Origin of the sequence: Ochrobactrum sp. BTU2 (assembly GCF_024539785.1) — a bacterium.
In the GTDB taxonomy this organism is placed as follows: domain Bacteria; phylum Pseudomonadota; class Alphaproteobacteria; order Rhizobiales; family Rhizobiaceae; genus Brucella; species Brucella anthropi.
Genome location: NZ_JAHWRG010000007.1, coordinates 170284 through 218493, shown reverse-complemented (window position 1 = coordinate 218493; position 48210 = coordinate 170284). Strand labels below are relative to the sequence as shown.

Genomic DNA, 48210 nt, shown 5'->3' with positions numbered 1-48210 from the left:
GGAAGATGAGGCCGCAGCCCGTGCGATCATTGATGCTATCGTCTGGCCTTCCGCACAGGTGCAGTCATGACGGCGGTCGTAAGCGTTTTGCTGGACGAGCTGCGCGGCCTACTATCTGTCGAACATGATGGCACAATCACATGGGATGAACTTCAGGAGCTGAAGAACGAACATTTCGGGCCAGATGCTGTTGCGATCGAGGTTTATCCGCCTCATAGCCATGTCGCCAACAGCCTGCCTATGCGTCACCTCTGGAAGCTTGGATCGGGTGAATATTGGCCCGATCTGACCGGTCAGAGGCTGGTTGGCGATCTTACCTTGCGCGATCGGGAAATCCTCACACGATCAGAGATCGAGTTTATCACACGCAACTCGTGACAGCCGAGACCAAATGCATATTTATGAAAGTCGCGTCGGAAGCCGATTCTCAGGGAGCAAGCTTGATGGATAAATCGATCGAGGTTCTAATGCAGTTGCCGTGGACAACGCTTCTCACGTTGTCGGCAGGCTACGCTGCCTACTTCATCGCTACCGTTGGACATCGCACTCATCACAAGCCGATCGACGTCACGTTCTCAACACTTGTCTTCGGCTTTTTCACAGCCTTCGGATATGAATTTCTCCGCCGTAAGTGCGGGTTTCAACTCTGGAGCGCCTCACCAATAGCTTTTATAGGTGCGCTAGCAATGGGAGGGGTATGGGCGCTTTGCGGGCGGCCGTTGATGTATTGGGTTCTGCGGAAAGCACGGATAAGTCATTCGGACGAAACGCCATCAGCATTGAAGGCTATGTTTAGCCAGACCGGTATTGATGGAACGCAGTTAGATGTACGACTGATCGACGGCACCTGGTTGCGATGTGAAAATCTGAACGAGTTTCGAAAGGAACCGAACGGGCCCTGCGTCTTTGGCAACGAGGGTGACATTCTGATGTATGTCACCCATCGCAAATTGCCCGGAGATAAGAAATTCGAAGCCAACGATTGCGTCATTGATGACGAGTTTGGCAGCGAGATTACCTATCTTCCGCGCGAACGTATTGACCGTTTTGATTTTCGGCGCAAGCGAAAGCGAAAATGACTATCGCTTGTTAGGCGCGGGAGGCTTCTTCGCAGGCTCTGTTTCGCCTGACGTGGTAGGGGTATAGGTTCCCTGCGCAGTATCTGGCTGATATGTATTGATATGAGTTGTAGTCGGCTTGTAAGATTCATTAAGCGGTCCGCGACCACCCTTCTTCTCATTATCTGACATGATGCTCCCCGTCAGTTGTAAGGCGAATTGATAATGGCTGAGTCTCAGCACATTTAAAACAGCCTTCAACGAGCGCTTCACGCAGTTCTTTGACATCGTAAAACTGTTGCCATTCGATCTTGCGCTCGCTGCCACGCGATTTTGCGCGCTACACTAGCAACAGCAACACAGTTGCTAGGCTGTTGCTAGGCGAAAAACGCAAACAACCGCGCAATCTATTCAGTCAAAATTTGCAAGCAATTTCAAGGGGGTAAGTGGTGGGCGATGAGAGACTCGAACTCCCGACATCTTCGGTGTAAACGAAGCGCTCTACCAACTGAGCTAATCGCCCGACTGTTTCGCCAAGTGTCTGGCCAGTCGCTGTGAGAGCCGTTTAGGCAATTCGCGCGACAAGCGCAAGTGCAAAAATCAGCCTTCGACGTCTTTCTTGTGTTTTTCTATTGTCCCTTCCATGCTTCCCTCGATAGAGAAGCCAAAGTGAAGCTCGGCCACCCGAAAGGCGCTACAATATCGGCGAAGCGTACACGTCTGACGCCGACATTTGCCGGAGAAGCAAGTTGTGGGAGCGGCGAACATTCAGCCGCCGCCTTGGATATTATCCAGCCAGTCGTTCGGGCGAGCGCAGAATGGATGCTCCGCCGGCTGCCTGCACGGCAAGGCTTCCGTATTCGATACCGGCAGCAAGTGCTCGGTGAGAATCATGCCCTTCGAGCCACGCATCGATGAAGCCGGCATTAAAAGCATCGCCTGCCCCGGTCGTATCGATAACCGGCACGTCCTTTGCCGCCATATGAAGGTCCGCATCGGCTGTGCGCAACCACGCCCCTTCTCCACCGCCCTTGAGAGCCACGATTGGAAAGTGCTTCGCAAGCGCATTGAGCGCCTTCGCCGGATCATCGTGGCCAGTGATGGCCTGCGCCTCCTCGCGATTGGGAAGGAATATATCGACGCCCTCACAGGCCGCGAGCAAACCCGGATCGTAAATCAGCGCTTCATCCCAGCTGGGGTCGAGCGAGACTGAAAGGCCTGCCGCCTTTGCCTGCTGCACGAGCTCAGGGATTTCGTGCAGCGTTGCGAATTCAGCAATGTGCAGATGCCCCGCATCCTTCCATTGCAACGCGGCTTCGAGCGTCGAAGGCAACGCCGAACCGGCACGGCGCGAGAGGAATGCGCGGTCGTTGTCGATCACGCTTGCCACCGTCACCTGCGGCCCGGCATCGTCAGCCCGTTCCAGAAAGCGCAGATCGACACCGTCGATCTTCAGGTCCGGTTCAAGCCCGCGTGACAGGCCGTCAAAGCCGAGACGTGCGACCAGCGCCACCGCCCTACCCGCGTGGGCAAGATGGGCAGCCGAAATGAAGGCCCCTCCACCTGCCACCATCTTCATGTTTTCGGCAAAAACCTCTCGTCCGGGCTGCGGCAGTGATTGCAGCCCGGTGAAGATAAGGTCGCAGTAAATCCGCCCGATACTGAGGACAGCCGGAGACTTGAAATGCCTTTTGAATTGTTGCGGCATCATAGGCGGCCCAGACTTTTCTCGGTCTTGGCATCGAAGAGATACAGGCTTCCCGCAGGCGCGGACACGGAAAGCGTACCGCCCGTTGCGGGAATGATCTTGCCCGGAGCAGTTGCAATCACCGAGACGCCGTTAACGTCCAAATGAACCAGCGTTTCGGCGCCGAGTGGCTCAACGGCCGTCACAGTGCCCGTGAGCGAAAGGGCATCGGGTCTGCCTTCCTCAACTTTCAGATCATGCGGGCGGACGCCGACCAGAATGTCGCCATCAGGTGCAAGTTCCACGCCTGATCCATTGCGGCGACCCGCAATCAGGTTCATCGACGGGCTACCGATGAAGCGCGCCGTAAACACATCGGTCGGATTTTCATAAAGCTCGGTCGGCGTTCCGGTCTGGAGAATGCGACCGTCACGCATGACGACGATGCGGTCGGCCATGGTCATGGCTTCAACCTGGTCATGTGTCACGTAAACGGTCGTCGTCTTGAGACGCTGATGCAAGCGTTTGATTTCAATACGCATCTGCGCGCGAAGTTGGGCGTCGAGGTTCGACAGCGGCTCATCGAAAAGAAAAGCAGACGGATTGCGCACCATGGCGCGACCGATAGCGACGCGCTGGCGCTGACCACCGGACAATGCTGCCGGGCGACGGTCGAGATAAGGTTCCAGCCCGAGCGCCTTGCCGGTTTCCTCGATACGCTTGTCCTTCTCGGCCTTCGACAGTTTCGACGTGTAAAGCCCAAAGCCGATATTCTGGCGCACGGTCATATGCGGATAAATCGCATAGTTCTGGAACACCATGGCGATGTTGCGCTGCTTCGGATCACGTTCGTTGACGACCTCGCCGCCGATCTTCAGATGACCGCCGGAAATGTCCTCAAGCCCTGCGATCATGCGCAAAGTCGTGGACTTGCCACAGCCGGAGGGGCCGACAAAAACGACGAACTCGCCGTCCTTGATCTGGAGATCGATTGCCCGGACCGCCTCGACCTTGCCGTAACGCTTGACCAGCTTTTCAAGTTCGATGGTTGCCATCAGCGTGCCTCCACAAGTGCACTGAATTTTTCATTGAGTTCGCGGGCAGCCTTTGCTTCGGCGGCTGCATGGTCGAAAGCGACTGCCTTGAAGCGATCAGCTTCCGCCTTATGCCGCGCAAGTGCTGCATTCATCGCTGTCGGTGCCGGACCGCCGAGACGATCACGCACAGCCACGAAATGTTGCGGGGAGACCAGTTCCTCAAACTTTTCGCGCCCGAAGGATGGCTCGCGCCCGGCGGACTCGCGGAAAGCGTCAAGGAAAGGTTCAAACCCATCCTTCTCCAGACCGCCGCCCATGGCGACGACAGCGCGCGCAACCCTGGCTGCGATTTCATGCGCCTGCCGGAACGAAAGACCTTCGATGCGCACCAGCGAATCCGCCAGTTCCGTGATCGTGATGCAGGAGCGGCGGATATTTTCCGCCACACGGGCCGGATCGATACGGATCGCGCCGATGAATGCGGCCAAAAGATCGAGCACGCGACCAGCGGATGCGAATGCCTCATAACCCATCGCTTGAGTTTCGCCCTCACTGTCATTCATGTCGGTGAACGGCGTATTGTGCATCACGTCCAGAACAGTGCGGGCGCGACCCATGGTCTGGCTCGCCAGATGGCGCATATGTTCGATCGGAACCGGATTGCGCTTTTGCGGCATGATTGATGAAATCTGCACGAAGGCATTCGGCACGTAAATCTGGCCGACCTCGAAACTGGTCCAGAACTGGAAGTCCTGGATGAGGCGTCCCAGATGCACGAACATCAGCTCCAACGCCGAATAGGTCGAGGTGATGTAATCCACCGCTGCAATGCAGCTATAGGAATTCGGCAAGGGGGCAGCAAAGCCCAACAGGCTCGCCACTCGTGCGCGATCGATCGGGAAGCCTGAGGTGGTGATGGCCGCCGCCCCCATGGGTGATAGGTTGACGATGGCGCGCGCGGCTTCCATCCGTTCCATATCCCGGATGAGAACCTCGACTGCCGCCGAAAGATAGTGACCGAAGGTCGATGGCTGCGCAGGCTGACCATGCGTATAGGCGACGATCAGTGTCTCCTTTTCACGCTCGGCAGCAGCAATCATCGCATCAAGCACATTGCGCGCCTGCGTCATCAGCGTATCGATACGATCCTTCAGACCAAGCTTGAACAGCGTGTGGTCAATATCATTGCGTGAGCGCGCCGTGTGAAGACGACCGGCGGTGTCGGCACCAATGCGCGCCTTCAGCTCCTTCTCGATGAGGAAGAAAAAGTCTTCCACCTCACCCGTATAGATGAGCTTCGAAGGATCGATTTCCTTGTCGATAGCTTCCAGCGCACCCGCAATGGCCGCTGCCTGCGCACGGTCGAGAATGCCGGTTTCGGTCAGCATAACGAGATGGGCGCGGTCGATGCGGCGGAAGCCGTCGACATGATGGGTCTTGGCGCCGTCAAAAAGCGGGCGAAGCACGGTTTCCTTGTAAACCGGATCGGGGAAGACGCTTTTATCGGACAGCCGTGGATCGAGATCGGACATGGTTCAACCCTTGAGGCCAGCAAGCATGACACCGCGCACGATGTAACGCTGGAGAAGAACAAAGACGACGAGCGTGGGAAGCGTGGCGATTGCCGCTCCGGTCATGATCATTTCCCACTGGATGGATTGCTCGACGGCGAAGCTCGAAAGCCCGACCGGCAGCGTGTAAAGCTCCGGGCTGGTCGCAACAATCAGCGGCCAGAAGAATGCGGTCCAGTTGCCGAGGAAGGTGAAGATCGCGAGCGCCGAGAGTGCTGGTGTCACCAGCGGCATGGCAACTTTCCACCAGATCTGGAATTCGTTGAGGCCGTCGACGCGGGCAGCTTCCAGAAAATCGTTGGGAACGCCTTCGAAGAATTGCTTCATGAGGAACGTGCCGAAGGCCGTCATCATGCCGGGGAACATGATGCCCCAATAGCTGTCCAGCCAGCCGAGCTTGCTCGACATCAGGTACCACGGGATCACCAGCATTTCGGTGGGGATCATCAGCGTGGACAGGATAGCGAGGAAGATGAAATAGCGACCGCGGAACTGGAATTTCGCCAGCGTATAGCCGACGAGACTGTCGAAGAAGACATTCGACAAGGTGACCACGACCGCAACGATCATGGAATTCAGGAACCAGCGCAGGAAGCGCCCATCGGCAAGGATAGTGACATAGTTCTGCAATGTCGGCTCTGCCGGGATCAGGCGCAGGTCGTAGACCTGACCTGCCGTCTTGAGCGAGGTGGAGAACATGAAGGCCAGTGGTGTGACCATGATGAGGCCGCCGATGAGCAGCAACGTCCATGTCAGGATGCGGCCGGGCCGCAGATTCTGGAACGGGAGCGGTTTGTTTTGAGCGGACGCTGTCATTTCTTTTCCCTCAGGATCCAGAGCTGCAACAGCGAGACGCAAAGCAGGATGGTGAACAGAACGACGGTTTGCGCGGCCGCATAACCCATCGCATAGGAGGAGAAGGCCGTCTGATAGATCATCAGCACCAGCGGCTTGGTGGAGCCGAGCGGTCCGCCGGGATCGTTCGTGGTCATGTTGTAGACCTGATCGAAGATCCGCAGGAAACCGATGGACGAGAAGACGACGAGGAACACCGTGGTGGGCTTCAGAAGCGGGATCGTGATCTTGCGCAGGATCGCCCATTCGCCGAGGCCATCAATGCGTGCGGCTTCATAGAAGGTGTTGGGAACAGCGCGCAGGCCAGCCATGAAGATAATGATCTGGAAGCCAAGACCCGCCCAGATGGACGTCGCCATGATGGCATAGAGACCCTGATCGACCGAGCGCAGGAACCCCTGCTGCGGGAGCCCCACTGCACTCAGAATATTGTTGATGAAGCCGATGGGCGCGGGCTGATAGAACCAGCGCCAGACCCATGCCATGGCCGCTGCCGTGGTGAGATAAGGCAGGAAATAGAGTGCACGGATAAAGCCGTGCATGATGCGCACGCGATCCAGAAAATAGGCGATTGTAAACGCCACCACGAGGCTTATCGGCGTGCCGACCAGCAGATAGGTGAAAGTGTTCTTGAACACTTTCCAGAATTCCGGATCAGCGAAGAGCTTCTGGTAATTGGCGAAGCCGATGAACTTCGGTGGGTTCATCAGGTCCCAGTCGGTGAGAGAGAGCCAGAAAGCCTCTATCGTCGGGTAAAAGCGGATGACCGAATAGAACAGGATCGGGAGAGCCAGAAAGCTCCACACCCAGATCAACCGTCTTGTGCGCATGGAAAGACGGTCCGTCAGGCGGTTGCCCGAAGGCCCCTTCCCCGCGCCGCCTGTTTCAGCCGTCCCGGCTTCTACAGTGATTGTCATGTTTTAGTATCCTTCGGCTACAGATTAGAGCGCGGTTCGATCTGAATGAAGCAGATCGGCGCTCTAACTGTTTATTTTGGCGCGCATCTTATCCGAAAACCGTTTCACACTTTTCGGGATGCGCTCTAGCCGTGCCGTCAACAGGCAAGAGAAGATGAAGCAGCGGGAGCCGCTTCATCTTTCGCGTTTGCCTTACTTGGCTGCGTCGAGCACATCCTGCTCGGCCTTGGCTGCCTGATCGAGGGATTCCTTGACCGGCTGCTTTTCGAGAATAACGCGATTGGCCATATCGACAGCGATCTGGCGCTGCTTCAGCTCGTCCACGAACATGGTCGTGTGCGCATATTCCAGACCCTTCAGGAACGGGCCGTAGATCGGATCGGCAAGGTTCGTTTCCGTCAAGGCTGCCGAACGGCGCGCAGGCAGTTCGCCAACATCCTTCAACCAGATTTCCATGGCTTCCGGCGAGGAGATGTAGTTCAGGAACTTCTTGGCAGCTTCCAGTTTCTCGCCGCTTGCCTTGGCGCTAATGCCGTTGGCGAAGTAGCTCGCATAGTTGGAACGCACGCCTTCGGCATTGGCCGGAAGCTCGGTCACACCCCATTCGAAGTCCTTGATGGTGCGGAACGAACCGAGACGGAAGGTGCCGTCGATGGTCATGGCCGCCATGCCAGCGCGGAAAGCAGCCTGCCCTTCATCCATGAACTTGACTTCGCCGACCTTATGTTCGGTCTGGAGGCCAGTATAGAAGGCAAGCGCCTTTTCACCGGCGGCGTCGTTATAAGCAACCTTGCGGTCATTGTCGGTATATGGCTGGCCGCCGAACTGGCGCACCAGAACTTCACGCCACCAATGCTGGTCCTGTCCCGGCATGTCGAGCGTGATGCCTTCGGCCAGAAGATTGCCGGAAGCGTCGCGCTTCGTCGTCTTCTTGGCAGCTTCGACCATTTCATCTAGCGTCTTGGGCGGATTGTTCGGGTCGAGACCAGCGTCGGTGAAGAGCTTCTTGTTGTAGAACAGGGCCAGCGAGCGCACAGCAGTCGGCAGACCGTAATACTCATCGCCGCGCTTCATCGCCGAAACAATCGGGAAGAATTCGCTCTCAATCTTGTCATGCGGGAACGTGTCCTGCGGCAGCGGCTGCAGAATGCCGCCAGCCACGAATTTGTCCAGCCAGCCGTAGAAAAGCTGCATCACGTCCGGGCTCTTGCCCGCCATCTTCGCTGCGATTACGCGCGTCTGATAGTCGTCGTACGGGAACGTGACCTGCTTGACCTTGATGTCCGGATTGGCCTTCTCGAAATTCTCGATCAGCTTGTCCATCGCCTTGACGCGTGTCTCGAAGACATACTGCCAATATTCGATTTCGACAGCCTGAGCGGCATTGATCGCAAAGGTGCTGAGCCCCGCAACCAAACCTGCCAATAACAGCTTACGCATTTAAACCTCCCTAATGCCCCGCCCACCGGTTCGAATGCGGTCGCCAGGCACGGCTGCGGCAGTGCTTCGCACAATCCGCATATTCCACCACATGCCGCGCAGATGATGCGCAGCGCCCATTTTTTCCCATGCAGGAACCCACTTCCCCGACATGAGCAAAGGCGGTTCTTCACCACCCTGCCCTTACGGTTCAATGTTGCGAGCGTTTTGTCAATAAGATAATTTAGTTGAATTAATATATTGCTGTTAAAAGCGGCTCGCGTTATCTCTTTTGACGGGAGACAGGAGGGACCATGACATCGAAATCAGATGGGCAATCCGAAGACGGGCGGGCCAATACGCCTGCCGCCGTACAAGGTGGGTCGCTTGCGGTCACTCTCGGCAAGAATCCCGAGCGAATTCGTGACCATAACCGACGTGTAGTGCTTGATGTCGTGCGCCGCCACGGTCCTCTCGGCCGGATGCATATCGCCCGCCTTACGCATCTGACCGCACAGGCCATCGCCAATATCGTCGATGAGCTGGTTTCAGAGAATCTGCTCATGCAGCTGGGGCGACTGAAAACGGGGCGCGGCCAGCCGCCGATCCAGTTTGCCGTCAATCCCGAAGGCGCGATGACCATCGGTGTGGAAATGGGTTCGACGCATATGGTGACGACGGTGCTTGATCTTTCCGGCAAGCCGCGCACGCAGCATGTGCGCCCCATTCAGGATGTCAGCCCCGACAGGCTCTCCACACAATTGCGAAAAGAAGTCGATGCGGTGAAGACTTCGTTTCCCGCGCGCCTGCTTGGAATAGGTGTCGTGATGCCAGGTCCGTTCGACATCGAAGGCATGAGTTCTGTCGGTCCGACCACCCTGCCCGGCTGGTCCGGGATCGATGCAGCGGCGGTTCTGAGCGAAGCCTGCGGCGAATCCGTTCTGGTCGAAAACGACGCGAATGCCGCCGCCGTCGGCGAACGCCTGTTCGGCGCAGGACACGCGATTTCCAATTTCGCCATGATTTATTTCGGTGCCGGTATCGGGCTTGGCATGATTCAGGACGGCGCACCGTTTCGCGGCGCTTTCGGCAATGCCGGTGAAATCGGTCATATCGTCATCACGCCTAATGGGCGCAGCTGCGCCTGCGGCCAGAAGGGTTGCCTCGAAACCTATGCCTCCCTTCATACCTTGCGGGAAAAGCTTCACGCAGCAGGGATTGAGGACACCGATTTCGACGCGCTGGAAAAGCTGCATGGAAACCGCAACCCAGTTCTGATGGGCTGGTTACAGGAAGCTGCCGATCATCTGGCGCCGATGATTGCCATGATCGAAAACATTCTCGACCCCGAGACAATCATTCTGGGCGGCATGTTGCCCGATGCGATCATCGACGACCTGATCTGGCATATGGGTGGTCTGCCGATTTCGGTTGCCAGCCGCCGCGCCCGTGCGTTGCCACGAGTCATTCGAGGGCAGACGGGACAGTTCACCGCCGCCCTGGGCGCTGCATCACTGCCGATGTTCGAGGCCATGACGCCGAAGCTTGATACCAATTCGGAAATCTGACCATGCTCACCGCCCTTCAGCGCATCGAGCGCCAGAAGTCGTCTCCTGCCCTCGTCCGTCTGCATCGCGCTCTAAGCAGGCTGCGCTCTACCGTCACGCTGATGCATACGGGTGCGCACCCTGACGATGAGCAGAGCGGCCTGATGGCCTATTTGCGGTTCGGACTTGGTATACGGGTGGTGATCGCCTGTTCGACACGCGGCGAAGGCGGGCAAAATGCGCTTGGCCCGGAACGCGGTGGTGCGCTCGGTGTGATCCGCAGCCGTGAGATGGAAGAAGCAGCGCGCATTCTCGATTGCGACGTGCATTGGCTCGGCCATGGTCCAGACGATTCCGTCCACGACTTCGGTTTCTCCAAGGATGGTGACGGTACCTTTGCCCACTGGGGTGAGAAGAAAACCGTCGAGCGGCTCGTACGCGCCTATCGCACCGAGCGTCCGGATATCGTGCTGCCGACCTTTCTTGATGTTCCCGGCCAGCATGGCCACCACCGCGCCATGACGCGGGCGGCGGAAACGGCCATACGGCTCGCCGCCGATCCCGATGCCTTTCCCGAACATTTTGCCGAGGGATTGATGCCGTGGCAGGTGGCAAAATTCTATCTCCCTGCCTGGTCAGGCGGCGGCGACACCTATGATGACGAGCTTCCTCCGCCCGATACGACATTGACCGTTCACGCGGCGGGTCGCGACGCTGCGACCGGTGCCGATTACGACCGTATCGGTGAATGGTCGCGTGCCTGTCACGCCACGCAGGGCATGGGGCGCTGGCCGGAAACGCCCAAGAGCGAATGGCCGCTGCATTTGAAACTGCCGGAAAGCTGTGCTGAAACAACAATTCTTGAAGGTATTCCGGAATCTCTCGCAACACTGGCTGAGGTCGATGGACTGACACTTGAAACCCGGAAGCAGCTTCTTGACGCTCATTTGTCTGTCGAGCGGACTATTGCGGCTTTTCCTGAGCGCGAAACCATTGTCAAAAATCTTATCGGTGCTGCGAAAAGCCTGAAAACTGTACTGACCAGCGCACCGCAAGGTTTCCTCGTGCAGCACGGGCACAGGCTGGAACGCAAGCAGTGGGAAATCGACGCCATCTTGATCGAAGCAGCGTCTTTGTTCGAGCGGGCTTATCTGGAAGAAGCCATATTGCCTACAGGTGGAGAAACCCGCCTTGTTGTCGAATACGGCCCCGGAGCGACGGCAGTCGCAATAACAGCCGACCCCATATTGCCAGAAAGCTGTTCGACCGCTTGCGAGTACGTGACGCCCGAGAGGGAAATTCTGGCTGTGTCACTGGCAAAGGAGGCAGCACTTTCCCCGCTTTTTGAACCGGCGTGGCGGTCACTCGGTGGCAACGGACAGGCCTATATCCGGTTAAAGGCGCAATTTGACGGTCACCTGGCTGCGTGCAGCTTCGATCTCGAAGAGCCGCTTGCCATTGTTCCATCTGCCTCGTTAAGGATTGATCCGCCAGCAGTCATCATATCGGGCAAGCAGTATCCCTCGCCGATCCGGCTTGTGGTCGATGGCGAGACCGGCCAAGTCACATTCACAGCGCAAACCGGTTGGAGCGTCGGCGTAATCGGGCAGGATGCTGTTCTACACGGGCCTTTCGATCCAGAGCCCGGCTTGACTGCGCTACAGGCCACGATCAACGGACGTCTTGCATGGCAGACGCAGGTAGCCAGCTACCCGCATATCGGTAAAACCGTCTGGCATGAGCCTGCCGTGCTGCCTGTATTGGCACTCGACGTGAAATTGCCTGATGCGCGTATCGGCTATATCGGCGCTGGGGCAGACAATGTTGGTCTTTGGCTGAAACGCATGGGATTTGATGTCACCGATGTCGAAGCACGCCATCTTTCCGGTGATCTTTCGCAATTCACCACCATCGTGGTCGGTATATTCGCCTTCGGCCTGCACGCTGATCTCGCCGCAGCAACGGACAATCTGCATCGATTCGTCGAGAATGGCGGACATCTGGTGACGCTCTATCATCGTCCATCCGATGGCTGGCATCCGGATCGGACACCACCGCGAAGATTAGCCATCGGTTCCCCGTCATTGCGCTGGCGCGTTACGAATCCCCATGCCGCAGTTACAGTTCTCGATCCTGAGCATCCCCTGCTCGTCAGCCCCAATATTATCAGCGAACGTGATTGGAATGGATGGTACAAGGAACGTGGGCTTTATTTCGCTTCCGCATGGGATGACGACTATCAGCCGCTGCTTTCCATGCATGATGAGGGAGAACAGCCGCTCTTCGGCGCGCTTGTTTCAGCCAGTATCGGTAAAGGCCGCCATACGCATACGAGCCTCGTCCTGCATCATCAGCTCGACAAGCTTGTGCCCGGTGCATTCCGGCTCATCGCCAATCTGGTACAACCTGTGAGATAATTTCGTGCATATCGTTATGTTGAAATATTTATGACGTTTATGTCGCTCCGGACAGAAACTATTTTCGTTATATTTCATTTCACTAATTAGTTTTTCTTGAGTTCCCTTCGCCGGAAAATTCGCTCTATCTCAGCGTGTATTTGACTCATGGAGATGAATTATCATGCGCAATCTGGTACGTGTTTCTTTGACCGGTCTTTTCCTCGGTGCAAATCTTACGATGGCTTTTGCACAGGCAACGCCTGAACAGATGGAGATGGCCTATAACGCAGCTCGCAACCAGCTTGGCGTACTCCAGTACTGCCAGGAAAAGGGTTATACCGATGGCGGCGCCATCGAAATCCAGACAAAAATGATTGCGCTGATCCCCGCCCCATCCGACACCACCAAGGCCGACGCTGCCGAAGCAACCGGTAAGCAGGGTAAGGTCTCTGCGATGGGCATGGAACAGGATATTGCCACCAGCGCAAAAGCGCAGAATGTCTCCGAGGAGAAGCTCTGCCAGACCATGGCTGATGCCGTTAAGCAGGCTGGCGCCCAGCTGCCGCAGTAAGGCAGATCGCAGCTTCCAAGAAAAAGAGAGCCTCGCGTAAGCGGGGCTTTTCCTTGCCTGAAGATTTATATTCGATATCGCTTAAATACAACGTACGACGCTATTGAAGTTTTCGTTTTTAATTCAGCACTTTATTAATCATATGCGATACTCACCTTCCGTTTACCATGCAACTTAAGAGGGTGCACATATTTGCTGGGTAGTTTGCTCTCAGGTCACAGAGACCACTAAACAAGCAAGAATGATCTCAGGAGCAACACATGACCAAGCTTATTGCACGCTTTCGTAAAAGCGAATCCGGCGCTACCGCCATCGAATACGGCCTCATCGCGGCTTTGATTGCTGTCGTCATCATCGGCGCAACGACGTCTCTCGGCACCACCATCCGCACCCAGTTCACTGCCATTGCGACCGCTATTGGTGGTGCTGGCGGCAACTAATAGGCTCTGCAAACGCGACAATAATGCCACCGCCCTTCGGGGCGGTTTTGCTTTTTGCGGAGACGTTCTGCCTTCTCAACAGCAACTTTTGAAATCCCCACGCGTTTACTATGTATGTGTGGAACATATTTCACGGCCTTACGCGGAGGTTTGATCGCAGCTAACCAAGCTAACGCTCTGCAATCTTTATTGATTATGGGCTTCAGATAGAAACGCGCATAATCCCTTTAAATAGTGGTTCGCCGCGTGGTTATTGCGTATTCCAGCGCTGGCCCCGGCTTTTCGGGAGTAGCGAACATGTCATTGAAATCCATTTTACTGGCGCTCGGCATCGGCGCTGCCAGTCTGACGCTCAGCGGTTGTGTCTCCGAGGGTTATTACGGCTCAGGTTATAATGATCCGTACTATGTTCGCGGTGGATATGTCGGCACGGGAGTCGTTTACAATAGTGGCGGCTATTATCGGAACTACCCACGTTATCCACGCTACTATAGAGATTCACGCTACTATCGTGACCGTGATTATTATCGTTATCGCGACCGGGACCGTCCACGTCGTCCTGACACCAACAGACCGGATCGTCCGCGTCCACCGCGGCCGGACCGTCCGCCAACAGGCAACGATGGTGCAGGTCGTCCGAATCCGGGCAATCTGCCAGTTATCCAGCCGATCAGGCGTGGTCCGCATAACTGAAACAAAAACACCCGCCGAAATCCGGCGGGTGTTTTGCATAGAAGGAACCAATGTCAGAGCTTGATGACATATTCCTTGCGGGTGGTCTCGATGACTTCCCAGCTTCCCTTGAAACCCGGTCGGATGACAAAACTGTCTCCCGCCCCGACTTCCCGGCTTGGTCCGCCTTCTTCGCTGAGGACAGACCGGCCTGACAGGATGTGGCAGAACTCCCATTCATCATATTCGATGCGCCACTTTCCGGGCGTGCTCTCCCATATGCCAGCAAAGAGCGTGCCCTCGGTATTCTCCTCCAAATTCCACGTGCGGAATTTCGGGGCACCGGAAATAATGCGCTCCGGTAGCGGCGCGCCTTCCTCCGGTTCGATGCCGGTCAGGTCGAAATCGAGAAACCGGCTCATGGATCAGACCTTTGCCAGCGCCTGCTCAATATCGGCAATGATATCGTCCGCATCCTCGATACCTATAGACAGGCGCACCACATCCGGCCCGGCACCTGCCGCCACCTTCTGCTCGTCGCTGAGCTGACGGTGAGTGGTAGAGGCCGGATGAATGACCAGCGAACGCGTGTCTCCAATATTGGCGAGCAGCGAGAACAGGTCGAGGCTGTCGACGAACTTTACGCCCGCGTCGTAACCGCCCTTGAGACCGAAGGTAAACACCGAACCGGCACCCTTCGGCGCATATTTCTGCTGGAGCGCATGAAATTTGTCATGCGGCAGCCCGGCATAGTTCACCCAAGACACTTTCTCGTGGCCATGCAGCCAGGATGCGACCTTCAGAGCATTGTCGCTGTGACGCTGCATGCGCAGCGGCAGGGTTTCCGCACCAGTGAGGATCTGGAACGCATTGAACGGCGAAATGGCCGGGCCGAAATCGCGCAGACCCAGCACTCGGGCCGCGATTGCAAAGGAAATATTGCCAAAGGTCTTGTGCAGTTCCAGACCGGCATAATCCGGGCGCGGTTCGGTCAGAAGCGGATAGTTGCCGGACTTCGCCCAGTCGAATGTACCGCCATCGACCAGAATGCCGCCCATGGAATTGCCATGACCACCGATAAACTTGGTCAGCGAGTGAACGACGATATCCGCACCATGTTCGATCGGGCGCACCAGATAAGGCGATGCAAGCGTGTTGTCCACGATCAGTGGCAGGCCGTTTCTGTGCGCAATTTCGGCGATAGCCTCGATGTCCACCACGATGCCGCCCGGATTGGCGAAGCTTTCGATAAATATGGCACGTGTCTTGCTGTCGATCTGCTTTGCAAAATCGGTCGGGTTGGTGGCATCGGCCCAGCGGACCTGCCAGCCGAAGGACTTGAACGACTGACCGAACTGATTGATCGATCCGCCGTAAAGCTGGCGCGCGGCGACGAAATTGTCACCCGGTTGAAGCAGCGTATGGAAAACAAGCAACTGCGCTGAGTGACCGGATGCAGTCGCTACAGCCGCCGTACCGCCTTCGAGTGCGGCAATGCGCTCTTCCAGAACTGCGGTCGTCGGGTTTGTGATGCGCGTATAGATATTGCCGAACGCCTGCAGGCCGAACAATGAAGCTGCGTGGTCCGCATCTTCAAACACGAATGAGGTCGTCTGATAGATCGGCGTTGCGCGGGCACCTGTCGTTGGATCGGGCTTTGCCCCTGCGTGAACGGCAAGTGTTTCAATTCCGGGAGAGCGTTTCGACATCATTTCCTCCTGTGTCCCAAACCCCAAACAGGTCTGGAACCTAGGCTGTACAGCGAGGAAAGCAAAGGAGGATTTTCCGCCAAATACTGGATTTGCAGAAATTAAATCCGAAAGCTCTCATCAACCGATCAGGCGGGGATATTCGATTGCCGGACAGCGGTCCATGACGACGGTCAAACCTGCTTCACTGGCACGATTTCCAGCCTCTTGGTGCACGACACCCAGCTGCGTCCAAAAGATCTTCGGGCGGTGCTTCATTGCAAGGACTTCCTCCACGATACCTGGCAGCGAATAAGGCTCACGGAAGACATCCACCATATCGACCGGCTCTTCGATATCAGCCAGACGCGCCACGACACGCTGGCCATGAATGTGTTTTCCCACCTGCCCCGGGTTGACCGGAATCACGCGGTATCCCTTGGAAAGCAGGAATTCCATCACGCCATTGCTCGGGCGTTCCGGCTTCGGTGATGCGCCAAGAAGCGCAATCGTTTTGACGGAACGGAGGATCTCGCGAATCTGATCGTCGGAAGGGTTTTGCATTTTAGCCTCTTCGGTCGCTGGAGCGAGTGCTTGCATGAAGGGTGGCGCTCCCTTTATTGATAAATAAATTTGGGAGGAGCGCATGAATATCAATACCGCGCAGGAGCGGAATGCCGCCATGGTGGCAAGCCGGTCGTTGAGCCCTGTCATGAACATTGAAGAGCTGCGCGCATTCATGAAGCGCGAGTTTCCGCAACTTGGCAACGCTTTCGAGATCACGGCAATTGGTGACGGTTCGGCAACCATGCAGCTTAATGCCGATGAACAACATCTGCGCCCCGGCGGTACTGTGTCCGGCCCTTCGCTTTTTGCACTCGCCGATGTGACGGCCTATGCAGCCATACTGGCCCATATTGGCCCGGTGGCACTGGCCGTGACAACGAACCTGAACATCAACTTTCTGCGTAAACCCTCTCCCGGCACGGTCGAGGCCGTCGCACACCTCCTGAAACTCGGCAAACGGCTTGCTGTACTCGATATCAGCCTGACCGATGGTACAAGTGGCGAGCTGGTGGCCCATGCAACGGCAACTTACTCGATCCCGCCGCGATAAAGCATCCAAAAAAGATACGGTATTATAATACCAAACGTTTAACATATTGATTTTACTGTGTTTTTAAAACAACGCTCTGAATATAGGACTTGACGCCCACTCGGACATTGTGTATCGACCCGCCAGTGAGTTGAGCAGAAGTTATCTTTTGCCCGCTCGTTCGGGTTGGACACGATCCAACACAAGCAACAAAAAAAGCCCTGATTTTCAAGATCGGGGATAAAGTCAAGGAAGACTTCAATGGCAACTTTCTCTCAGAAGCCGGCTGAAGTGGTGAAGAAGTGGGTGCTGATCGACGCCGAAGGCCTCGTGCTCGGCCGTCTCGCCACCATCGTCGCCAATCGCCTTCGCGGCAAGCACAAAGCAACCTTCACCCCGCACGTTGACGATGGCGACAATGTCGTAATCATCAATGCCGACAAGGTTGTTCTGACCGGCAAGAAGTACACCGACAAGGTCTATTACTGGCACACCGGTCATCCGGGCGGCATCAAGGAGCGCACTGCTCGCCAGATTCTCGAAGGCCGTTTCCCGGAACGCGTCGTCGAAAAGGCCATTGAGCGTATGATCCCGCGCGGTCCGCTCGGCCGTCGCCAGATGAAGAACCTGCGCGTCTATGCAGGCCCGAACCATCAGCAGGAAGCTCAGCAGCCGGAAGTCCTCGACGTCGCCGCGCTGAACCGCAAGAACAAAGGGAATGCATAATCATGGCTGAGCAGCTCAACTCGCTCGAAGAACTCGGCACTGTTGCCAAGACCGAAGCTGCCGCTCCGGTTCATGTCCAGAAGCTGGACGCACAGGGCCGCGCTTATGCCACCGGCAAGCGTAAGGACGCCGTTGCACGCGTATGGGTCAAGCCGGGCACCGGCAAGATCACCATCAACGACAAGGAATTCGAAAAGTATTTCGCACGTCCGGTCCTGCAGATGATCCTGCAGCAGCCGATCGTTGCTTCGAATCGCGCTGGTCAGTTCGACATCGTTGCCACCGTTGCCGGTGGCGGTCTCTCCGGTCAGGCCGGTGCTGTTCGTCACGGCATCTCCAAGGCCCTCACCTACTACGAGCCGGGCCTGCGCACGGTTCTCAAGAAGGGTGGCTTCCTGACCCGCGATAGCCGCGTTGTTGAACGTAAGAAGTACGGTAAGGCCAAGGCTCGCCGTTCGTTCCAGTTCTCCAAGCGCTAACGCGCTTAGGGCCAGTTCTCCAAGCGCTAGTATCTATCGCTTCAGAGCTTACGGAAAAGCGGACCTTCGGGTCCGCTTTTTTGTTTCATTCAATGCCGGATTTCAGCCGCCCCAACTGCGGATGGACTTGCGGCTGATATCGAGCTGTTTTTCAGGCGATTGCTTGTAATAATCGGGTGCCATCCCGGAAACCCAGTCGCCATAGCTCGGATTGGGTAGCATGAAGAACTTCGTCCCGAAGGCTTCGCGATTGGCTTCTACGAATGTGCGTCGCTGCTGATTGTTCTTGTGATAGGTCGCAGCTCCAAAGTCGTTGAGATTGTCACCGACGTAAACGACAACATCAAAGCCATCTGCTTTGACAGCATCGAAACGGCTATGCTTTTTGGACTGACCGCTATTCAACAAAAGTGTTTTCGCAGATACGCCGGGGAACCCCAGTTTTCTTATGTTTGCTGCCGTTGGCTCAAATGACTTCGCATCGCGGTTCGTGACATAGAACATCGTGCCGCCATTCGCGTTGACATGTCTGGCAAACTCCACGGCACCTGCAATTGGACCTGCCTGTTCGGCAGCCATCCAGCGCGCCCATGTCTTCTCCGTGTAGGGCACGCTTTGTTTGACACGCCATCCGGCATAGGCGGTATTATCGATCATGGTCTCATCGAGATCGACGATCACAGCCTTCCGCCTTCCCTTTGTCGGTTTTACTGCATCGAAAGCCTGACGCGCACCGTTGAACGTCTGATAGGCCAGCGCATCATACTCGCCTGACTGCTGCATCCAGTTGATTGCGCTTACATTCTGCTGCTCGAGCTGAAATCTGGCCGTACGCTGATCCGTTGCACAACCCGCAAGGGAAGCAGAACAAGCAACAATGACCGAAATAGTAAGTAAAGTTCTTCGCATAATGTCCCTCTTTGAAAGAGGGACATTAGCGCCGATGAATTCCCGCGCCTCAATCGCCGATATGTGCCCTCAACATTGTGGGCGGCAGTGCGGCTTCATCACAGTTGCAAGCCGGTTCGATAGTCGTCATGAGTATAAAAAAGCTGAAGCCTCTCCGACCACTTTCACGAACGGATAAGCCCATGTCCTCGTCTGCAGCACCAAGCCGCTTTGCGGTCACACCGGAGCCTCCTTATCTGATCGTCACCTTCGCTTCGCAGCGTATCATCGGCGAGGATGATGGCTATGGCGAGATGGCGGTTCAGATGGGAGAACTTGCAGCGAAGCAGCCGGGCTATCTCGGCATTGAAAGCGCGCGCGACGCGGAAGGCTTCGGCATCACCAATTCGTTTTGGGCAGACGAAGCCAGCATCCATGCATGGAAGCGCGAAGTGGACCATCTGGTGGCGCAGAAGCTCGGACGCCAGAAGTGGTATGAAACCTATCGCGTACGTATCGGTCGCGTAGAGCGTGCTTATGGATTTGATGCCAAAAGCGAATGAAACCGCTATAGAAATCTAACCTTATCCGGGTAACAGCCATGCCTTCAAAGACTATCGACCACGCGATTACTGCCCGCAGCCTGACAAGCGCAGCAACGGACCCGACCCACGCCGGTGTATTGTCGTTCATGCGGCGTATGTACACGAAGTCGTTGAAGGGCGCAGACGCCGTTGTCTGGGGTATTCCGTTCGATGCAGCCGTATCCAATAGGCCCGGCGCACGTTTCGGTCCGCAGGCGATCCGGCGGGCGTCGGCGATCTTCGACAATGATCCGCAATACCCGTTCGAGCGCGACCTTTTCGAGAATCTCTCCGTCATCGACTACGGCGACTGCCTGCTCGACTATGGCAATCACACCAAGACCCCTGCCACTATTGAACGCGAAGCGACAAAAATCCTGAAATCGGATGCGTTTCTGCTAACGCTTGGCGGCGATCATTTCATCACATGGCCGCTGCTCAAGGCCCATGCCGCGAAATATGGTCCGCTGGCACTCGTTCAGTTCGACGCGCATCAGGATACGTGGTTCGACGATGGCAAGCGCATCGATCACGGCTCTTTCGTGACCCGCGCGGTGCGCGATGGCATTATCGATCCCGCTCACTCGATCCAGATCGGTATCCGCACGCACGCGCCAGAAGATTGCGGCATCAAGATCATTTATGGCCATGAGGTCGAGGACATGTCGGCGGCGGCGATTGCCGATGAAATCCTGAAACGCACCGATGGCAGGAAGACATATTTGACATTCGACATCGACTGCCTTGATCCGGCCTTTGCGCCGGGAACCGGTACACCGGTCGCAGGCGGACCGTCGTCTGCAAAGATGCTGTCCATCCTGCGCAAGCTGACGGCTCTTGACTTTGTGGGCGCGGATGTGGTCGAGCTTGCACCGGCTTACGATCATGCCGATATAACAGCAATCGCGGGAGCGACGATCGCAATGTATTATCTGGGCCTTCTGGCTGAGAAGAAAGAACGACGATGAGCCGCTTGTTCATAAATTGATTCAAGCAGCTCGAAAACTGATTCCGTATATTGTCGTAACTTTCTGAATTCAAAGGCAAAATGCATGAAACCGAAAATCTTCATCGATGGTGAACACGGCACCACTGGCTTGCAGATCCGCACCCGTCTGGCCGAACGCGACGATCTTGAAGTGATCTCCATTCCGGAAGCCGAGCGGCGCAACAAGGACTTGCGCGCCGACTATCTGCGCGCAGCCAATATTGCGATCCTGTGCCTGCCGGATGATGCTTCCAAGGAAGCGGTTTCCCTGCTCGAAGGCCACAACTCGACCCGCATCATTGATACTTCGACTGCTCATCGCGTGCACCCGGACTGGGCCTATGGTTTCGCCGAACTGGCCAAGGGCCAGCGTGAACGTATCGCCGACGCTCGCCTGGTCGCCAATCCGGGTTGCTATCCGACGGGTGCAATTGCGCTTGTCCGCCCGCTGCGCGATGCGGGCCTGCTGCCTGCCGACTATACGGTCAGCGTCAACGCCGTTTCGGGCTATACGGGCGGCGGCAAACAGATGATCGCGCAGATGGAAGACAAGAACCATCCGGAGCATCTTGCTGCAAACAATTTCCTCTACGGCCTGCCGCTCAAGCACAAGCACGTGCCGGAACTGCAATTGCATGGCCGTCTGGATCGCCGCCCGATCTTCAGCCCCAGCGTCGGACGCTTCCCGCAGGGCATGATCGTACAGGTCCCTCTGTTCCTGACCGGACTAGAGGGAACGCCGTCGCTTGCAAAGGTTCATGCCGCACTGACAGAGCATTATGCCGGTCAGGACATCGTTGAAGTCGTGCCACTTGAAGAAAGCACCAGTCTGGCGCGTGTCGATGCGGAAGAGCTTGCCGGCAAGGACGGTATGAAGCTTTTCGTCTTCGGCACTGAAGGCGATGGAGAGGTCAATCTGGTGGCGCTGCTCGACAATCTCGGCAAGGGCGCATCGGGCGCAGCCGTTCAGAACATGAATCTCATGCTCGGCAAAGTCTGATGATGAAGAAGCCGGTATTTCCTATCGAATGGAGTATCGGCTCATTCGAGCCTCTGGCGGATACGCATTCAAGCCTCGTCTGGAAGGTCGAACGCACTGATCATCCAGGCGAGGTTTTTGTCATCAAGCAGTTGAAACCAGCCGGAATGGAAGAGCTGCGCGGCGCGCATTATCTCGACTGGCAGAACGGCCATGGTGCGGCGCGATTATACGACCTCAATGGTACATCAATGTTGCTCGAACATGCGGGCGACTATCACCTTGATGAGCACCTGAAACGCGGCAAGGATGCCGAATGTCTGCAGATATTCGGCGAGGTTCTGAACGCGCTGCATACGCCCTCTCCCGCCCCGATACCGGCTGATTTGCAACCACTGGACAAGCATTTTTCCGGTCTCTTCGCCGTAACGAATGAAAGTCCGATCTATGCGGAAGGCACGGCGGTCGCGAAACACCTGCTGGCAACGCCGCACGAGGCCATTCCGCTACATGGCGATATTCACCATGAGAACATCATCAAGGGACCGCGCGGCTGGCTCGCCATCGACCCGCATGGACTTGTCGGCGACGCAGCGTTCGACGCGGCCAATATCTTCTACAATCCGCTCGACCGGGACGATCTCTGCCTCGACCTTGAGCGCGCCCGGCTCATGGCAGAGCATTTCGCACCGATCATCGGGCGCGAACCGGCTTACATTCTGGATTATGCCTTTGCCTATGGCTGTCTCTCAGCCGCGTGGCATCGTGAAGACGGCAACGACGCGGACGAAGCGCGGGAACTGAAGATCGCTTCCGCGCTCAGGCACCTGCGCCAGACGGTTTATCCTTCATAGGCACCTTTGGTTGCACGCCAGTGTGCAACCGCGAAAGCCAGCACGATCAGCGCAAAGAACTGGTGCGTCAGGCCCAGATGCAGTGGAACGCTCATCAGAAGCGTGGCAATGCCGATGACAGCCTGTATGAGAACCAGTCCGACGAGAACGATAGTGCGGCGCGCATGGGTCGTGCCCGGGGCCTGCTTCCAAACCTGCAAGGAATGCAGGACCGTCAGAACCAGAACCGTATAGGCGAACATGCGGTGCACGAACTGCACCGTCTTCGGGTTTTCGAACAGGTTGCGCCACCATGGCGACTGGATGAACAGGTCGGACGGGATGACGGCGCCATCCATCAGCGGCCAGGTGTTATAGGTCAGACCGGCATGAAGCCCGGCCACCAGACCACCCAGATAAATCTGCACTAGTACGGCAAACACGATCCATCCGGCAAAGCGCTGGACCGACCTTTCTGCCGGTCGCTCACTGTAGGTGACAAGCCCGCGCGCAATATAGAACACCGCTGTGATGATGATACAGGCTGTCGTCAGATGGATCGCCAGACGATACTGGCTGACACTTGTCAGCTCACTGAGACCGGAAGCGACCATCCACCAGCCGATAGCGCCTTGCAGGCCGCCGAGTGCAAGCAGGCCCAGCATGCGGTATTTGAGGCCGCCCTTGAGACGCCCTGTCACCCAGAAGAAAGCCAGCGGAACAGCAACCAGAAAGCCGACAAAGCGCGCCAGCATACGGTGCGCCCACTCCCACCAGAAGATCGACTGAAAGGCTTCAAGGGACATGCCCTTGTTGATCTGCTGGTATTGCGGAATCTGGCGGTACTTGTCGAACTCCTCCAGCCATTCGGCGTGGTTAAGCGGCGGAATGACACCATGAATGGGCTTCCATTCGGTGATCGACAGACCTGATCCCGTCATGCGGGTAGCCCCGCCGACCATCACGATGGCAATCAGCACGACGAACACCGCATAAAGCCAATAACGCACAAGGCGACGGTCGTGGTCCTCTTTCGATGACCTGGAACCCTGCCCTACACGCTGCGCCGTTGCTGCCGTCATGCCATTCACCCTTCAATATTGAGCCGAAGGATACATGCCGCATAGGCGAACCCGTTACAAGTTGCCACCACGCGACATGCCGCCGCGTTTTTGCCCTTTCGCTACCCCTTCTCACGCGCTAGTGATGTGCCGGGAAAAGGAGAACTGCGCCATGCCCGTTCGGCTGAAGAAACTGATCGGTACTTTTTTGCTGGTTTCACTGGTCATCATCTATGCGGTGTTCGCGACCATCATCGCCGTGGCGCATCTCGCTGAATCGAGCGCATGGGTGCACCTCCTTTATTTCTTCGTGACCGGCATTCTCTGGGTTCTGCCAGCCATGGGCATCATCTGGTGGATGGCGCAACCGCCACGCAAGAAGCAACATTAATCCCATTTGAGGATGCTGCAGACGATGGCGGGTGAAGTTGCAGCGTACATTCTTACAGATTTCAGCGATATTAGCCGGCTCTGGAGCGATCCCGCGGCTATTCACGGTGCGCCACAATCGTTCGCATGGATCGATAGTTGGCGCGCAATCGTCAATGCCGACAGTTTCGTCATCGGGCTCTTTGACGGCGATGGTCCAATCCTGCTCGTGCCGCTGGAAGTCGTAAGCCAGAGCGGCGCGAAAATTGCGCGCTATCCCGGCGGGAGCCACGCCAATTGCAATTTCCCGTGGCTGCGAAAGGAATATGACGGTGTCCTCGGACCCGAGATGGTCCGGCAACTGATCGAGAAAATCCGCAAAGCGCGGCCCGACATCGACGCACTGTCACTGACACGCCAGCTATCGGAACTGCAAGCCGTGACCAACCCGCTGCTCACTCTTAGAAAAGCGCCCAACCCAAATCCGGTTCTCGCCGCCTCGCTTGGTGGTGGCTTCGATGCCGTGCTTGATCGCGCCAATCGCAAGCGAAAGCTGAAAAAGCATCGCCAGCACAGTCGTCGCTACGAAGAAAGCGGTGGCTGGAGAATTGCGGGGCCTCAGAACCAAGCGGAATCAGACACGGTTCTCGATCTTTATTTTGCGATGAAGGCCCAGCGCTTCCGGAAGATGGGAATCCGTGATCCTTTCGCCGATGAGAATGTGCGCAATTTCTTCAAAGCTTTCTTCGGCGAAGGATTGGCGAAGGGGCGGAATCTGCATGATCTGCGCTTTCTTGAAGTTGGCGGAACCCTGCGTTCGATCATCGGAAAGCTGCTTGGCGATACAGGCCCTACCGTCGAGTTCTCCGCGATCGCAGAAGACGAACTGACTTCCGCCAGTCCGGGTGAATTTCTCTTCTTCGAGGATATCAGCCGCAGTTGCGACGAAGGCCGTTCGATCTACAATTTCGGTATCGGTGATGAGCCGTACAAGCGCGAATGGTGCGACATCGAGCTCACGATCTATGACACGCTGGTACCGCTTTCCGCCAAAGGAAAGCTTTTCACGGCGCTGCAATCAGTCCGCAATGCCATTGCCGGAAGTCTCAAGCGCAATCCGCGTCTTTGGGGCCTTGCCAAGACACTGCGCAGCAGGTTCGCAAGAAGGTAGAGGTGCTTAGCAATCTGATTCAGAAACAAGGTCTAAGACGCTGTTCCAGAATCGTATTTGGCAATCAGACGGTTTCGTCCATCAGAATGACGACGTCTTCATAACCACCCTGATCGAGATCGAGAGCAGCCAGCGCAACGCCCTTGTCATCCGGATCGACGATACTCATCACGACGGACGCAGGTCCATCGGCAATGCGTCGAATCTGCTCCGAAGATGACGGACCGCATTCCACCACAACAAAATCATAGACCGTTTCCAGCGCATCCAAAATGAGCGGTAACCGGTCGGCGGAACGCATGGCGGTTTCAGGATCGGCCTCACCCAGCGGAACGACATGCGCCTGCGAGAACCGGTCACTGTGGATGACCTCGTTGAAGCGGCGCTCGCCGGACAGAAGCTCGGTAATGCCGGGCAGATGCGTACCGTCCAGCATGGCAAGCCCGACAGTTCCCTGCGCGGTCATATCCACCAAAATTGCACGTTTTCCGCGGTCGGCGAATTCACGCAGCAGACGCACCGCTCCCGCTGATGCTTTATCGCCTTCTGGAGACACGACCACGATACGTTTCAGCTTTCCGCCGGACAGCAGATCGGCAACAGCCTCCACACCATTGGGATTGCGTGGTCTCATCTCGCGTTGCTTGGTCTCACCTTGCTTTATCATGGGAAACTCCTCCACGGATTTCCTCGTTTCGGAAACCGGCGGCTTCGCCGCAAACGGCATAGTCCATGAACGGCGTCGCGCCAGAATTGTTTCCTCGGAAACGCCATCACGGCGTTCAGCTCTGGACGGCGGCACGGCAGCCGCTTCAGCGGCAGCAGCAATAACCGGCATTTCGATTTCCTCGACGGCCGCAACCCTTTGACCATCCGTCGTCATGAACGCACGTCCGCTGAACAATTCACGCAAGAGAACGAAAATCGACAGCAAAAGCAGGCCAGCCGCAAAGGTTGAACCGACAATCGGCAATATCATTGGATAATAGGGAACTGCTGGTGCTTCGGCGGAAGAGAAAACCCGAGCATCAACCGGCACATAATTGCGGTCGGTACGCGACGCAGCTTCGCGATAGCGCGTCAGATAGGTTTCCAGAAGCTGGCGCTGTGCCGTCGCCTCGCGCTCCAATGCGCGCAACTCAACTTCCTGATCGCCCGCTTGCGCCGCCTGTGCCTTCACGCGGTTGAGTTCACGATTGAGTTCTTCTTCGCGCAGCTTTGCCGTTGAGACTTCATTATCAAGACTCGCAACGAGCTTGCGGCCTTCAATCCTGATCTGCTGGTCGAGATCGGCAAGCTGCGAGCGTAGTGCCTTGATGCGGGGATGCCCTTCCAGAAGTGTCGTCGAAAGGTCGGCGATCTGGGCGTTGAGCTGAATGCGTCTTTCCGCAAGGCGCTGCATCATGCCGGAAGCAACTACATCCGGCAGCGTATCGATGGGAGCACCGGAGGCCAGCGATTTACGAATGCTTTCCGCCTTTGCTTCTGCGGAAGCGCGGCTGGTGCGGACCCGTGTCAGTTCGGTCGAGACTTCCGAGAGCTGTTGTGTCGCAATCGTACTGTTGCTCTGCCCGGTCAAAAGCCCGCGCGAAGCACGATAATCCGCAACCTTCTTTTCCGCATCGCGAACGCGGTTGCGCAGATCGTCAATCTCGGGTGCGAGCCAGCCGGTGGCATCGTCATTCGACTCCAGCTTCGCGGCCTGCTGAAACAGGATGTATTGATTGGCAAGCGCATTGGCGATGGTCTTCGCCGTCTCAGGACTTGCCGAATTATATTGCACCACGATGACGCGCGAAGCGGTGACGGCAAAAACCTGCATATTCTTGCGAAGCTTCTGTAGAACGCGCTCTTCCGGGGTCAACCGTGCGGGATCGGTCCGCATGCCGAGCATGATGAGAACGCGGGTCCACGGCTTCACTTCCGTTGTCGTGAAGGCTTCGTTGCTGGTCAGCTTGAGTTCGTCGGAAACTTTTTTTAGGAGATCGCCGGAAGAGAACACTTCAACCTGGCTCTTCACGCCTTCGGCGTCGAAGACAGGTCGCTCGGCTGCTGTTTCGCCATTGGGGCGGGTATAGATGGATTCGCGGGCCTCGATCATGATGCGCGCTTCAGCGCGATAATCCGGCGTCAGGAGAAGGCAGATGGCCCACGCTGCTGCCGCCATGAGAAGCGCACCAACGACAATGAACAGCCAGTGACGGCGCAAGCTGGAGAACAGCGCGCCGATATCAATATCTGCGTCCCTTGATAACGGATCGACTTCTGCCATTCCCCATTCTCCATGGACTTCGCGAGTGCGCTTGCGCGCGTGATCGCTCTCGCCCGCGTGGGGTAATGCACCCCCGAATCTGGCCGGAAGGTAAAGGAACAAGGTAACCAGAGGGTTAAGCAGGATAAGTTCCCAACAGTTGGCGAGCTACAAAGATTTTGCGCAGATCCCTGTCTTCTTTACCAGCCATTAACCCTAATCAATCGATAACGCTTGCAACCGATATTCGTAATCGCGCTGTCAGTACCGCGTCGATTGCGTTCGTAAGAAATATTGCTTTTCGGAAGAACCGAGGCGGAAGATGACGGCGAAGACAATTCATAACAAGCGCAAAGGCCACGCTCTGCTCGTGGCGCTAGGCCTTGCCGCCATGACGCTTTCCGCATGCTCCAGCTATCGCCCTGCCCCGCCTGCGTTCCACGAGGCGCTGAACCAGCCTTACATGCTGGATGCTGGTGATCGCATACGTATTACGGTGTTCGAGCAGCCGAGCCTCACAAATACCTATAGCGTCGATCAGGCTGGCTATATCGCCTTCCCGCTCGTCGGCAGCATTCCGGCACGCGGCAAGACGTCCAAGCAGCTTGAAGGCATCATCGCATCAAAGTTACGTGGCGGTTATCTGCGTGACCCCGACGTCAGCGCGGAAATCGACCGCTATCGCCCGATATTTGTGATGGGTGAAGTCGGCGCCGCTGGCCAGTATTCCTATGTTCCGGGCATGACCGCGCAAAAGGCAATCGCCGCTGCTGGTGGTTTCAGCCCACGCGCCAATCAGGAGAATGTCGACATCACGCGCCAGTTCAACGGCAAGGTTCTGACTGGTCGCGTGCTGATTTCCGATCCAATCCTGCCGGGCGACACGATCTATGTGCGCGAACGTCTGTTTTGATGGCGATTGATGGCTGATGACACCAATGCCTCCCCACTGCGTATCATCCACTGTTTCCGCGAACCGACCGGCGGGCTCTTCCGTCATGTTCGCGATCTCGTGGGCCTGCAGGCGGAAAAAGGCCACGCGGTCGGCATCGTCTGCGATGCCACGACAGGCGGCCCGCGCGAAGACGCGCTTCTGGAAGAATTACGGCCAAAGCTCACGCTCGGCCTTCATCGCATTGCCATGCAGCGCCATGTCGGACTGGGCGACGCAGCGGCAGCGTACAAAGCATATCGCATCATCAAGAAATTGCAGCCGGACATATTGCACGGACATGGCGCCAAAGGTGGCGTCTATGCACGTTTGTTCGGCTCAGTCTTACGGGTTTTTAGGTCTCGCGTAGCCCGTATCTATTCACCGCATGGCGGTAGTCTGCATTTCGACCGGAAGACGCGCCGCGGCGGCGCTGTCTTTCTGGTTGAGAAAATGCTGGCTCCTATGACCGATGCAGTGATGTTCGTTTCCAACTTCGAAAAGCGTATCTACGAAGAAAAGGTAGGGCGGCCCTATGGCCTCCACGCCGTCGTTTATAACGGCCTGGCCGAGGACGAGTTCATCCCGGTTGCCGATGCGCCCGATGCCAGCGATTTTCTCTTTGTCGGCACGATGCGTGAACTGAAGGGACCAGACCTTCTGATCCGTGCCCTTGCGCGCCTGCGCGACCAGCACCAGCGCATTTTCACTGCAACGATGGTGGGAGATGGTGCGGAAAAGCCCGATTTCATCAACCTGACCGACGAACTGGGAATTTCCGGACAAATTCGCTTTCTGCCCGGAATGGCTGCGCGAGAAGCTTTTGCTTTGGGGCGAATAATGGTGGTTCCATCGCGTGCCGAAGCATTTCCCTATATCGTGCTGGAAGCGCTCGCCGCCGGAAAGCCTGTCATCGCCAGCAATGTCGGCGGCATTCCCGAGGTGTTCGGACCTCGTTCCTCGGCGCTGGTGGAGCCCGAGGAGGAGGCACTTGCGAACAGGATGCTGGACGCTGCAGATGATCTCACAACGTTTCGAGCCGCGATGCCGGAGGTGACCCGGCTGCACGAGCGCTTCAGCCAGCAATCCATGGCGCACTCGATCGAGACAATCTATTACGAGGCGCATCCGGATCGAGCCATCCCGGAAGACTGACGGATACTTCCCTCAGCCCACCATCGCAGCGAAGGGTTCGGACGCAGATACCGACCGCTCGAACTGTGACCGAAACCCGCCACGCGCCGCAAAATAGATATAGTGGAATGCGTCGGCACGCCCGCCGATGAGCGAAATATCCTCGCGTTGCCATTCCCAGGGTAGCATGTCGAGCTTGTCTTCGAATGGGTCTGATATGGTTGCCGACCAGAAAGCAGCAATGCCATTAGGCTTCAGTGCCCTTTTCACCAGCCTCAGACCGTCATCTTCATAGATTGCGCCATTGGCATCGCGGACGGTAAAATCCGGTCCATTATCCGTGTCCATCAATATGGCATCATATCGACCAGGCTCTGCGCGAAGAACATCCATCACGTCGGCGACCCGAACATCGACACGCGGATCGTTCAATGGATGGTTGGCCAGATGACCGATATGGGTCCGGTTCCACTCCACGATCTCGGGGACGAGCTCGCATACCGTGGCTCTGGCATCGGGTCCAAGCAGATCGAGTGCTGCCCGAAGTGTGAAGCCCATGCCAAGTCCGCCAATAAGCATATGCGACACTTTCCGTCCGTGCAGGCGAAGCGACCTTTCAGCCAGCACGGTCTCGGACTGGAAATTGACGTTGGACATCAATTCCAGGCCGTTATAGCGAATTTCATAGATGTGATCGCGTTTTCGCAACAAAATTTCATCGCCGGCATGATTGCCCGCTCTAGCCAGTTCGGCCCAGATAGTCATGATCAACCCTAGAGCGCCCTCCAAAACACTAGAACGGTTTAGATAAAGCGCTTTAAAACAAACAGTTAATGCGACCTTGAAAGATCGCAGCGTGAATTGCTGTCATCAGGATTTTTTGGGTCGCTGAGCGGTCAGGCGCGCAGCAACCCCATGACATCGTCTGATCTGGTGCCGATCAGGAGCGGAAACAAAGCTGGTCTGTTGGCGGCAACATGTGCCGAACAGTTTGACGGCAAAATGCCGCCCGCAGCTTTATCTTCCAACGGTTTCATATCACCGTCCTAGGCAATATAATGAGACAAGGCAAGCCTTGCACTGGCTTGGCTTGCGACAACTGGCGCGTATCGGTTCCTGCAGCCAATGCTGTATCAATACGGACGGAGATCATGCTATTTTAGCCGTTACTAACAGTAACAGCTTTCAACCGAGTATTTAATTGAGTGTTTACCTAAGTCAAAAGCTTGTCACGCGACATTTATATTCTGCTTAGGATTCTCGGTCTAATTACTACGCTGTCATTTTACGATCAGGGGCAATGTTGTGCGAGATAATGATGCGCTTTCTCCTTTTGGCCGCAAAGCCATAGAAGCCAGCAGCAAGCAGGAGACCGGACAAGATTCCAAGCCGAAAGGCCCGGTGAAGCTTAGCCCACTGGCGCGCCAGATGGCTAAACAATATCAGCACGATACGTTTTCGCCGCTGATGCTGAGCGGCGTCATGCGCATGGTGGAGTTCGGGCTTGTCTTTTGCTCCGGCATTCTGAGCTTTCTGCTTTATGTCGGCATCCGCACACATCTGGTTTTCTACTATCCCCTTATCATGGTTGTGGGCGGCGCGCTTTTTGTCCTGCTGATGGAAATCAACGACGGTTACCAGATCAATATATTGCGTAGTCCCGGTCGCTATCTGCGGCGGCTTTTCATTAGTTGGGCAGCCGTGCTTGGTACCCTTGCCATTGCCGGTTTTCTGCTCAAAGCATCGTCCGATTTCTCGCGCGGCTGGTTCCTTTATTGGGCGCTCAGCGCCTGTGTCCTGCTTTTAATTGCCCGTATCTTCGTCGCCTGGAAAATCAAGCGCTGGGCACGCAATGGCACAATGGAGCGCCGCGCTGTCATCGTCGGCGGCGGCCCCAATGCAGAAGCGCTTATCCGCTCGCTCGAACAGCAGCCCGACAACGATATCCGTATCTGCGGCATCTTCGATGACCGCGACGACAAGCGCTCTCCCCCCATCGTTGCTGGCTATCCCAAGCTCGGCAATATCAACGAACTGATCGAATTTGCCCGTATCGCCCACATCGACATGCTGATCGTATCGCTACCGATCAGCGCCGAAGCCCGCGTGCTGGCACTACTCAAGAAGCTATGGGTTCTCCCGGTCGATATCCGGCTGTCAGCGCTCAACAACCACCTGCGCTTCCGCCCGCGCTCCTATTCCTATGTCGGCGCGGTGCCGATGCTGGATATTTTCGACAAGCCTATCAACGATTGGGATTCTGTTGCCAAGCGCATCTTCGACGTTGCCTTCAGCATTGTTGGCATCGTTCTTCTGTCGCCGATCATGATCGGCACGGCGATTGCCATTAAGCTGGACAGCAAGGGCCCTGTGATCTTCAAACAGAAGCGGCATGGCTTCAATAATGAAGTTATCAATGTCTGGAAGTTCCGGTCCATGTACACCGAGATGTGCGACCCCACCGCCAAGCAGGCCGTTACCAAGAACGATCCTCGCGTTACCCGCGTCGGACGCTTCATTCGCAAAGCCTCGATCGATGAGCTGCCGCAGTTCTTCAATGTTCTCGCCGGTTCCCTGTCGCTCGTCGGCCCGCGCCCGCATGCAGTCGCCGCCCATTCGCACAATGTGCTCTATAATGAGGTGGTCGATGGCTATTTCGCGCGTCACCGCGTGAAGCCGGGTGTCACCGGCTGGGCGCAGATCAATGGCTGGCGCGGCGAAATCGACAATGAGAACAAGATCCGCATGCGCACAGAGTTCGACCTTTACTATATCGAAAACTGGTCGCTCTGGCTCGATCTGAAAATCCTGTTCCTGACACCGATGCGACTTCTCAATACGGAAAACGCCTATTGACCAGCATGGCGCAACGGTTTGACGGCAGTTCGCGTCCAGCCCTGATGCTGTCGGCAGATTTGGCGCGCAAACGCGCGCTCAACCGCCTCATCGCCAATATCGCAATCGGCTTCGGCGTTTTTCTGCTCGGCTTCGTGATGAGCGAGCCTGCGCCTTATGAACTCTATATGGTCGGCCTGATTGCGCTGGCACTATTGTTCGGATTGCGGCTGACCCGCACAAGTCTTGTGCTGCTCGCCCTGCTTGCTGTCTTCAATTTCGGCGGCATGATTTCGGTCATGCAGATGGCTGACGTCAAGAAAGCACCGCTTTATATCGCCGTCTCGCTGTTTCTGGCTTTCACATCGGTATTCTTCGCCGCTGTCATCGAAGGTGACCACCGGCGTCTGAAGACCATCTTCAACGCCTATCTTCTTGTCGGCGTGCTTTCTGCCGTCCTTGGCATTGCCGGTTATCTCAGCCTCTTTCCGGGCGCAGAAATCTTCACGCGCTACGGACGTGCGCAGGGCGCATTTCAGGACCCCAATGTCTACGGACCTTTCCTTATATTGCCGCTGACCTGGACGCTTTACCGCATCATGCGCGGGGGCTTTCGCGATATGGCCGTCTATCTGCCTTTCTGCTGCCTGCTGACGCTCGGCGTTCTGGTATCCTTCTCGCGCGCGGCTTGGGCGATGGTTCCCCTCTCCTTTGCCGTTCTGTTTGGCGTGCTCTTCCTGCAAAGCAACAGCAATCGTTTTCGGTTACGCCTGATAGTGATTGGTCTGCTTGCAGTTGTAACAATTACTCTCGCGATCCTGATTATTCTGCAAATCCCCGGCGTCGGCGATTTCTTCCGTGAGCGCGCGCGTTTCGAACAGAGCTATGACAGTGCAAGGCTTGGGCGCTTTGCGCGGCACTGGCTTGGAATGATCCTTGCAACACAGCATCCGCTTGGCATCGGGCCGCTCGAGTTCGGGCCGATGTTCGGTGAGGATACACACAATGTCTGGCTCAAAGCCGTCCTCGACTATGGCTGGATCGGCTTCATCGCCTTTCTGACGCTGACATTCCTGACACTCGGGATCGGTTTCAAGCTTCTGTTTCGCAATCGCCCCTGGCAGCCTTATCTTCTGGTTGCCTACGCAACCTATCTCGGGCATGTCCTGATCGGCAATGTCATCGACACCGATCACTGGCGCCACTTTTATCTGCTATTCGGGATCATCTGGGGTTGTGCAGGGCTGGAATACAAGTATCAGTTTTCGCTCAAACTTGGAGAACGCTCAGGAGAGCAGAAACTTGCAATTCGCGATATACGCCGCAGCAGCCCTCTTTGAAATCGCCGGATGCTTCGCCTTCTGGGCATGGCTGAAGCTCGACAAGTCACCGCTTTGGCTGGCACCCGGCATGGTATGCCTCGCATTGTTCGCCTATCTGCTCACCCTGATTGAAAGCAACGTGGCCGGTCGCGCTTATGCAGCCTATGGTGGCATCTATATCATCGCGTCGATTTTGTGGATCTGGTTTGCCGAAGGAGCGCGCCCCGATCGCTGGGATGTGGTCGGCGCATGCACGGCTTTTGCAGGCACATGCATCATACTTTTCGCACCGCGATCCTGATGCTCAGAACCATGCATGAATGTTATGTGCAATTTGCCAGTTTCGAGAAATTATCCCTTGCGTGCCAAGTCGTTATAATCTACGGCTTTCCCCGGCTCGGAGCGTAGCGCAGCCCGGTAGCGCACTTGACTGGGGGTCAAGGGGTCGTGGGTTCGAATCCCGCCGCTCCGACCATTTTTCTTCCCCAAACCTTTATTTTCATACGATCTTTCCTTTGCACACAACGTGCAAATCGGATTAGCTCTGCCATGATTGCATGGAGGAGAGCATGAAGAACGCCCTGATCACTGGTGGCAGTCGCGGCATTGGTCGCGCTACCGTTCTGCGCAGCGCAGCGCAAGGCTGGTCTGTGGCTCTGAACTATGCGGGGAACGAACAGGCTGCGCAGCAAACGGTGACTGAGGCAGCGAAGCTTGGTGCGAAGGCGCTTGCGATCCAGGGCGACATATCCAGAGAACAAGACGTGATCGCCATGTTCGACAAGGCGGAGGCCGATCTTGGTCCGCTGAAAGGCGTCGTCCTGAATGCCGGTATCGTTGCTCAGACCATGCCGCTTGCGGATATGAGTGCTGATCGTCTGAAAATGATGTTCGACGTGAATGTTTACGGCACCTATCTATGCGCCCGCGAAGCAGCCCGGCGCTTGCAGCCAGACAGTGCCATAGTCATCGTGTCATCGATGGCATCGCGACTTGGATCGCCGTTTGAATATGTGGATTATGCCGGAGCGAAAGGTGCACTTGATACGCTGACCACTGGCCTGTCGAAAGAGCTGGCACCGAAAGGCATTCGCGTCAATGCCGTGCGTCCAGGCCTGATCGATACCGAGATCCATGCCAGTGGCGGCAATCCGGATCGCGCGGCGAGGTTGGGCGCCGGTACACCTATTGGACGCGCCGGCAAGGCAGAGGAAGTCGCGGAAGCCATTTTCTGGCTGCTCAACGACGCCCCCGCCTATGTAACCGGAACATTCATCGACGTTGCCGGTGGGCGTTAGTACTAAACCGCCTCAATCTATTTCTCACGCAGCTGATAGGTTTCCGCAACGTAGCGATAGCCCTCGCCTTCCCGCTTGAGATAGGCCAGTGCCGGAAACGGCATATGATAACCGATGAAAGGAAGCCTGTCGGTGGCGATCATGTCAAACATGCGCTTGCGGGTCTGGACGGCAGCATCCTTATCGATATCGAAGGAAACGTGCCATTCGGGCCGCTGCAACGTAATGACGAAATGGTTCGCCGTATCCGAGACCAACATCAACGACTTGCCGCCCGTTTCGACCCTGAAAGCCAGATGACCCGGCGTGTGGCCATAAGCTGCCACCGAATGAATACCGGAAATGACTTCGCTATCATCGCCCAGGAACGTCATCTTCTCCGCGAGAGGCTTGACGTTTTTGGCCACCATTTCAGCAACGGTCTTGGCGGGGCTGTCGAGCCGCGCGGGATCGGTCCAGAAGTCGAATTCTTTCTGTCCGGTGACGTAGCGCGCATTGGCGAAGGCTGGCTTGCCGTCTTCCATCAGTCCACCAATATGATCAGGGTGGAAATGGCTCAATACGACCAGAGACACATCGTCCGTCTTGTAGCCCGAAGCTTCAAGAGCACTGGCCAGTTTGCCCAATCCCGCTCCGCGAGCACCTGCTCCCATGCCGGTGTCAAACAGGACAAGCTCCTTACCTGTATTGATGAGCACTGGCGTGAAGCTGTTGACGAAGCGGTCGGCGGGCAGAAGATTTTCCTCAAGAAGTGCGGCAACCACTTTCGGGTCCTGATCGACCGCATATGTCTTTTCGGGCGCTTCGCCTGCTCGGCGCCCATCGGAAAGCGTGGTGATCTCGAAATCACCAAACTGAAAGCGATGGAAGCCCGGATTTTCTACCTGTGAAGGGGTTAGCACTTTAGGACTGCCTGTTTCGGCTGCCGCCTTGTTGAGCTCCAAAGGCGATAAAGCCAATCCGGCCCCGGCAGCAGATGCTGTAACAATGAAATTACGTCTTGAGATGGTCATCAATCGATCTCCCGGCATAATCTATGGATAAGAACGACAGGATACCCGAAAAAGCTCCCTGATCCATGGGATACGCGATCAAGTTTCTGTTGGCGCGATATGGGCGACACCCTCTTGCCTCTCCGTTCAAGAATCACTATTTACAGGGCCGCGCGGGACGACCCGCGCCAGTGTTCGCATCGGGGACGGCCCCATAGGAGGGTGTCCTATGGCAGGGCCGATCGAACAATTCGCAATCAAGCCCATCGTTGAACTTGGCGAAATCGGCGGCCAGCCGGTTGCTTTCACCAATTCGGCACTCTTCATGGTGCTGACGGTGCTGGGCGCGGCTGCGTTCATGTTCCTGTCGTCCCGCAGGGGCACCGTTGTGCCGGGGCGCTGGCAGTCCTTAGCCGAGATCCTCTACGAATTCGTGTCGAAGACATTGCGCGAGAACGCCGGGGAAAAGGGTATGGCTTTCTTCCCCCTCGTCTTCTCGTTGTTTCTGTTCATCCTGTTTGCCAATTTGATCGGCATGTTCCCCTATGCCTTCACCGTGACAAGCCACATCATCGTAACGTTCGCGCTTGCGATGCTGGTCTTCCTGACGGTCACGATCTACGGTCTCGTTCGACACGGGTTCAGGTTCTTCCGACTGTTCATGCCTGCGGGCGTACCGGCTGTGCTGGCGCCGATCATCGTGCCGATCGAGATCATGTCCTATATCTCGCGTCCGGTCAGTCATTCGGTTCGTCTGTTCGCCGTCATGCTTGCAGGGCACATTACGCTGAAAGTCTTTGCGGGGTTTGTTATCGGGCTGGGCAGTCTCGGAACGCTTGGCATGCTAACCGCTGTACTGCCGCTTGCAATGACCGTCGCGCTGACCGCACTCGAATTGCTGATGGCAGTTATTCAGGCTTACGTATTTACTATGCTGACCTGCATGTATCTCAATGATGCACTGCATCCATCACACTGATTAGAGCGCCGTGCGCAGTGACTTCGCGGGAAGGACGGCCTTCCCGCTTCTTCAACGAACGGGACGGCCCGTTCAGAACCCTTGTGAGGGAGCATTAGAATGGCATGGATTTATCTGGGACTGGCCGGAATTCTTGAGGTCATCTGGGCATATTTCATGAAAAAGTCGGAAGGCTTTTCCCTTCTGACACCGAGCGCCATCACCATCGTGACGATGATCGGCAGTTTCATTCTGCTTTCCATCGCCATGCGCAGCCTGCCGCTTGGAACAGCCTATGCAATCTGGACCGGCATCGGGGCAGTTGGTGCGTTTCTGGTGGGCATATTCATTCTCGGTGAAGCTGCAACCTTCTTCCGCGTTGCAAGCGTGACACTGATCCTCGCCGGCATCATCGGATTGAAACTCTCGTCCAGCTGATTCAATCCGCGTACAAAAGCAAAGGGAGGCGAAAGCCTCCCTTTTTCATGCGGTCCGAAATCGATCAGCGCACCTGATCGAGAAGACGCTTGCATTCGAGAAGATCGAACAACGCCTCCTGCAGAAGCGAGCGGTTGTCCTTTGAAGGCCGCTTTCCATCAGCTCCGATGGGGCCATCCTCCTCGCCCTTCAAGAGACCAAAGAGCTTGCGCGCCGGTTGCGGCGCCTTGATGCCGCTCGGCAGAGCCATTTCATTGTCAGCCGCCTCTTCGGCAGCGCGCTTATCGGCGGCAGCCTGCTTCTGGCGCGTAATCGCCTCAATCGCCTGAACGTCGCCATTGCCAAGCGCGATGATAAACTGTGCATTGTTTTCGCGAAGAAGACGCTGCACACCCTTGATCGTATAGCCCTGATCATAGAGCAGATGGCGAATGCCCTTGAGCAATTCGACATCGAGCGGCCGGTAATATCGGCGACCGCCGCCCCGCTTCATAGGCTTGATCTGGGTAAAGCGCGTTTCCCAGAAACGCAGCACATGCTGCGGAAGATCAAGATCATCCGCTACTTCACTGATCGTCCTGAATGCATCAGGGCTCTTGTCCATCCACTTGCCCTTTCCAGTGGTTCAGGTTTCGCCGTTGCGGCGCAACCTCGCCGATCCAGATAGTTCAACTCGCTGCCAACGCGAACGCGTCTGTAACACGAAAGGCGCTTGTTACCATCGGAATTTAGAAGACGGGAGTTAACAAACTCCAGCGTGCGGAAAGACACGGCGCAAACGTCATTCAAAACCGGACGGTGTGCAACACGAACTCTCTCTGAAAAGCCAGCCGCTTTCCAGATTTCAATATCAGCGAAGCGATTCGCTCCACTGAATCCATTATATAATATCAGAGCTTTATAAGCATCCCTTCATGCGAAGCCGAAAGCAGCATGGCCAGTTCGTGGCAAAGGACTATTATGACGGTTGCAACCAACAAAAAAAACAGCCGTCCTGCACGCGGCCATAAGTCGGGCGCAAAAGCGATGTCAGTTTTACAAGGATGGTGCCGAAACAAAATGCTGCCCGATGGGCAGCATGCAAATGTCGAGATCAAAAAGACCACTGGTAACTTTATGAATCTAGTAGATTTTTCGAGTTTGACGTTTGAAACGTGATCTATATCGGACGAGTATCAAACGTCAAATTCAATCCACTAGCAATTACTTCTGGCTTTTGGTTTCACGCTTCTGATGTTCCTGCAGAATACGCTGCTTGAGAACGTTGGAAGCTTTGAAAGTCATCACACGACGGGGAAGAATTGGAACCTCCTCGCCTGTTTTCGGATTACGGCCAATGCGCTCGTTCTTGTCGCGAACCTGAAATGTCGCGAAAGACGACAACTTCACGGTTTCACCGTTGACGATAGCGTCACAGACTTCATCGAGAATCATCTCGACAAGAGCCGCCGACTCCGTTCTGGAAAGGCCTACCTTCCGGTAAACAGCCTCTGCCAGATCAGCTCGCGTGACCGTCTTACCTCCCATGACCGAACCTGCCTGGTTAGCGTTTGAACAGATAATATCCTTACGTGACAGGACGTTACACAAATAAAAGCGCAACGGTCAAGCCGCGAGTTTCCTCACGGCAGATCAAATTTTTCGCTTACCAGCGCAACAGAACCGCGCCCCACGTGAATCCGCCACCCATTGCCTCCAGAAGAACGAGGTCGCCCTTCTTGATGCGGCCGTCCGCAACGGCGGTCGCGAGCGCCAGTGGAACCGACGCCGCAGACGTGTTGCCGTGGCGATCCACTGTGATGACAACCTTGCCTTCAGCGATATTCAGCTTCTTGGCGGAAGCATCGATAATGCGCTTGTTGGCCTGATGCGGGACGAACCAGTCGATATCCTCGGCTGTAAGGCCGGTTTCCTCGAAAGATGCCTCGATAACGTCCGTAATCATGCCGACTGCATGTTTGAAGACTTCGCGGCCTTCCATGCGCAGGTGACCAACAGTCTGGGTCGTTGACGGGCCGCCATCCACAAAAAGTTTTTCCTTGTGGTTGCCGTCCGAGCGCAGATTGGCGGCGAGAACGCCACGATCCGAGGTCAGCCCGTTGCCTTCGGCAGCTTCGAGAACCAATGCGCCGGCACCATCGCCAAACAGAACGCAGGTCGTGCGGTCATTCCAGTCGAGGATACGCGAGAAGGTTTCCGCGCCGATGACCAGAACGCGCTTCGCCATGCCGCCGCGAATATAGAGATCAGCCGTCGTGATGGCATAGATGAAGCCGCTGCACACGGCCTGCATATCGAAGGCAAAACCCTTGGTGATTCCCAGTTCGCGCTGAATTTCCACGGCACTTGCCGGAAAGGTATGGTTAGGCGTCGAGGTTGCCAGCAGAACAAGATCGATATCAGTCGGCTGCAAGCCGGCATTCTCGATTGCTGCGCGGGCCGCAGCCGTGCCAAGCGAAACCGTGGTTTCGTCATCGCCTGCAATGTGGCGCTCACGGATACCCGTGCGCTGCACGATCCACTCGTCGGAGGTTTCGATAATACCTTCGAAATCGGTATTCTTCATGACCCGCTTCGGCAAAGCCGAACCGATACCCCGCACGACAGACCTTATCATCTCTTATTTCCTGTCCTTACATGCGACCGGCGCGACGAACATTCACGCGCGCAGTCGAAAATTCTGGCCCTACACATACTCGGTAAAAGTTACTTCACCGCTTCGGCGCCGAAAAATAATCGGCAACCGCAAATCTTATCCAATTCCGTCTTCCGGATGGCTTTGCCGGATTTATGCCTTTGCAGCCTCGCCACCATCATTCGATACATGCGGATGACTGTGGTGGAAATGCGCCAGATCAGCCTCGATCTTTTCCAGAAGACGATTTCTCACCATGTCATAGCCGACTTCCACTGCCGAGCAGAAGCCTTCTGCATTGGCGCTGCCATGGCTTTTGATGACGATTCCACTGAGACCGAGGAAGACGCCACCATTGACCTTGTTCGGATCCATCTTTTCGCGCAGGCGATCAAACGCACCCTTGGCGAAAACATAACCGATTTTGGCAAGCAGCGTCCGGCGCATGGCCTGACGCAGCAGTTCACCCATCTGGCGGGCCGTACCTTCCGCAGCCTTAAGCGCGATATTGCCGGTAAAGCCTTCGGTCACCACCACGTCCACCGTACCCTTGCCGATATCATTGCCTTCAACAAAACCGGAATAGGCAAGTCCGTCGAGCGGTGTGTCGCGCAGAATCTGACCTGCTTCCTTGATCTCGTCGAGACCCTTTACCTCTTCCGTGCCGACATTCAGGAGCCCGACGGTCGGTTTGCGCACCTCGAACAGGGCCCGCGCCATACCAGCCCCCATAACTGCGTAATCGACGAGCTGGCGCGCATCGGCGCCAATGGTGGCTCCAACGTCAAGCACGATGCTTTCACCGCGCAGCGTCGGCCAGATGCCAGCAATCGCCGGGCGCTCGACGTCCGACATCATACGCAGACAAAATTTGGACATGGCCATCAATGCACCGGTATTACCGGCGGAAATACACGCCTGGGCGTCGCCGGTCTTCACTGCCTCGATGGCCTGCCACATGGAAGATTTACCGCGACCGGCCCGCAGCGCTTGGCTCGGCTTGTCATCCATGCTGATGGCAACCTGGCTCGCGCGGAACTCGGATGCGGCTTTCAGCTTCGGATAACGTGCCAGCACGGGCTCCACCTGTGCGGGGAGACCGAAGAATATGAAACGGATGTCAGGATGGCGCTCAAGCGCCTTCGCTGCGCCGGGGATGACCACTTCAGGGCCAAAATCACCGCCCATCGCGTCAATCGAAATTTTGATCACTCTTGATTGTTCCTGTGCGATCCCTGCCCCTGCTCTGCTTTTTGCAGCAGACAGGTTTTCGGCGAAAATAGTGTTTTTGCGTTTCCGCACAACCAAATTCTGTCAAACCACTCTGAATTACGGCTTCTTTTGCCATTCTGAAAGCTTCGCAAACGGCGAAACGGGCTTCTCTTCACCGTCGTCGTCCCCGAAAACCTTAGGCTCACTCTCGTCCGGCAAACCCGGCTTGCGAGGATAAGGATCGATGGCGAGATCGAAGAATTCCTCGGCAATTGCGCCGACATCGATCCTGTCGCCGACAAAAACTTCCGGAATGTCCGCGCCTTCGGCATCGAGCAGCATTTCGCCGCTTTCATCAAGCTCAATCCGTGCAAGCCTCGAATTTTCCGGCACGAAGATCGTGTCGACGTCGTCGGCAATGCTGTTGGTCAGCGGCTCCAGCGTCACGATGCAGGACTGGACGATTTCCGCATCGATACGACCCCGCACCCGGATGCCGTCCTTTTTCCAGGGTGTAATCAGAAATTCCGCAGCAAAGGCATTTACAGCCTCTAGCCCATGGGCTGCCGCGAGTGCTGCGCGCTCTTTCTCATCCGTGCCTATTTTCACCGTCACGCCCTTTTGCGGCAGGTGAAGAACCGGAACAGGATAGGTGAGCGCCGGTTTGTCAGTCATTCTCATTGGCCTTTTCAGCATTGTTTTTTGGCGCAAAGTCCATTTGATCCGCATCCATATAGGAAATGTCGCCTGCCGCCAAAGCATCGTCCGCAATTTTTTGCAGCCGGTCACGGCATCCCAGAACATATTCACTTAAATGGTGGGCATGCGGCCAGAATTCGAGGTCCGGGCGGATATTTCGCGTGAGTGCGGCAGCCAGCGCGTCTGCATCATTTGCATCCAACGCCTCCCCATAAGCTGCGACCCGACCATAGAACATGCGTGCAAGCTTCTTCATGCGCTTCGGGACGCCCTGGTCACCGATACCGAGTTCGCGCAGCGAATGATCGACATCCTTGAAAAACTCGTCGGCGATTTCCTGTGCCAGATCGGCAAGCGCCTTGTTTTCTCCCCTCATCCGATGCAGGGCGAGGAAAATATGCAGCGAAAGCATTTCATAGCGGCCAAGCGGCGTATCAGGCACCTGAAATTGTGCATAAAACCGTTTTTGCCGCGCCGCCGCCACGATCACCTCGTAAACGCGAAGCATAATTGCCTCGTTTGCTTTCGATTTGCGGCGGAATAGTTGGAGAATCATGTCCGTACGACCGTTCCAGTTGCATAAATAAGCAAGGTGGTTTACCGAAGTTCTCCCGACGGCGAAAGTGCCGCGCTGATTTAGAATGTATGGAGAGGTCTTTGTTGCAGCGAATTTTTCCAAGTGCATCCTCTGGCGTACGCAAGCAGGGTGCCCTTCTCGCAGGCACGGCAATTCTCGTCGCAGTAGCTCTTGCCGGATGTAACACTGCATCCACGCTCAATCCGTCCGAAACGCTGACAGAGGGTTACGTACTCGATCAGGGTGCGCTTGATTCGGTTCCTGTCGGCTCCAGCCGCGAGCAGGTGCTTCTGGCGCTCGGTACGCCGTCCACCACCGCGACCTTCGACAATGAAGTGTTCTACTACATTTCGCAGAAGCGTTATCGCGCCGCGCAGTTCATGAAGCCGAAGATCATCGAGCGGCAGATCCTCGCCATCTATTTCAACAAGGACGGCAAGGTCGAGCATATCGCCAATTACGGCCTGAAGGACGGTAAGCTGTTCGACTTCGTGTCGCGCACCACGCCGACAGGCGGCAAGGACCAGACCTTCCTCGGTCAGATCATTCAGGGCGTTTCCAAGGCCCCGACATCGTTGCCGGGAGCTGCAGGTGGCGCCAGCAACTGATCCGGTCATATCCTGACAAAAAGAAAACCCGCCTTTACGGCGGGTTTTCTTTTTTCACAATGCATGTCCGTCAGGACATATGCGCCAACACAGTCAACAGAAGAAGGGCCACGATGTTGGTGATCTTGATCGCCGGATTGACAGCCGGACCGGCCGTATCCTTATAGGGATCACCAACCGTATCGCCGGTCACTGATGCTTTATGCGCTTCCGACCCTTTCAGGTGCTTCACGCCGTCGGCATCGGTAAACCCGTCCTCGAAGCTCTTCTTGGCATTGTCCCATGCGCCACCTCCGGACGTCATGGAAATCGCGACGAAGAGGCCGTTGACAATAACGCCCAGAAGCGATGCGCCGAGCGCTGCAAAGGCTGCAGCCTTCGAGCCTGAGATAAGCAGCACGCCGAAATAGACCACAATCGGCGCCAGCACAGGCAGGAGCGACGGGATGATCATCTCGCGAATGGCCGCCCTGGTCAGAAGATCGACCGCGCGGGCATAGTCCGGGCGCTCCTTGCCGGTCATGATGCCTGGCTTTTCACGGAACTGGCGGCGCACTTCCTGCACGACCGCGCCTCCGGCCCGGCCCACGGCGGTCATCGCCATGCCACCGAACAGATAAGGGATCAGGCCGCCAAAGATCAGCCCCGCAACCACATAAGGGTTGGAGAGATCGAAGGAAACCGGCCCCATATCGGCGAAATAAGGATAGGTCTGTCCGTTGGCGGCAAAGTAGGCCAGATCGTTGGAATAGGCCGCGAACAGCACCAGTGCGCCAAGCCCTGCCGAACCGATAGCATAGCCCTTCGTGACGGCCTTGGTAGTGTTGCCAACGGCATCGAGCGCATCGGTGGCCTTGCGGACTTCCGGGTCGAGACCGGCCATTTCCGCAATGCCACCCGCATTATCCGTGACCGGACCGAAGGCATCGAGCGCAACGATCATCCCGGCAATACCAAGCATGGCAGTGACGGCGATTGCCGTACCGAACAGACCAGCCAGCTGGTAGGTCGAAATAATACCGCCGACAATCACGATCGCTGGCAGAGCCGTGGATTCAAGCGAAACCGCCAGCCCCTGAATGACATTCGTACCGTGCCCTGTTACCGAGGCCTGCGCGATGGAATTGACCGGACGTTTGTTGGTGCCGGTATAGTATTCTGTGATCACAACGATCAGACCGGTAACGATCAGACCGATCAGTCCGCAAATGAAGAGATTGGTGCCGGTAATGCTTTTACCAGCCACAGTACCGATTTCACCCCAGCCAACGGTCAGCGTATTGGCAATAGCAAGACCAACGATGGAAAGCAGGCCCGTCGCTATCAGCCCCTTATAGAGGGCACCCATGATGGAGCCATTGACGCCGAGCTTGACGAAAAATGTGCCCACGATTGACGTGATGACACAGGCGCCGCAGATCATCAGCGGATAGAGCATGACGCTCGAAAGAATGTCCGATCCGTTGAAGAAGATTGCGCCGAGAACCATGGTTGCGACGACTGTCACCGCGTAGGTTTCGAAAAGGTCGGCAGCCATTCCTGCGCAATCGCCGACATTGTCGCCGACATTATCCGCAATGGTTGCTGGGTTGCGCGGATCATCCTCTGGAATACCGGCCTCGACCTTGCCGACAAGATCGCCGCCGACGTCAGCGCCCTTGGTGAAGATACCACCGCCAAGACGCGCGAAGATCGAGATCAGCGAAGCACCGAAGCCGAGCGACACCAGCGCATCGATAACCGTGCGGTCGGACGGCGAATAACCAAGCCAGACAGTGAGAATGAAATAGTAAACGGATACGCCGAGCAGCGCGAGCCCTGCCACCAGAAGGCCGGTAATGGCCCCTGACTTGAAGGCCAGCTCAAGCCCTCCGGCGAGGCTGAGTGAAGCTGCCTGGGCGGTGCGCACATTGGCGCGAACCGAAACGTGCATTCCGATAAAGCCGGTAACGCCCGACAGAACCGCGCCAATCAGGAAACCGATTGCGGCACTGATCGACAACAAATACCAGGCTGCCAGAAAGACCACGACGCCGACAATGGCAATCGTCGAATATTGTCTTGTGAGATAGGCTGAGGCACCCTCGCGGATGGCTTCAGCAATTTCCTGCATGCGCTGCGTCCCCTGATCGGCTGCAAGAACCGAACGGATCGCCCATATGGCGAAAAGAACGGAAACCACGCCGCAGGCAATGACGAGAACTAAGACTGCCACTCCCATTTGCATAAAGGCCAACTCCCATTGAGCTCGCGCTGGCTACCGTCAGACCGCGAGCCGCGATTGTCGGCAGGCACATGCGCAGGTTAGGCCCGAAAACCCCTCCCCGGACCCGATTGAGCGGCATGGAAGTGCCTGAAGCCAATGCAAGATACCGGGCTTCTTCGGTATATTCACGTCTGGAACTTACGCCTAAAGCGGATCGCGATCTTTCAGATTCGCTCTCAGCGCTTTATGTCTCTGATTTCAGGCCTGTCGTTCTCGCAAAACTGCTACGCACTTTTGCGCGACATGCCTGAGAAATCAATCAATTGGCGCGATTCCTTGCATTTCAGCATTCTCAATGCCGCGTACCCAACATGCGAAACGGTTTAACAAACGTCAAGTCGTTCTTTGCCAGCGTACAATGAAAGAAGGGCTGCGATTTCTCACAGCCCTTTTTTCATGATTATTGTCAGGGAAGCCGGATCAGCGCGGTTTCACACCGCGGCTCTCGCCACGAATGACGAATGCCAGGCGATCAAGTACGGCATTGACCAGCTTCGGCTCGTCTTCCGTGTAGAAAGCCTTGGCGATATCAACATATTCCGACACGATAACAGCCGTCGGCACGTCTTTGCGTGTCTGCAATTCCCAGGCGCCAGCACGGAGAATGGCGCGCAGGGTCGAATCGAGACGCGACAGCGGCCAGTCTTCCGTCAGCGCCTGATGGATCATCGGATCGAGCTTCAGCTGTTCATCGACGACACCGGCCACGATTGCGCGGAACCATTGCGGATCGGCATCAAGATACTGCGTGCCATCCACTTCCTTGCCGAGACGGAAAGCTTCGTACTCAGCCACCACTTCCAGAACACCTGTTCCGGCAACATCCATCTGATAAAGCGCCTGGACTGCAGCAAGACGGGCAACACCGCGCTTGTTCGCCGTGCGTGGGAGATTGGGGGTTGGGCGGCCTTCGGTAGAAGAATTCATAATGATCAGACTCCGAACTTCTTGCGCAGGTCGATCATGGTCAGCGCAGCGCGGGCGGCAAAACCGCCCTTGTCCTTGTCTTCACGGCGGGCGCGTACCCATGCCTGCTCTTCGTTTTCGACCGTCAGAATGCCGTTGCCGATGGCGATGCTTTCCTCGACCGAAAGATCGGTGAGTGCGCGGCAGGATTCATTGGACACGATATCAAAATGATAGGTTTCGCCACGGATAACCGTGCCAAGCGCGACAAAGCCGTCATATTCCTTGCCGCCATTGTCTTCACCATCGAGTGCGAAAGAAATGACCGCCGGAACTTCCAGCGCGCCAGGTACCGTCACCACGTCGTAGGTTGCCCCTGCCTCATCCAAGGCTGCCTTTGCGCCATCCAGAAGCGCGTCGGCGAGATCATCGTAGAAACGCGCTTCAACAATAAGCAAATGCGGCGCATGCGCCTCGTGCTTGGACATGAGAGACTCCATGACAAATTTTGCGGACCGCAACGATTGCGGTCAACGCTTAAAATCGGGATATGCTTTTACAGCCTGGGAATTTAGGCTGTAAGCCTATTTCTGATATTGCGCAAGCCTTGCTGCGTAACGTGCCAGCTGGTCGATCTCGATATTCACCTTGTCGCCTGCTTTCCGCTCGCCCCAGGTCGTGACTTCAAGCGAGTGGCGGATCAGAAGCACATCAAACTCGTTGCCATTGACGCCATTAACCGTCAGCGAGGTTCCATCGAGGGCGACCGAACCTTTCTGGGCGATAAATGGGGCCAGTTCTTCCGGCGCACGCAGGGTGAAGCGCACTGCATCGCCTTCTTCCTTGCGCTCGACGATTTCAGCCTGCCCATCGACATGGCCGGAAACGAGGTGGCCGCCCATTTCGTCGCCAAGTTTCAGAGAACGTTCCAGATTGATGTTCCGTCCGCTCTGCCATTTGGAGATTGTGGTCAGGCGCAGCGCTTCTTCCCATGCCTCAACCTCGAACCAGCGGGCATTCGTGCCTTTTTCTGGCAGCGCCACCACTGTGAGGCAGACGCCTGAACAGGCAATCGATGCACCAAGCTCAATCGTTTCGGGATCATAGGCAGTTTCAATACGCAGAAGAACGCCTTCATTCAGCGGCTTGATCCGGTCAACCTTGCCGATATCGGTAATAATGCCTGTAAACATCAAGTCTCCTTCGTGCCTGATCCAAAAGTCGCCATGTCTTGGCTCGCAAATAGCGGTTTCCTGCGCTTCCGGCGCTCATGTACTTAAGTACACTGCGCTCCGGTTCTCGAAAACCACCATTTTTGCTGCGACCTGAGGCTTTTACATTCTGGCACTTACATATTCCGCATAGGCATCGTCGCCATAGCGAGCCTGCCTTAAGATTTTGAACTTGTCTGCGATATGGGTTTCAAGCCCGTCCACGGCAACCCCAAATTCTGAGCCGATTTCAACCGGCGAACGGAAGATGGCAAGCCGGTCCACCAGCCCCTCGTCCAGAAAGCTCTTCGCAACACCTGCTCCGCCTTCAACGAGAACCGAGGAAATGCCTTGCGCAGCGAGATCGTCCATCAGTTCGGGCAGAGCGATGCGGCAATCATAAGCTTCGGTCGCGAGAATCCGGCAACCGGCCGCCTGCAACTCGTAGCGCCGCTCCGGCAACGCTTCTTCACCACAGGCGATCCATAAGGGCTGGGCATCAGCGGTCTGTACAAGTTTCGAGGAAAGCGGCAAACGCAATCCGCTATCGAGCACCACCCGAACAGGCGAACGCTGTTCCAGCCCCGGCAGGCGGCAGTTCAACACCGGATCGTCGGCCAGGGCGGTTTCGATGCCAATCAGGATAATATCGGTCTGGGCCCGCAGGATATGCGACTGGGCGCGCGCAACCGACCCCGTTATTGCAAGCTGTCCCTCGCCCCGACGGCCGATCATGCCATCGGCAGAAAGTGCAAGTTTCAGAATCACTTCCGGGCGCTTCTTCGCAGATCGATTCAGATAGCCCGCAAGATCATCGGCAGCCTGTTCGGCAAGAATGCCTGGCACAACCTCAATCCCTGCCTCGCGCAGAATGGCAAAGCCTCTTCCGCTGACCCGTTCGT

General features: G+C 56.2%; 52 protein-coding genes and 2 tRNA genes (1 of these 54 only partly in view). 27 read left to right on the top strand and 27 right to left on the bottom strand.

Annotated features, from left to right (window positions below; translation table 11 throughout):
• Positions 1–66: 66 nt before the first annotated feature.
• Complete coding sequence (locus KWJ32_RS20750; RefSeq protein WP_256886210.1) at positions 67–378, top strand: hypothetical protein; 312 nt, start codon at positions 67–69, stop codon at positions 376–378.
• 65 nt (positions 379–443) lie between these two features.
• Positions 444–1079: a hypothetical protein gene (locus tag KWJ32_RS20745; protein ID WP_256886209.1), complete on the top strand. Its 636-nt coding sequence runs from the start codon at positions 444–446 to the stop codon at positions 1077–1079.
• Between the two features lie 426 nt (positions 1080–1505).
• On the opposite strand, the gene KWJ32_RS20740 is transcribed toward KWJ32_RS20745, so the two are convergent.
• The 7 genes from KWJ32_RS20740 to KWJ32_RS20710 form a co-directional block, all read right to left on the bottom strand.
• Positions 1506–1581, bottom strand: a tRNA-Val gene (locus KWJ32_RS20740).
• A 264-nt stretch (positions 1582–1845) separates the two neighbouring features.
• Positions 1846–2769, bottom strand: coding sequence for a sugar kinase (locus tag KWJ32_RS20735; protein ID WP_040129406.1), 924 nt, complete (start codon positions 2767–2769; stop codon positions 1846–1848).
• Positions 2766–3800: a sn-glycerol-3-phosphate ABC transporter ATP-binding protein UgpC gene (ugpC, locus tag KWJ32_RS20730; RefSeq protein ID WP_040129408.1), complete on the bottom strand. Its 1035-nt coding sequence runs from the start codon at positions 3798–3800 to the stop codon at positions 2766–2768. Before ugpC ends, KWJ32_RS20735 begins: the two co-directional genes overlap by 4 nt.
• Positions 3800–5314: an argininosuccinate lyase gene (gene argH / locus KWJ32_RS20725; RefSeq protein WP_040129410.1), complete on the bottom strand. Its 1515-nt coding sequence runs from the start codon at positions 5312–5314 to the stop codon at positions 3800–3802. The genes ugpC and argH overlap by 1 nt, the downstream gene beginning before the upstream one ends.
• Positions 5315–5317: 3 nt before the next feature.
• A complete protein-coding gene (locus tag KWJ32_RS20720) occupies positions 5318–6169 on the bottom strand; it encodes a carbohydrate ABC transporter permease (protein ID WP_040129412.1) in 852 nt (283 codons plus the stop codon).
• The gene (locus KWJ32_RS20715) at positions 6166–7038 is read right to left on the bottom strand and encodes a sugar ABC transporter permease (RefSeq protein ID WP_036564035.1); all 873 of its coding nucleotides are present in this window, start codon (positions 7036–7038) and stop codon (positions 6166–6168) included. Before KWJ32_RS20715 ends, KWJ32_RS20720 begins: the two co-directional genes overlap by 4 nt.
• A gap of 279 nt (positions 7039–7317) precedes the next feature.
• Positions 7318–8565 carry an extracellular solute-binding protein gene (locus KWJ32_RS20710; protein WP_010661132.1) on the bottom strand — a complete coding sequence of 416 codons (1248 nt, stop codon included), beginning with the start codon at positions 8563–8565 and terminating at the stop codon, positions 7318–7320.
• 293 nt (positions 8566–8858) lie between these two features.
• Between KWJ32_RS20710 and KWJ32_RS20705 the strand changes: the two genes are divergently transcribed.
• The 5 genes from KWJ32_RS20705 (at position 8859) to KWJ32_RS20685 (ending at position 14194) form a co-directional block, all read left to right on the top strand.
• On the top strand, positions 8859–10112 hold the full coding sequence (locus KWJ32_RS20705; RefSeq protein WP_040129415.1) for an ROK family protein: 1254 nt from the start codon (positions 8859–8861) through the stop codon (positions 10110–10112).
• Between the two features lie 2 nt (positions 10113–10114).
• Positions 10115–12508 (top strand): PIG-L family deacetylase, encoded by a 2394-nt coding sequence (locus KWJ32_RS20700; RefSeq protein WP_040129417.1) that lies wholly within the window; start codon positions 10115–10117, stop codon positions 12506–12508.
• A gap of 163 nt (positions 12509–12671) precedes the next feature.
• Positions 12672–13061: a pore-forming ESAT-6 family protein gene (locus KWJ32_RS20695; RefSeq protein WP_010661129.1), complete on the top strand. Its 390-nt coding sequence runs from the start codon at positions 12672–12674 to the stop codon at positions 13059–13061.
• Positions 13062–13321: 260 nt separating this feature from the next.
• Positions 13322–13501, top strand: a complete 180-nt coding sequence (locus KWJ32_RS20690) for a Flp family type IVb pilin (protein WP_012092314.1) — start codon at positions 13322–13324, stop codon at positions 13499–13501.
• 297 nt (positions 13502–13798) lie between these two features.
• Positions 13799–14194, top strand: coding sequence for a hypothetical protein (locus KWJ32_RS20685; RefSeq protein WP_040129418.1), 396 nt, complete (start codon positions 13799–13801; stop codon positions 14192–14194).
• Positions 14195–14247: 53 nt separating this feature from the next.
• Here the strand turns inward: KWJ32_RS20685 and KWJ32_RS20680 are convergent, their stop codons facing one another.
• The 3 genes from KWJ32_RS20680 to KWJ32_RS20670 all read right to left on the bottom strand — a co-directional run bounded on the left by KWJ32_RS20680 (position 14248) and on the right by KWJ32_RS20670 (position 16425).
• The gene (locus KWJ32_RS20680) at positions 14248–14595 is read right to left on the bottom strand and encodes a cupin domain-containing protein (protein WP_040129420.1); all 348 of its coding nucleotides are present in this window, start codon (positions 14593–14595) and stop codon (positions 14248–14250) included.
• 3 nt (positions 14596–14598) lie between these two features.
• Entirely contained in the window at positions 14599–15882 is a 1284-nt protein-coding gene (locus tag KWJ32_RS20675; protein ID WP_010661125.1) for an O-acetylhomoserine aminocarboxypropyltransferase, read from the bottom strand.
• A 120-nt stretch (positions 15883–16002) separates the two neighbouring features.
• Complete coding sequence (locus tag KWJ32_RS20670; protein WP_040130158.1) at positions 16003–16425, bottom strand: CoA-binding protein; 423 nt, start codon at positions 16423–16425, stop codon at positions 16003–16005.
• Positions 16426–16543: 118 nt separating this feature from the next.
• Here KWJ32_RS20670 and KWJ32_RS20665 point away from each other — a divergent pair, with 118 nt between their 5' ends.
• The 3 genes from KWJ32_RS20665 to rpsI all read left to right on the top strand — a co-directional run bounded on the left by KWJ32_RS20665 (position 16544) and on the right by rpsI (position 18162).
• Entirely contained in the window at positions 16544–16978 is a 435-nt protein-coding gene (locus KWJ32_RS20665) for a PaaI family thioesterase (protein ID WP_172488800.1), read from the top strand.
• 240 nt (positions 16979–17218) lie between these two features.
• The gene (rplM, locus tag KWJ32_RS20660; protein ID WP_010661122.1) at positions 17219–17683 is read left to right on the top strand and encodes a 50S ribosomal protein L13; all 465 of its coding nucleotides are present in this window, start codon (positions 17219–17221) and stop codon (positions 17681–17683) included.
• A gap of 2 nt (positions 17684–17685) precedes the next feature.
• A complete protein-coding gene (gene rpsI, locus KWJ32_RS20655; protein WP_040129422.1) occupies positions 17686–18162 on the top strand; it encodes a 30S ribosomal protein S9 in 477 nt (158 codons plus the stop codon).
• Between the two features lie 102 nt (positions 18163–18264).
• Here rpsI and KWJ32_RS20650 read toward each other — a convergent pair whose 3' ends face one another.
• Positions 18265–19071: a 5'-nucleotidase, lipoprotein e(P4) family gene (locus KWJ32_RS20650; RefSeq protein WP_040129424.1), complete on the bottom strand. Its 807-nt coding sequence runs from the start codon at positions 19069–19071 to the stop codon at positions 18265–18267.
• 182 nt (positions 19072–19253) lie between these two features.
• On the opposite strand from KWJ32_RS20650, the gene KWJ32_RS20645 reads away from it, so the two are divergent.
• From KWJ32_RS20645 to KWJ32_RS20630, 4 genes are all read left to right on the top strand, one after another.
• On the top strand, positions 19254–19613 hold the full coding sequence (locus KWJ32_RS20645; protein WP_029925081.1) for an antibiotic biosynthesis monooxygenase: 360 nt from the start codon (positions 19254–19256) through the stop codon (positions 19611–19613).
• Positions 19614–19651: 38 nt separating this feature from the next.
• Positions 19652–20602, top strand: a complete 951-nt coding sequence (gene speB, locus KWJ32_RS20640; RefSeq protein ID WP_040129426.1) for an agmatinase — start codon at positions 19652–19654, stop codon at positions 20600–20602.
• A gap of 84 nt (positions 20603–20686) precedes the next feature.
• The gene (gene argC / locus KWJ32_RS20635) at positions 20687–21622 is read left to right on the top strand and encodes an N-acetyl-gamma-glutamyl-phosphate reductase (protein WP_040129428.1); all 936 of its coding nucleotides are present in this window, start codon (positions 20687–20689) and stop codon (positions 21620–21622) included.
• On the top strand, positions 21622–22455 hold the full coding sequence (locus KWJ32_RS20630; protein WP_080728154.1) for an aminoglycoside phosphotransferase family protein: 834 nt from the start codon (positions 21622–21624) through the stop codon (positions 22453–22455). Before argC ends, KWJ32_RS20630 begins: the two co-directional genes overlap by 1 nt.
• Here the strand turns inward: KWJ32_RS20630 and KWJ32_RS20625 are convergent.
• Positions 22443–23516, bottom strand: coding sequence for a COX15/CtaA family protein (locus KWJ32_RS20625; RefSeq protein ID WP_040129430.1), 1074 nt, complete (start codon positions 23514–23516; stop codon positions 22443–22445). The two genes, KWJ32_RS20630 and KWJ32_RS20625, sit on opposite strands and share 13 nt — an antisense overlap.
• A gap of 151 nt (positions 23517–23667) precedes the next feature.
• On the opposite strand from KWJ32_RS20625, the gene KWJ32_RS20620 reads away from it, so the two are divergent.
• Both KWJ32_RS20620 and KWJ32_RS20615 read left to right on the top strand, forming a co-directional pair.
• Positions 23668–23886, top strand: a complete 219-nt coding sequence (locus tag KWJ32_RS20620; protein ID WP_010661115.1) for a DUF2842 domain-containing protein — start codon at positions 23668–23670, stop codon at positions 23884–23886.
• Positions 23887–23910: 24 nt separating this feature from the next.
• The gene (locus KWJ32_RS20615; RefSeq protein WP_040130162.1) at positions 23911–25035 is read left to right on the top strand and encodes a GNAT family N-acetyltransferase; all 1125 of its coding nucleotides are present in this window, start codon (positions 23911–23913) and stop codon (positions 25033–25035) included.
• A gap of 64 nt (positions 25036–25099) precedes the next feature.
• Here KWJ32_RS20615 and KWJ32_RS20610 read toward each other — a convergent pair whose 3' ends face one another.
• Positions 25100–27307 carry an exopolysaccharide transport family protein gene (locus KWJ32_RS20610; RefSeq protein ID WP_036588468.1) on the bottom strand — a complete coding sequence of 736 codons (2208 nt, stop codon included), beginning with the start codon at positions 27305–27307 and terminating at the stop codon, positions 25100–25102.
• Positions 27308–27608: 301 nt separating this feature from the next.
• On the opposite strand from KWJ32_RS20610, the gene KWJ32_RS20605 reads away from it, so the two are divergent.
• Positions 27609–28199 (top strand): polysaccharide biosynthesis/export family protein, encoded by a 591-nt coding sequence (locus KWJ32_RS20605; protein ID WP_010661112.1) that lies wholly within the window; start codon positions 27609–27611, stop codon positions 28197–28199.
• Between the two features lie 9 nt (positions 28200–28208).
• On the top strand, positions 28209–29372 hold the full coding sequence (locus KWJ32_RS20600; protein WP_040129433.1) for a glycosyltransferase family 4 protein: 1164 nt from the start codon (positions 28209–28211) through the stop codon (positions 29370–29372).
• A 12-nt stretch (positions 29373–29384) separates the two neighbouring features.
• On the opposite strand, the gene KWJ32_RS20595 is transcribed toward KWJ32_RS20600, so the two are convergent.
• Together KWJ32_RS20595 and KWJ32_RS20590 are read right to left on the bottom strand one after the other, a co-directional pair.
• On the bottom strand, positions 29385–30116 hold the full coding sequence (locus tag KWJ32_RS20595; RefSeq protein ID WP_010661110.1) for a hypothetical protein: 732 nt from the start codon (positions 30114–30116) through the stop codon (positions 29385–29387).
• A 131-nt stretch (positions 30117–30247) separates the two neighbouring features.
• On the bottom strand, positions 30248–30388 hold the full coding sequence (locus KWJ32_RS20590) for a hypothetical protein (RefSeq protein ID WP_155243290.1): 141 nt from the start codon (positions 30386–30388) through the stop codon (positions 30248–30250).
• A 268-nt stretch (positions 30389–30656) separates the two neighbouring features.
• Here KWJ32_RS20590 and KWJ32_RS20585 point away from each other — a divergent pair, with 268 nt between their 5' ends.
• From KWJ32_RS20585 to KWJ32_RS20565, 5 genes are all read left to right on the top strand, one after another.
• Entirely contained in the window at positions 30657–32207 is a 1551-nt protein-coding gene (locus tag KWJ32_RS20585; RefSeq protein ID WP_040129435.1) for an undecaprenyl-phosphate glucose phosphotransferase, read from the top strand.
• Positions 32204–33526: an O-antigen ligase family protein gene (locus tag KWJ32_RS20580; RefSeq protein WP_040129436.1), complete on the top strand. Its 1323-nt coding sequence runs from the start codon at positions 32204–32206 to the stop codon at positions 33524–33526. Before KWJ32_RS20585 ends, KWJ32_RS20580 begins: the two co-directional genes overlap by 4 nt.
• Complete coding sequence (locus tag KWJ32_RS20575) at positions 33489–33809, top strand: YnfA family protein (RefSeq protein WP_006466505.1); 321 nt, start codon at positions 33489–33491, stop codon at positions 33807–33809. Before KWJ32_RS20580 ends, KWJ32_RS20575 begins: the two co-directional genes overlap by 38 nt.
• Positions 33810–33906: 97 nt before the next feature.
• Positions 33907–33983: transfer RNA gene (locus KWJ32_RS20570), tRNA-Pro, on the top strand.
• A gap of 94 nt (positions 33984–34077) precedes the next feature.
• Positions 34078–34806, top strand: coding sequence for an SDR family oxidoreductase (locus KWJ32_RS20565; protein WP_040129440.1), 729 nt, complete (start codon positions 34078–34080; stop codon positions 34804–34806).
• Between the two features lie 17 nt (positions 34807–34823).
• Here KWJ32_RS20565 and KWJ32_RS20560 read toward each other — a convergent pair whose 3' ends face one another.
• On the bottom strand, positions 34824–35819 hold the full coding sequence (locus KWJ32_RS20560; RefSeq protein ID WP_010661106.1) for an MBL fold metallo-hydrolase: 996 nt from the start codon (positions 35817–35819) through the stop codon (positions 34824–34826).
• Positions 35820–36027: 208 nt separating this feature from the next.
• On the opposite strand from KWJ32_RS20560, the gene KWJ32_RS20555 reads away from it, so the two are divergent.
• Both KWJ32_RS20555 and sugE read left to right on the top strand, forming a co-directional pair.
• Positions 36028–36777: a F0F1 ATP synthase subunit A gene (locus tag KWJ32_RS20555; protein ID WP_040129442.1), complete on the top strand. Its 750-nt coding sequence runs from the start codon at positions 36028–36030 to the stop codon at positions 36775–36777.
• 99 nt (positions 36778–36876) lie between these two features.
• Positions 36877–37194: a quaternary ammonium compound efflux SMR transporter SugE gene (gene sugE / locus KWJ32_RS20550; protein ID WP_010661104.1), complete on the top strand. Its 318-nt coding sequence runs from the start codon at positions 36877–36879 to the stop codon at positions 37192–37194.
• A gap of 64 nt (positions 37195–37258) precedes the next feature.
• On the opposite strand, the gene KWJ32_RS20545 is transcribed toward sugE, so the two are convergent.
• Positions 37259–37798: a MerR family transcriptional regulator gene (locus KWJ32_RS20545; RefSeq protein WP_010661103.1), complete on the bottom strand. Its 540-nt coding sequence runs from the start codon at positions 37796–37798 to the stop codon at positions 37259–37261.
• A gap of 329 nt (positions 37799–38127) precedes the next feature.
• Here KWJ32_RS20545 and KWJ32_RS20540 point away from each other — a divergent pair, with 329 nt between their 5' ends.
• Entirely contained in the window at positions 38128–38352 is a 225-nt protein-coding gene (locus KWJ32_RS20540; protein WP_144243796.1) for a hypothetical protein, read from the top strand.
• Between the two features lie 45 nt (positions 38353–38397).
• Here the strand turns inward: KWJ32_RS20540 and KWJ32_RS20535 are convergent, their stop codons facing one another.
• The 5 genes from KWJ32_RS20535 to KWJ32_RS20515 form a co-directional block, all read right to left on the bottom strand.
• Positions 38398–38721, bottom strand: a complete 324-nt coding sequence (locus KWJ32_RS20535) for an integration host factor subunit alpha (RefSeq protein WP_010661102.1) — start codon at positions 38719–38721, stop codon at positions 38398–38400.
• 118 nt (positions 38722–38839) lie between these two features.
• On the bottom strand, positions 38840–39811 hold the full coding sequence (locus tag KWJ32_RS20530; protein WP_010661101.1) for a beta-ketoacyl-ACP synthase III: 972 nt from the start codon (positions 39809–39811) through the stop codon (positions 38840–38842).
• 171 nt (positions 39812–39982) lie between these two features.
• Positions 39983–41041 (bottom strand): phosphate acyltransferase PlsX, encoded by a 1059-nt coding sequence (plsX, locus tag KWJ32_RS20525; protein WP_010661100.1) that lies wholly within the window; start codon positions 41039–41041, stop codon positions 39983–39985.
• Between the two features lie 117 nt (positions 41042–41158).
• Positions 41159–41716, bottom strand: a complete 558-nt coding sequence (locus KWJ32_RS20520; RefSeq protein ID WP_256886208.1) for a DUF177 domain-containing protein — start codon at positions 41714–41716, stop codon at positions 41159–41161.
• Positions 41709–42296, bottom strand: coding sequence for a ubiquinol-cytochrome C chaperone family protein (locus KWJ32_RS20515; protein WP_010661098.1), 588 nt, complete (start codon positions 42294–42296; stop codon positions 41709–41711). The genes KWJ32_RS20520 and KWJ32_RS20515 overlap by 8 nt, the downstream gene beginning before the upstream one ends.
• A gap of 101 nt (positions 42297–42397) precedes the next feature.
• Here KWJ32_RS20515 and KWJ32_RS20510 point away from each other — a divergent pair, with 101 nt between their 5' ends.
• The gene (locus KWJ32_RS20510; RefSeq protein ID WP_029376233.1) at positions 42398–42925 is read left to right on the top strand and encodes an outer membrane protein assembly factor BamE; all 528 of its coding nucleotides are present in this window, start codon (positions 42398–42400) and stop codon (positions 42923–42925) included.
• A 70-nt stretch (positions 42926–42995) separates the two neighbouring features.
• Here the strand turns inward: KWJ32_RS20510 and KWJ32_RS20505 are convergent, their stop codons facing one another.
• The 5 genes from KWJ32_RS20505 to ribD form a co-directional block, all read right to left on the bottom strand.
• The gene (locus KWJ32_RS20505; RefSeq protein ID WP_256886207.1) at positions 42996–45152 is read right to left on the bottom strand and encodes a sodium-translocating pyrophosphatase; all 2157 of its coding nucleotides are present in this window, start codon (positions 45150–45152) and stop codon (positions 42996–42998) included.
• Between the two features lie 459 nt (positions 45153–45611).
• A complete protein-coding gene (nusB, locus tag KWJ32_RS20500; protein WP_010661094.1) occupies positions 45612–46118 on the bottom strand; it encodes a transcription antitermination factor NusB in 507 nt (168 codons plus the stop codon).
• 5 nt (positions 46119–46123) lie between these two features.
• On the bottom strand, positions 46124–46585 hold the full coding sequence (locus KWJ32_RS20495) for a 6,7-dimethyl-8-ribityllumazine synthase (RefSeq protein ID WP_010661093.1): 462 nt from the start codon (positions 46583–46585) through the stop codon (positions 46124–46126).
• Between the two features lie 96 nt (positions 46586–46681).
• The gene (locus tag KWJ32_RS20490) at positions 46682–47290 is read right to left on the bottom strand and encodes a riboflavin synthase (protein WP_010661092.1); all 609 of its coding nucleotides are present in this window, start codon (positions 47288–47290) and stop codon (positions 46682–46684) included.
• A 141-nt stretch (positions 47291–47431) separates the two neighbouring features.
• Positions 47432–48210 carry the 3' portion of a bifunctional diaminohydroxyphosphoribosylaminopyrimidine deaminase/5-amino-6-(5-phosphoribosylamino)uracil reductase RibD gene (gene ribD, locus KWJ32_RS20485; protein WP_040129445.1) on the bottom strand. The gene runs 346 nt beyond the window's last position, so 779 of the gene's 1125 nt are visible here — the last part of the coding sequence; its start codon lies beyond the right edge, outside the window; it ends in the stop codon at positions 47432–47434.

What these genes read in the sequence shown, in the direction of transcription:
- KWJ32_RS20750 (WP_256886210.1), top strand. Translation starts at nt 67, where the DNA reads ATGACGGCGGTCGTAAGCGTTTTGCTGGACGAGCTGCGCGGCCTACTA.
- KWJ32_RS20745 (WP_256886209.1), top strand. Translation starts at nt 444, where the DNA reads ATGGATAAATCGATCGAGGTTCTAATGCAGTTGCCGTGGACAACGCTT.
- KWJ32_RS20735 (WP_040129406.1), bottom strand. Translation starts at nt 2,769, where the DNA reads ATGATGCCGCAACAATTCAAAAGGCATTTCAAGTCTCCGGCTGTCCTC.
- ugpC (WP_040129408.1), bottom strand. Translation starts at nt 3,800, where the DNA reads ATGGCAACCATCGAACTTGAAAAGCTGGTCAAGCGTTACGGCAAGGTC.
- argH (WP_040129410.1), bottom strand. Translation starts at nt 5,314, where the DNA reads ATGTCCGATCTCGATCCACGGCTGTCCGATAAAAGCGTCTTCCCCGAT.
- KWJ32_RS20720 (WP_040129412.1), bottom strand. Translation starts at nt 6,169, where the DNA reads ATGACAGCGTCCGCTCAAAACAAACCGCTCCCGTTCCAGAATCTGCGG.
- KWJ32_RS20715 (WP_036564035.1), bottom strand. Translation starts at nt 7,038, where the DNA reads ATGCGCACAAGACGGTTGATCTGGGTGTGGAGCTTTCTGGCTCTCCCG.
- KWJ32_RS20710 (WP_010661132.1), bottom strand. Translation starts at nt 8,565, where the DNA reads ATGCGTAAGCTGTTATTGGCAGGTTTGGTTGCGGGGCTCAGCACCTTT.
- KWJ32_RS20705 (WP_040129415.1), top strand. Translation starts at nt 8,859, where the DNA reads ATGACATCGAAATCAGATGGGCAATCCGAAGACGGGCGGGCCAATACG.
- KWJ32_RS20700 (WP_040129417.1), top strand. Translation starts at nt 10,115, where the DNA reads ATGCTCACCGCCCTTCAGCGCATCGAGCGCCAGAAGTCGTCTCCTGCC.
- KWJ32_RS20695 (WP_010661129.1), top strand. Translation starts at nt 12,672, where the DNA reads ATGCGCAATCTGGTACGTGTTTCTTTGACCGGTCTTTTCCTCGGTGCA.
- KWJ32_RS20690 (WP_012092314.1), top strand. Translation starts at nt 13,322, where the DNA reads ATGACCAAGCTTATTGCACGCTTTCGTAAAAGCGAATCCGGCGCTACC.
- KWJ32_RS20685 (WP_040129418.1), top strand. Translation starts at nt 13,799, where the DNA reads ATGTCATTGAAATCCATTTTACTGGCGCTCGGCATCGGCGCTGCCAGT.
- KWJ32_RS20680 (WP_040129420.1), bottom strand. Translation starts at nt 14,595, where the DNA reads ATGAGCCGGTTTCTCGATTTCGACCTGACCGGCATCGAACCGGAGGAA.
- KWJ32_RS20675 (WP_010661125.1), bottom strand. Translation starts at nt 15,882, where the DNA reads ATGTCGAAACGCTCTCCCGGAATTGAAACACTTGCCGTTCACGCAGGG.
- KWJ32_RS20670 (WP_040130158.1), bottom strand. Translation starts at nt 16,425, where the DNA reads ATGCAAAACCCTTCCGACGATCAGATTCGCGAGATCCTCCGTTCCGTC.
- KWJ32_RS20665 (WP_172488800.1), top strand. Translation starts at nt 16,544, where the DNA reads ATGGTGGCAAGCCGGTCGTTGAGCCCTGTCATGAACATTGAAGAGCTG.
- rplM (WP_010661122.1), top strand. Translation starts at nt 17,219, where the DNA reads ATGGCAACTTTCTCTCAGAAGCCGGCTGAAGTGGTGAAGAAGTGGGTG.
- rpsI (WP_040129422.1), top strand. Translation starts at nt 17,686, where the DNA reads ATGGCTGAGCAGCTCAACTCGCTCGAAGAACTCGGCACTGTTGCCAAG.
- KWJ32_RS20650 (WP_040129424.1), bottom strand. Translation starts at nt 19,071, where the DNA reads ATGCGAAGAACTTTACTTACTATTTCGGTCATTGTTGCTTGTTCTGCT.
- KWJ32_RS20645 (WP_029925081.1), top strand. Translation starts at nt 19,254, where the DNA reads ATGTCCTCGTCTGCAGCACCAAGCCGCTTTGCGGTCACACCGGAGCCT.
- speB (WP_040129426.1), top strand. Translation starts at nt 19,652, where the DNA reads ATGCCTTCAAAGACTATCGACCACGCGATTACTGCCCGCAGCCTGACA.
- argC (WP_040129428.1), top strand. Translation starts at nt 20,687, where the DNA reads ATGAAACCGAAAATCTTCATCGATGGTGAACACGGCACCACTGGCTTG.
- KWJ32_RS20630 (WP_080728154.1), top strand. Translation starts at nt 21,622, where the DNA reads ATGATGAAGAAGCCGGTATTTCCTATCGAATGGAGTATCGGCTCATTC.
- KWJ32_RS20625 (WP_040129430.1), bottom strand. Translation starts at nt 23,516, where the DNA reads ATGACGGCAGCAACGGCGCAGCGTGTAGGGCAGGGTTCCAGGTCATCG.
- KWJ32_RS20620 (WP_010661115.1), top strand. Translation starts at nt 23,668, where the DNA reads ATGCCCGTTCGGCTGAAGAAACTGATCGGTACTTTTTTGCTGGTTTCA.
- KWJ32_RS20615 (WP_040130162.1), top strand. Translation starts at nt 23,911, where the DNA reads ATGGCGGGTGAAGTTGCAGCGTACATTCTTACAGATTTCAGCGATATT.
- KWJ32_RS20610 (WP_036588468.1), bottom strand. Translation starts at nt 27,307, where the DNA reads ATGGCAGAAGTCGATCCGTTATCAAGGGACGCAGATATTGATATCGGC.
- KWJ32_RS20605 (WP_010661112.1), top strand. Translation starts at nt 27,609, where the DNA reads ATGACGGCGAAGACAATTCATAACAAGCGCAAAGGCCACGCTCTGCTC.
- KWJ32_RS20600 (WP_040129433.1), top strand. Translation starts at nt 28,209, where the DNA reads ATGGCTGATGACACCAATGCCTCCCCACTGCGTATCATCCACTGTTTC.
- KWJ32_RS20595 (WP_010661110.1), bottom strand. Translation starts at nt 30,116, where the DNA reads ATGACTATCTGGGCCGAACTGGCTAGAGCGGGCAATCATGCCGGCGAT.
- KWJ32_RS20590 (WP_155243290.1), bottom strand. Translation starts at nt 30,388, where the DNA reads ATGAAACCGTTGGAAGATAAAGCTGCGGGCGGCATTTTGCCGTCAAAC.
- KWJ32_RS20565 (WP_040129440.1), top strand. Translation starts at nt 34,078, where the DNA reads ATGAAGAACGCCCTGATCACTGGTGGCAGTCGCGGCATTGGTCGCGCT.
- KWJ32_RS20560 (WP_010661106.1), bottom strand. Translation starts at nt 35,819, where the DNA reads ATGACCATCTCAAGACGTAATTTCATTGTTACAGCATCTGCTGCCGGG.
- KWJ32_RS20555 (WP_040129442.1), top strand. Translation starts at nt 36,028, where the DNA reads ATGGCAGGGCCGATCGAACAATTCGCAATCAAGCCCATCGTTGAACTT.
- sugE (WP_010661104.1), top strand. Translation starts at nt 36,877, where the DNA reads ATGGCATGGATTTATCTGGGACTGGCCGGAATTCTTGAGGTCATCTGG.
- KWJ32_RS20545 (WP_010661103.1), bottom strand. Translation starts at nt 37,798, where the DNA reads ATGGACAAGAGCCCTGATGCATTCAGGACGATCAGTGAAGTAGCGGAT.
- KWJ32_RS20540 (WP_144243796.1), top strand. Translation starts at nt 38,128, where the DNA reads ATGGCCAGTTCGTGGCAAAGGACTATTATGACGGTTGCAACCAACAAA.
- KWJ32_RS20535 (WP_010661102.1), bottom strand. Translation starts at nt 38,721, where the DNA reads ATGGGAGGTAAGACGGTCACGCGAGCTGATCTGGCAGAGGCTGTTTAC.
- KWJ32_RS20530 (WP_010661101.1), bottom strand. Translation starts at nt 39,811, where the DNA reads ATGATAAGGTCTGTCGTGCGGGGTATCGGTTCGGCTTTGCCGAAGCGG.
- KWJ32_RS20520 (WP_256886208.1), bottom strand. Translation starts at nt 41,716, where the DNA reads ATGACTGACAAACCGGCGCTCACCTATCCTGTTCCGGTTCTTCACCTG.
- KWJ32_RS20515 (WP_010661098.1), bottom strand. Translation starts at nt 42,296, where the DNA reads ATGATTCTCCAACTATTCCGCCGCAAATCGAAAGCAAACGAGGCAATT.
- KWJ32_RS20505 (WP_256886207.1), bottom strand. Translation starts at nt 45,152, where the DNA reads ATGCAAATGGGAGTGGCAGTCTTAGTTCTCGTCATTGCCTGCGGCGTG.
- nusB (WP_010661094.1), bottom strand. Translation starts at nt 46,118, where the DNA reads ATGAATTCTTCTACCGAAGGCCGCCCAACCCCCAATCTCCCACGCACG.
- KWJ32_RS20495 (WP_010661093.1), bottom strand. Translation starts at nt 46,585, where the DNA reads ATGTCCAAGCACGAGGCGCATGCGCCGCATTTGCTTATTGTTGAAGCG.
- KWJ32_RS20490 (WP_010661092.1), bottom strand. Translation starts at nt 47,290, where the DNA reads ATGTTTACAGGCATTATTACCGATATCGGCAAGGTTGACCGGATCAAG.